The organism is Accumulibacter sp. (assembly GCF_016789985.1).
Taxonomy (GTDB): Bacteria; Pseudomonadota; Gammaproteobacteria; order Burkholderiales; family Rhodocyclaceae; genus Accumulibacter.
On the sequence record NZ_JAEUOL010000295.1, the window covers coordinates 1 to 40,417 of the forward strand.

A 40,417-nucleotide genomic window follows, 5' to 3' on the forward strand; every position below is an offset into this window, starting at 1 on the left:
CGCGCTGCATCCGCAGACCGGCGAACTGTGGACGCACGAGCATGGCCCGCAGGGCGGCGACGAGATCAACCTGATCCGCGCCGGGGTGAACTACGGCTGGCCGGTGATCACCTACGGCAGAAACTACGGCACGGGAACGCCGATCGGCGAGGGAACGGCCAGGGCGGGCATGGCGCAGCCAGTACACCAATGGACCCCCTCGATCGCCCCCTCCGGAATGGCCTTCTACACCGGTGAGCGCTTTCCCGCCTGGCGCGGCGACCTTTTCGTCGGTGCCCTGCGCGACCGGATGCTGCTGCGCCTGAAGCTCGATGGCGAACGCGTCGTGCATCAGGAGCCGCTCCTCAAGGCCGTCATCGGACGTATTCGCGACGTGCGCAACGGCCCGGACGGCCTGCTCTATCTGCTGACCGACAGTCCGCGCGGCGTGCTGGCGCGCCTCGAACCCGTGCCATGACCCCCCGCCGCCCGGCTCCCGGCGCCGACACCGGCGACTTCGACTGCCGCGCCTGCGGCGCCTGCTGCGCGACGTACCGGGTCTCGTTCTACTGGGCCGAGGCCGCCGTTCATGGCTTGCCCGACGCACTGCTCGAACGGCTCTCTCCCTGGCACGCCTGCCTGCTCGGGACCGCTTCCGCGACCCCGCGCTGCGCGGCGCTGCAGGGCGCGATCGGCGGGCCGGTGCGGTGCACCGTCTACGCGCAGCGCCCGTCGCCCTGTCGGGAGCTGTCGCCGGGCGACGACAAGTGTCTTCGGGCGCAGCAGCGACACGGTCTGATCGACCATGGCGCCAGCCGGACGGCGGACCTATACTGAGGGACGGATGGCGCGTGGCCGGCCACTCGCCCGTCCCTGCCCGCCGCCGGCAATTCCGGGAGAAGCCGATGCCCACCAACCCTCAAGCGCCCTCGCCGCAGCCAGCCGCGGAGTCCGGCCCGGCCGGCTCCCGCCGTCTGCGGCAGGTGCTGCGCGGTGTCCTGCCGGCCTTGCTCGGCGCCGCCATCGGCGTCCCCTCCGCTGCCGCCGACGCCGACTACGGCGCGGCCCGCCAGCGCATGGTCGAACAGCAACTGGCGGCCGACCGGCGCGGCATCGGCGATCCGGCCGTGCTCAAGGCGATGGCCAGCGTACCGCGACACGAATTCGTGCCGTCCGAACTGCGGCGCCATGCCTATGAGGACAACCCGCTGCCGATCGGCTACGGGCAGACCATCTCGCAACCCTACGTGGTCGCCTTCATGACCGAGCAACTGGCGCCCAAGGCGACCGACCGGGTCCTCGAGATCGGCACCGGCTCCGGCTATCAGGCGGCCATCCTCGCCGTTCTGGTCAGCCAGGTGTACAGCATCGAGATCGTCGAGGCGCTGGCCAGACGCGCCGGGCACGATCTGACGAGACTCGGCTACCGCAACGTGCAGGTGCGGCACGGCGACGGCTACCAGGGGTGGCCCGAGGCCGCCCCCTTCGACGCGATCATCGTCACCTGCGCCCCCGACCATGTGCCGCAACCACTGGTCGATCAGCTCAAGGACGGCGGCCGGATGGTCATCCCGGTCGGCGAGTTCGGTGATCAGAACCTCTTCCTGCTCAGGAAGCGCGGCAACCGCCTCGAACGTGAGGCGATCCTGCCGGTGCGCTTCGTACCGATGACCGGTACCGCTCAGGGCGGCCAGCGGTGAGTCCCGCCGGCCCGCGCCGGCTCGGCCTGCTCTCGGCGACGACGCTGGTAGTGGCGAGCATGCTGGGTTCCGGCGTGTTCACCACCAGCGGTTTCCTGCTCGCCGACCTCAAGTCGCCATGGCTGGTCCTGCTCGCCTGGCTGATCGGCGGTCTGCTCGCCGCCTGCGGCGCCCTCTGCTACGGCGCGCTGGCGCGCCGCCTGCCCGGATCGGGCGGCGAATACTTCTTCCTGTCGCGCACCCTGCACCCGGCGGCCGGCACGATGGCCGGCTGGATCTCGATCATCGTCGGCTTCGCCGCGCCCCTTGCCGCGGCCGCGCTGGCCTTCGGCCAGTATGTCCTCGACCGGTTCCCCGGCAGCTCGCCGCAATGGCTGGGCAGCGCGCTGCTCGCTGGCTGTGCCCTGCTCCATGCGTGGCGTGTGGAAAGCGGCAGCCGTCTGCACAATCTGACGGTGCTGCTCGAGATCCTGCTGATCATCGTCTTCGCCGGCCTCGCCCTGGCCCGCCTGCCGGCCGACCCGCCGCCACCGCTGCCGGAGAGCGGTGGCGTGGCGGCCTTCGCCGTCGGCCTGATCTGGGTCTCGTTCAGCTACTCCGGCTGGAACGCCGCCGTCTACGTGGCCGGCGAAGTGCGCGATGCGCAGCGCACCCTGCCCCGCGCCCTGCTCATCGGCACCGCCCTGGTCAGCGTCCTCTACCTGGCGCTCAACGCCGCCTTCGTTTTCGCCGCGCCGGTTGCCACGCTGGCCGGCGAACTGGAGATCGGCCGCGTCGCCGCCCGGGCGCTCGGCGGCGACGCCTGGGCCGAAGCGCTGAGCGGGCTGATCGCATTGGTCCTTGCCGCCTCGGTCTCGGCAATGACCATCGCCGGCCCACGTGTCTACGCGCGCATGGCGACCGATGGCGAACTGCCGCGCCGCTTCGCGGCACGACACGGCGCGCCGCGCCTGGCCATCGCCGTGCAGTGCGCCCTGGCGCTGCTCCTGTTGTGGAGCGCCAGTTTTCGCAGCCTGCTGACCTACATCGGCTTCACCCTCAACCTGTGCGCTGCGGCAACCGTCGTCGGACTGCTGCGCCTCAAGCGGCGCGAGGGCGAGCGGCTGGCCGTCGTCGGCTGGCCGCTGGTGCCGCTGACCTTCCTTGTCGGCACACTTGCCATGGCGCTGGCCGCCATCCTGCGGCAGCCGGTCGAGAGCCTCTGGGGGCTCGTCACACTGGCCCTCGCCTGGCTCTTATGGTTGGGCGGCGGCGCGCGGCGTGGCGGCTAGATCTCGCCGGGCAGCCGGCCCATGCGCCACCGGGCGCGCTCGAGCGAGCGCCAGGTAATCCTCGCGTGCGCGAATGCCGCCGACCCCGGCGGCCAACACACCGCGCATCTCCTCGAACACCTGCTGCCCGTCGAACTCGCGGAAGCTCTGTCACAGCCGGCCGAACCAGCCGGCAAAATCGCGTCAGGTGGCTTCCCGGCCTGTCGGCACGCGAATCGATTCGACGAACCCGCAGCAGGCAAGGAAGGCGGCCTCCTGCCCGGCATGCTCGAAACAGTTGGCGTAAGGCAGATCACGCGCACTTTGCGCCAGGTAGCTCGAGTGCGTGCCGGTGCCTACTCGGTGCCGGCAGCTTGAGCCACTTCCACCAGCGTCGAACCAAGTTGCCGACCGGCCTTTGAAGCCGTGCCTCCTGAGCGTATGATGTACAAAATAATGCACATCCAGTGCGGCACAGGAGGCCATCATGGGAATCGCAGCCAGCGACGTTGTTCCACTCTCGCACGCCCGCGCCAACTTCTCCGAGCTGGCCGAAGAGGTCAGGGCCGGCGCCGAGAAGATCATCACCAAGAACGGTGAAAGCTACATCGCCCTGATCGACGCGCAGCGGCTGGACTATTACCACCAACTGGAGCGCGAGCGCATTCATCTGTTGCTGATCGACGAGGCTGCCAAGGGCCTCGACGATGTTGCCGCAGGCCGCGCCAAGGACGCCCGCAGCGCGCTTGCGACCCTCAAACGCCGCCGCAGCACGTGACCAGTGCGCCAGAGACATTCGTGGCGAGAAAGCCTGCCATCAGGTTCACCGCCAACTTCGAGAAAAACCTCGAAGAGATCGAGCGCTTCCTGATCGAGGCCGAAGCGCCGCAGACCTATGATGCGCTGCTCGATGAACTGCTGGAAGCCGTCACTCCCAATCTCGAACGCTTCCCCGGCATGGGCCGACCGTTCATGCTGTGTCTGCCGCGCTCCGTCGAGACCACCAATGCCCTGGCGGCGCTATGCGCAAAGTTGTTGGCGCTGACCACCGACCCGGAGGCGCTGCGCGAATACGTGCTCAAGGATTACCTGCTGCTCTACGCGCAGATCGGCGGGGCCATCCACCTGCTGGCCATCCGGCATCAACAGCAACTGTCGTTCGACTTCGCGGGGCACTGGCGCTAACGCCACTGCACAGTACCATCCGTCATGATCGAAAAAGCCAAGATTCAATGACCTACAGCCCGCACCAGCTTGCCTGCTTTGCGCACCAACTGACCCGCCGTGCCGCGTCCAATTCGATGGACCGCATGGCCGGTGCGCTGCTGGACACGCAGGTCGACTTGAATCCGCACCAGATCGACGCGGCACTGTTCGCGACGAGCAATCCGCTGTCCAGGGGCGCCATCCTTGCCGACGAGGTCGGCCTCGGCAAAACCATCGAAGCCGGTTTGCTGATCGCGCAGAAATGGGCCGAGCGCAAACGTCGCATTCTCGTCATCACACCGGCCAACCTGCGCAAGTTGCTGGCGTCGTCGACATTCGCCATCGCCGGTGCGCTCGAAACCCTCAGCAAGCGATTGGGACAAGCCCTCGACGAGCTGGCCGACGAACTCGATGCCGTCGCCGATGGCAGCACCAAGGCGTCGACCGCCTCCGAGATCGCCGCGATCAAGGCCGAGGTCGGCGAGCTGCAATCCTTCCGCGATCTGGCCGTGCCCATCACCGAGAACGCCAAGGGCACCGCACTGCTGCAAGCCCTCAAGGTCGCCTTCAAGAAACTCGATGCTTCCCGACCCCATTCCGTTACAACAACTTGCAAGGAGGCCACGATGAACCGTTCACGCGCCATTGAACTGCTCCGTGCGTGCAAACCCATATTGGCGGACCGTTACGGAGTCGTTGATCTCGCCCTGTTTGGGTCGACGGCGCGCGATACGGCGCGCAGCGACAGCGATATCGACATTCTGGTCGCCTTCGCTGGTCCGGCAACGTCCGAACGCTATTTCGGCGTTCAGTTCTACCTGGAGGACCTGTTTGGCGTATCGGTCGATCTGGTTACCGACAAGGCCCTGCGGCGCGAACTGCGGCCTTTTGTCGAGAAGGAGGCAGTCCATGTCTGACAGCGCGGCGCGGGAGTGGAGGTTCCACCTCGATGACATGATCGGTTTCGCCGAGAAAGTGATCGCCTATAGCGACGGCCTCGATCAGGCCGGCTTTGTCGCCAGTAGCCTGAACTACGATGCCACCATGCGCAACCTGGAGCTGATTGGTGAGGCTGCGACCCACATTCCCGATGTCGTTCGCAATTCAAATCCACGGTTGCCCTGGCGGCTGATCATCGCAACCCGGAACCGGCTGATACACGGATACCTCGGGATCGACAACGATACCTTGTGGAGCATCATCCAGAGCGACGTTCCGATGCTGCTGCCCGAGCTCAAGGCACTCAGGGAGCAATCGCGATGACCGAACCGACCATCATTTGCCCGAATTGCAAGACCGAAATCCGGCTGACCGAATCGCTGGCCGCACCCTTGATCGCGGCGACGAAGAAGCAGTTCGAGCAGCAGTTGTCGCAAAAGGATGAGGAGATCGCCAGGCGCGAGCAAGGCATTCGCGACAAGGAAAAGCTGGTCGCTGAGGCCAAGCGCAATCTCGATGCGCAAGTCGCCGATCAGGTGGCGGCGCAACTCAAGTCCGAACGGGCGCGCGTGATCGAGGAAGAGTCCAGGAAAGCCAAGCAGGCGACAGCCAACGAACTGGAATCCAGGGCACGCGAACTCCTCGACCTGCAAGAAGTGCTCAAGGCCCGCGATGCCAAGCTGGCCGAGGCACAGCAGGCGCAAGCGGAACTCATCAAGAAACAGCGCGAACTGGACGACGCCAGGCGCGAACTGGAACTGACGGTTGAAAAACGCGTACAGGAAGGTCTCGGCGATGTTCGCGAAAAGGCCAGGCGTGAAGCCGAGGAAGGCCTGAAGCTGAAGGTGATGGAAAAAGACCAGACCATCGCCTCGATGCAGCAAAAAATCGAAGAACTCAAACAGAAGGCCGAACAGGGCTCACAGCAAATGCAAGGAGAAGTGCAGGAGCTTGAACTCGAAAACCTGCTGCGCGTGAAATTCCCGTTCGATACCATCGAGCCGGTGCCCAAGGGCGAATTCGGCGGCGATGTCCTGCAACGGGTTATCAGCCAAAGCGGCCAAGCGAGTGGAACGATCCTTTGGGAATCCAAGCGCACCAAGAACTGGAGCGACGGCTGGCTGACCAAGCTGCGCGAAGACCAGCGCACCGCCAAAGCGGAAATCTCCGTCATCGTCAGCCAGGTGCTGCCGAAAGGGGTTGAGTCCTTCGACGTGGTCGACGGCGTCTGGGTGGCCAGTCCGCGCGCCGCTATCCCGGTGGCGACGGTGTTGCGCCACACCCTGTTACAGGTCAGCATGGCGCGGCAGGTCTCGGAAGGGCAGCAAACCAAGACCGAAATGATTTACCAGTACCTGACCGGGCCGCGTTTCCGGCATCGCGTCGAGGCCATCGTCGAAGCGTTCTCGACCATGCAGGAAGACCTCGACAAGGAGCGCAAGGCAATCATGAAGCAATGGGCCAAGCGCGAGGAACAGATCGAGCGTGTGATGGGGGCGACCGTGGGTATGTATGGCGATCTTCAGGGCATTGCGGGAAAATCGTTACAGGAAATTGAAGGGTTGAGTTTGCCCAATTTAAGCGTAGAGGTGTAGGCTATGCTAACAAAATTATCCATCAGGAATTTCAAGCGTTTCGATTCGGTTGAAGTTGAATTAGGCAAATCGGTCGTCTTGGTTGGGCCAAACAATTCGGGCAAGACAACGGCCCTTCAGGCGCTTGCTTTGTGGGAATTGGGTTTGCGCCGCTGGTCTGAAAAAAGGAACGGAAAATCAACCGCCATTCAGCGGCAAGGCGTTGCGGTTAACCGCCGAGATTTGGCCGCGCTGCCCGTTCCGGCTGCCAATCTTCTCTGGCGAGACCTTCATGTGCGCAATGTCGAGCGACAAGCAGGAAAGCAGAAAACACAAAACGTCCGCGTCGATATCGTGGTAGATGGCGTTAGCGACGATCAAAGCTGGTCGTGCGGGCTTGAGTTTGATTATGCCAATGAGGAGTCGTTCTACTGCCGCCCGCTTCGACTCGACGATGGCAATCAGCCAGAACGGATGCCGATTCCTGAACTGGCCACCAAGACAAGAATTGCATTGTTGCCCCCGATGTCTGGCCTGGCCGACCGTGAGTTCATCAAACAACCCGGGGAAATAGGCGTCCTGATCGGTCAGGGTCAAACAGCACAGGTTCTACGCAACCTTTGCTATCGCGTATGTTGGCCAACCGAAGCCGAGATCAAGCCATCAAGCGACTGGATGGCATTAACCGGGCAATTGCAGCGTTTATTTGGAGTGAAACTTCTCGATCCAAAATTCATTGCCGAACGTAGCGAAATTGTCATGGAGTACGAGGAAAAATCAGGGACGCGCCTCGACCTGTCGTCTTCGGGCAGGGGCCTGCAGCAAACCTTGCTCATTCTTGCGCACCTCTATACCAATCCGCGCACGGTCTTGTTGCTAGATGAGCCGGATGCCCACCTTGAGGTTTTGCGTCAGCGCCAGACCTATCAACTGATCAACGATCTTGCTGAAGAGAAAGGTTCGCAGATCATTGCCGCCAGCCACTCGGAAGTTGTTCTTGCGGAAGCGGCGAACCGTGGCACCGTTGTGGCGTTTGTTGGCAAACCCCATTTGCTGAATGATCGTGGCAGCCAGGTCATGAAAGCGCTGACCGACATTGGATGGGATCAATACTATCAAGCAGAACAGACGGGGTGGGTGCTCTATGTCGAGGATTCAACCGACCTGGCAATTCTCAAGGTGTTTGCAAGAACCTTGCAGCATCCCGCGCAAATCCTGCTGGACATGCCCTTTGTGCATTACGTCGCGACCAATCTGCCGCAAAAATCACGTGATCACTTCAACGGCTTGCGTGAAGCCAAACCCGACTTGGTGGGGATTGCCCTGTTTGACCGACTTGATCGTTCGTTGCAGCCCAGCGAAAGCCTGAATGAACTCATGTGGGCAAAACGGGAAATCGAGAATTATTTCTGTACTGAGGAAGTCTTGCTGTCCTGGGCCACCCATGATCTGGCTGACGATATTTTTGGTCTGGCCGAACGTGAAACGCGACAGGCTGCAATGAGGAAGAGCATTGCCGAAGTCACGCATCTCCTGGAGGTTGACGAAAAGCGGCCTTGGGCTGACGATGTCAAAGCCACTGACGAAGTGCTGGACCGGGTATTCCGTCTCTTTTTCAAGGAAATTGGTCTACCGCTGTCGTTCCGGAAACGTGATTACCACCAGTTGGCAGGTTTTCTATCGAAAGAACAAATCGCCCCGGAGATTGCGGAGAAGCTTGACGCCATTGTCAAAACGGCTGAACGCGCCAAACCGATGGGCAAGTGACTATGCATGCCTGCGAAAACGGCGGCGGGAGAGGCCAGAAGTGACGAGACAAAAACTCGAACTGACCTGGATCGGCAAGGATGCGCGGCCGAAACTGGAGCCGCGCACCCTGTTGGCCGACCCCGAGAAGAGCCATCACGCCAAGCAGCGTGTCACCAGCGCCGACATTTTCGACAATCAACTGATCTTTGGCGACATGACCTGGCCGGGCAGTCCGTCGCGCATTTCAGGACTTACCTGCAAACCGACGACGAGCTGCACAACCTCCTCGGCAACTACGGCAAGACGATCGCCGAGAACATCCATCTGCAAATGGCGCAGCACTACCATGCAGACCTTGCGGAATCCGAAGTCGTCGTCAGTCAGGGCTTCACGCCGCTAAAAGCCTGCGCCTTTACCGCCGAGGGCGACATCCTGCCGCTGCATCAGGCCCCCGACGAGAAAGGCAAGATTGCCCAGCACGTGTATGGCGGCTTCAACAAGTGCGCCTACCCGTTGCAGAAGTTCCACTCCGACACCGAGCGTGTCCTGGCCTGTGTGCTGGAGCGCGATGCGTTGCGCTGGTTCCGGCCGGTGGCGGGCCAGTTCAACATCTACTACTGCTCCGGCGCCGCATCTGCCAGATTCGATCCCGAGTACGTGCCGGACTTCGTTGCGGCAACCGCCGACCACAACCTGATCATCGAAACCAAGGCGGCAAACAACATGGCGGCCGGCGACGTCAGGGCCAAGGCGGACGCCGCCGCAACGTGGTGCCGGAACGCCAGCGAGTATTCCAGGGCACAGGGTGGCAAGCCGTGGAAATACCTGCTGGTGCCACATGATGCGGTGGCCCATAACGCGACGCTGTCCGCGTTGGCAGGCCACTTCGCGGTGGCGGCGGCGTAATCTCTTCGTTCCCGGACCATGTCGAACCGGGCCATCTCCTGCAACGTCCTCACCCCGCGGGGGTCGGCTCTGCCCGCCCTGGGCGGTTCCCGATGACGGCGACTGGCGCGGCGTGGGCTGCGAAATCGAAGACGGCGGGGTCGAAATCGTCGCCAAGCCATTCCCTGAGCTCCTCGTGTCCCTCGTCGTCGGCGAGGGTATGCCACCAGTCGTCACCGGCGTGATCTTGAGGCGCAGACACTCGGGAGCTTTCGTCGATGGTGTGCTCATGGTTGGAGTACCTTGGTCGATTCCTCGCCAAACTGGCTGACCACGCGCACCGCCACGCGCCTGCCGGCCCGGAAGGGAATGGGATGGGAAACGAAGCCGTAGAGGCGGTCGAAGGCTGCGGCGTCGATTTCGATCTTGAGCGTGTTCTCCAGCTTCTTGCGGGTGCGCGTCTTCGCCACGTCGGACAGGCCGCGTTTCCACTTGTCGAATTCATCCTTGTCGCCGCCGCAGAAGAATACCTGCCGAACCATGAAGCTGGAGCCGTCGTAGTCGTCGTCGACCATCCAGTAAGCAATGTCGGCCACCGAGCGCGCCTTGACTTCGTCGCGGATCGGGTCGTAGAGATCGAGGCCGCGGATTTCGACGCGTACCGTGTCACCCTCCCGGGCGAGGGCGATGTCCGGCTCGCCGATGGTGACGAAGGTGGCGGCCTTCCTGTCCTTCCTGGTCAGGCCGGCCTGCAGCAAGTCGTCGTGCATGCGCACCTTGTCGACGCGGAAACTGCCGGCGCGCTGCCTCTGCACTGAATTCTCGACATCGGATTCGAAGGCGAAGCCGAGAATCAGCAGCCACTGCGCATCGCCGCGCGCGCGACAGGCCTTCACCGCGTCGTTCACCGCCTGCCGGCTGACCGGCGCGAACTGCGGGCCAAGGTGGATGTAGGCCTTCTGTTCGCCCTCGGCGGTGTCGTAATAACCTTCGGCGTGCAGCGCGCTGTCGGGCAGCGCGTCGACGCGGGCGAAGACCGCCATCTCGTTGCGCGCGCCGTTCTTCACCCCGGCGGTCTTCAGGTGCTCGAAAACGCGTTCCTGGAAAGCTTCCATCCGCTCGTGGTCGAGGCTCGCTTCCGCGACGTCCTCGGGAGCCAGCGGCTCGTAGCTCTGCAGCGTCTCGACGGTGAACGGGCCGGCGACGCGCAGCTTGCCGCGATCGACCGCCGGCTGATCGTAGAGCGTCACCTCCTCGGGCGGCTCGTCGTTGGCCAGCGAACCCAGCGTGATACGCTGCACGCTCTTGTAGAGGAAACCGTGCCGCAGATCCCAATGCTCGCGCGGCAGGCCCTTCTTCTCGTCGTGCAGCGTGTACCACGGGTAGCTGGCGGTCATCAGCCGCGTCTTGGCGATGTTCAGCGCGACGCGCGAGGTGTCGGTGGTGATCCAGCGGCGTCCCCACTGCTCGGCGACGTGCGCCGTGGTGCCGGAACCGCAGGTCGGGTCGAGAACGAGGTCGCCGGGGTCGGTGGTCATGAGCGTGCAGCGCTCTATGACTTTTGAGGACGTTTGGACTACGTAAGCCTTATCTTCGGATCGGCTGGAGAATCTGGTGTCAGGCCAATAATTCGACATGGGCTTGTAGGGAAAATCATTGAAGAAGCGGACATAACTCAGCGTCCGCCCGCGTTGTTCCACTCGCCGGCCAGCAATCAACTTTTGCATGCCGGCCACACCTGTCTTCCAGTAGCCGGTTAGCGGTCTGAAGGTATTCCCTTCAAAATCTACAGGGAAGTTTCCAGGAGGCCGTTGTGAGACGAGGTTGTCTTGCCTGTAAGCCTTTGACCCTTCCGGGAGCGATGACCAGTTGTCTGCCTCTGCGGGAGTCATCCTCCGCCTGGACCCGTCAGCAAGTTCGACGCGGTTGTATTCCAGCGTTCCCGGGTCTGAATCGGCCTTGGTTCCCCACAGCTTCCTGTATTTCAGTGACTCCTTGCGCTTGCTGTACCAAAGCAAGTAGTCGTTCGTGCTAGGCAAGAAATCTGATTCTTGAGCGCTAGTCTTTACTACAGTGATCAGCGAAACAAAATTCTCGCTCCCAAACACCTCATCCATCACGCAGCGCACCAGATGCACATTCTCGTCGCTGATCTGCACGAAGCACGAACCGCTCTCGGTCAGCAACTCCTTCGCCACCAAGAGCCGGTCGCGCAGATAGCTCAGGTAGGAGTGAATGCCGAGTTCCCAGGTGTCGCGGAAGGCCTTGATGACTTCCGGTTCGCCGGAGAGGCTGGCGTCGTCGCCGTCCTTGACGTTGCGGTCGTTGAGGCGGATCTGCCAGTTCGAGTTGTATTTGATGCCGTAGGGCGGGTCGAGGTAGATCATCTGCACCTGCCCCTTCATCCCCTCGCGCTCGAGCAGACTGGCCATGACCAGCAGGCTGTCGCCCTGGATCAGACGGTTGGCCCAGCGATCGGCGTGTCGGTAATAGCTCTGCGGCTTGTCGAGTTCGTCGATGTCCTTGTAGTTGGCGAACAGCTCATCGACGAAGAAATCGGCCTGGTGGTCGGCTTCGCGCCGCAGCGTATAGAGGCGCTGGATCAGCTTTTCCGGGGCGATGTGTTCGGTACGGTAGAGCGAGCGGATGTCGACTGCCAGATGCTCGTCGCGGTCGGCGGCGCCGTACTTCTCCAGCCAGTACAGCTCGGGGTCCTGGCCGCGCTGCGTCACCGGGTTGAGCGGCCAGGTGGCCTCGGTCTGGCGCGCCTCGGGGCTTTCCTGCTCACAGCCGGCTTCTTCCTGGCTCGGAATGCGCGTGCGTTTGGCGTTGGCGTGCTTGAGGCTGTCGATTTTCTTGTCGGTCATGGCGTGGTCCAGTCTTCGAGCGTCAGGCCGCCGACGCGGGCAAACTCGCCGGTATTGTTGGTGACCAGGGCGATGCCCAGCGTTTGCGCGTGCGCCGCGATCCACAAGTCGTTGGGACCGATGGTGCGGCCGGCACTTTCCAGCTCGCCACGGATGGCGCCGTAGCGGTCGCCGACGGCTGCACTGAGGTCCAGCACCGGTACCAGCGTCCGCAATTTCGTGATTTTCGCCAAAGTCTGGCTGCGCTCGCGGGATTTTTCGGCTCCCAGTACCAGTTCTCCCCAGGTCACTACGGACATGGCGACGTCGCCCGGCTTGAGTTCGGCCAGCTTCCTGGCCACGCCGGGGTGCCGGTTGTTCTTCAGGAAGATGCAGATATTGGTGTCGAGCAAGTAGCGCGGCTTCACTCGAATGGCTCCCTTTGTTCAAAAGCGGCGGTATCGTGCCGCCCGTCCGGGTAGAAGTCGTCTGGCAGGCTGGCAAGAAGGTCGAGAATCTCGACCAGACTGTCGGGCGCAGCGTCCACCTCTTCGACGATGCGTCGGATGGCCTGCGTCAGCGCCGGCTTGATGTTCTCGATGTCCGCAATCTCCTCGAAGTACCACGGCGGCAGCCCGAGCTTGCCGCGCGCGTTGTTGACCGCCGGCAGCCAGCGTTCGCGCACCGCCCAGCGCTTGAGTTCCTTGTCCTGATTGAAGCCGGTGATTTCGAGGATGAGCTGGGCGGTGCGCAGCTTCGGCGTGCGTAGACGGATGAGATAGTCGGGCAGGTAGGTGCGCTCCTTGCCGCCGCTGAGATAGGGAATGTGGAAGCCGAGGAAGGCGTTCTTGACGTAGCTTTCGACCGCCGGGATCTTTTCCAGCGTCCTGGCGGCGATCTGTTCCCAGGTGTCGGTGTCGGCGACGACCAGATTGACGTGGCTCTTCTTGGTTGGCCAGGTCTTGCGGCTGGTGTGGCCGAAGACGTGCCGCGTGCTGCCCTGCGGGTTGTAGTGGTTGAGGATGGGCAGCACGCGCTCGCTTTCGGCGGCCTGCGCGACGATGCCGCGATTGATGCTCTCGACGACCGGCTGCGGGTCTTCGTAGATCACCAGGCGCTTGTAGATCGGGTCGTCTTCGCCGACGACTTTGAGCTTTTCCTCGTACCAGCGCTCGACGATTTGCCTGACCTGCTGGAAGAGACGCAGATCGGCACGCTGCGCTGCGTCGCCGTGGATGCGCCACAGGTAGTCGCGCGTCAGTTGGTAAATCACCGTCTGGTCGCGCACTTCGTCGAGCTTGAGGCGGATCGTCTGGCGGTCTTCCGAGACGGCAGTGCCCAGCGTGGTCTCGACCGGCAGGCGGGTGGTGTCGAGGCGATAGTCCGGCGTGCCGGCGAAGTCGGCGGCGAGGCGGTCGCTATCGGTCTGCAGACGGTAGCCGACCAGGTTGGGGAAGCGGATTTCGAGGCTGTCGCGCTCGCGCAGCGCGCGCAAGGTGGCGTATTCGGGCGGGTCGACGGGGCTGCTCTGGCCGGCCTTGAACAGCTTGAAGGGGATGCCGATGATGTGCGCGTATTCGGGCGGGAACTTGCCGGTTTTCGGGTCGATGAAATAGTAGCGGCGGCGCAGCGCCCGGCCGGCGACCTGTTCGCAGAGGAGTTGCGAGCCAAAGGCGCGCAGGCCCATGACATGGGTGACGGTGTTGGCATCCCAGCCTTCGCTGAGCATGGCGACGGAAACGACGCAGCGAACGTGCGCACCGAGCGTGTCGGCCTTGCCGACCGTATTGACCACTTCGCGCAGCAATTCGGCGTCGGTCAGGCTGTCGACGCCGCGCTCGGGGTGGCGGAGGCGGTATTCGCGCTTGAAGCGCTCGATCTCGGGAGCGAAAACCTTCTTGAACCCTTCGTCGATCTGGCCGGAGTGTTCGAGGGCATCGCTGTCGATGAGCAGCGTCGGCGGGCGGGCCAGCGCGCGGCCGGTGTCGCGGCCGAAATTGGAGAAGAGCGGGAAACGGCCGGTGACGACGGTCGTCTGGCCGCTTTCGTCTACGCGTTCGTAGCCGGCGATTTCCTTGAACACTTCGCGCGAAACGGCGGTGTTGCCGCAGACGACGATGAACACCGGCGGTGCCGTAAACAGGTCGGCCTTCAGCTCGCCGCGGCGGCGCAGACCGCGTTCGTATTCTTCGTAATGGGTGTAGAACTGGTCGAGCGCCTGCCTGACGAGCGCCGGCAAGTTGGGAGCGGCGTCGCCGACGGAAGTTTCCTGCGCCTCGCGACGCTGCGTGCGCTGCCCCTTGCGCGGGAGTTCCGCCTTGCAGTTTTCGTAGAGGTTTTTCAGTACCGGCTCGTCGATCGCCTGGCTGCTATCGTCGATCGGCAGGAAGGGAATCTTGACCAGCCCGGCTTCGATCGCTTCGATCAGGCCGAAATCGCTGACCACCCAGGGAAACAGCGAGTAGGCCGGAAACCCCGAGCCGGAAAGGTAGTAGGGAGTCGCCGACAGGTCATACACGACACGCACTTGAAAGCGCCGGGCGCAGGCGCGCAGACCGGAGAACCAGACGGCGGCGCGTTCGTTTTCGGTTTCGGAGTTGTCGAGTTCGCTATCCCTGCCCTTGGCGCGCGGCAGATAGCAATGGTGCGCTTCGTCATTGATCACCAGCAGCCGGCGCCCAGCTTTGAAGCTGCCGAGAACGCGGCGCAGCACCTGGTTTTCGTCCTCTCGGCTTTCCACTTTCCTGCCGTCGTCGCCGAGTTTGCCGTCGAAGGGCGTGCGCTTGTTGCCGCCGAGGAGGCGCGGCAGAAACTCGTGATAGTTGGTGATGATCAGCCGATGCGCCAGTTCGCCGAGAGCGTGCCGGTAGGCTGGCGGCACCAGATAGCGCTGCCGGTAGTAATCGCCGGCGGTGGAGGGGCTGTCGCTGCGTTGATCGGGCAGCAGGACATTGAGGCGATCCCGGATGGTGATGCCGGGCGCGAGAAGCAGGAAATAATCGACGTAACGCGTGTCGTTGCGGTACTCGCGACGGTTGAGGTAGTGGTAGAGGATCAGGCAGGCCATGACCACCGTCTTGCCGCTGCCGGTCGCCATCTTGAAGGCGATGCGCGGCAGGTGGCTGGCCGGATCGTCGCTGACCGTCGCCTGGCGTTGCCGCAACTGGTTCTGGATATGGGTGCCGGTGTTCGATTTTTCGGCCACCTCGTTGAGCCAGATCGCCGCCTCGACGGCTTCCTGCTGGGCGAAGAAGAGCTTCTGGTGTGCCGCCCGTTCGGCATCGACGAACCAGTAGTGCAGCAGATCGCGGCTGACCCGGCTGGTGACGCCGGGGTAGGCGGCCTGCCGCCAGCCGCGCAGCTCGTCGCGCAGGCGGTTGATCAGGTGTTCGCCGTACTCCGCCGGGAAATCGTTGAGGTCGAACATGCTGCCCTGCCCGGGCTGGCCGATCGGCACTTGCGGCACGTCTGGCGTGAATAGCCGCCGGCCGGGACGGATGTCGCGGTAGTTCAGATTGCCCTGCGCGTCGGTGGCGTAATGCCTGGCCGGCTCGTCATAGGGTGAATTGAGGATCGGATTGTCGGCGGTGGCCATGCACGGTGAACCGGGCGGCGAAAGAGGCGAGCATTCTAACAGTCCCTCCCCGGCATCCGCACAGCCGGCAGTGGCCTGCGGGCGGCGGCAGCGAAAGCCGGACTCGCCGGCAATCAGACCTGCGGCGGGAGGACTGGCGTGCGAGGCTGTGGGGCTGGCGTGCAAGGCTCGGAAGCTTGCCGGCAAGGTTCGGAGGCCGATGCGCCAGGCTCGAAAGCCGACGTGCAAGGCCCGCAAGCCTGCACGCAAGCTTCGCCAGCCGATCTGCCAGGCTCCGAACGCCGGAGTGCAAGGCCCGGAAGCTTGCCGGCAAGGTTCGGAGGCCGATGCGCCAGGCTCGAAGGCCGACGTGCAAGGTCCGCAAGCCTGCACGCAAGCTTCGCCAGCCGATCTGCCAGGCTCTGAACGCCGGAGTGCAAGGCCCGGAAGCTTGCCGGCAAGGTTCGGAGGCCGATGCGCCAGGCTCGCAGGCCAACGTGCAAGGCCCGCAAGCCTGCACGCAAGCTTCGCCAGCCGATCTGCCAGGATCAAGGGCCGACGTGCAGGGCCCGAACGCCCTCCTGTCCGCTTCCTTGCCTGCGCGCTGCATCCGGCGGCCGTTTTGCTGCGTAAGTAGCGATACCGCCGCGTGCCCGGCACGGGGTTCCGGAAGCCCGGCTTTTTTCGAGGAGGAGGGACAGGCATGATCGATTCACCCAGACCAGACAGCATGGCGGCGCCCGGGCGTCGCCGATTCCGCGTACCGCGCGCCGCCGCCATCGCCGCGCTGAGCGGCGCGCTCCTGCTTTCCGGCCTGCCGCATGCGGCCAGCGCGGTACAGGTCAGCCTCGACACCTCGGCGCTGGCCGGAATGGCGGCGCGGCTCGAATTCGTCCTCTTCGACGGTGATTTCGCCGCCAACAATACGGTGACCATCGGGCCGATCGGCGGCGACGGCAGCACCGCTGCGCTCGAGTGCAGCTTCGGCTGCAGCGGGGGGCCGCCGTTCATCCTCGACGACGGTCCCGGCTTCGGCCAGTTCTATCAGGACCTGACGCTGGGCCAGCACCTTGGCTTCACCCTCGGCTTCAGCGGCAATTTCTCGGGCAGCGGCACGCCGGACCGTCTGGTGCTCTCGCTGCTCGACGCGGCGACCAACTTCACGCTGGTCGACACCGATCTCGATTTCGCGACCGACGCGCTGCCCTTCCAGGACGGGCTGCTGTTCGTCGATCTCGACGGCAGCGGCCGCATCCGGCCAGCGACCAGCTCGACACCGGAGCTGCCGGTCAGCATTCCCGAACCGGGTACGCTGACGCTCCTTGCACTCGGGCTGGCGCTGTCCGGCGGCCGATGCCGCCGCCGACCCGCCCCCGCCGTATCCGATGGCGGGCCAGCGGCGACCGCCAGCCGCTGCTGAACCTCGCCCGCCATCGATCCAGACCACCACGGGAGAATGAACATGACATCCTTTGCTGCCTCAAGCCGTCGCCAATGCGCCGCCCTGCTCCTGGCCACGGCCTGCACCGCGCTGCCCGGAACCGGCGCGCTCGCCGCCAACCACCGCGAGGCGCCGCTCACCGCACTCGATCAGAAGGCCGACATCACCGACTGGTTCGCCTTCGTCAGCTATGACGACCCGAGCAAGGTCACCATGATCCTCAACGTCGACCCGCTGCTCGAAGCGGCCAACGGCCCGAACTACCATCCCTTCGATCCCGAGCTGCTCTACGAGATGAAGGTGGACAACAACTTCGACGGTGACGAGGATCTCAAGGTGATCTTCCGCTTCCAGACCGAGACCCGGCTGCCCGGCGTGTTCACCGGTTTCGTCGGGGCCGGCGGCGGCATCGACACGCCGGCCAATTCGCCGGCCCCGCTGCCGCCCGGCACGCCGCTCGTGCCGGCGGCGATCAGCGCGCTCGACGGGCCCGGTTCGCAAGGGCTGAGCCTGCGCCAGAGCTACACGGTGACCATCCAGAAGAAATCCGGCAGCCTCTGGCAGACGGTCTTCTCGAGCGGCAGCCAGAAACTCCATGCCGTGCCGGGCAATGTCGGGCCGCGCACCATGCCGGACTATCCGGCGCTCGCCCGGCAGGGCATCTACCAGCTCGGCGGCGGCATCAAGGTGTTCGCCGGCACCGTCGATGACCCCTTCTACATCGACCTCGGCGCCGCCTTCGATACGCTGAATTTCCGGGCCAGCGCCTTCGCCAGCGGCGTCCCGGCGGTATTGAGCAACGACCAGGACGCGGCAGACGACCGCAACTTCGCACCCGACGCGGTGGCCGGCTACAACGTCAACGCGATCGCCATCGAACTTCCGATCACCCTGCTGACCAGCGACGGGCAGTTGCATGCGGCCAACGAGGCAAAAGCGGTGATCGGCACCTACGGCACGACCTCCCGTCCGCGCATCAAGGCCCAGCCGACCACGCCGGGCGGCAAGCCGTCGCTGTCCACCAACTTCGTGCAGATTCAGCGCATGGGCAACCCGCTGATCAACGAGCTGCTGATCGGCACCGGCGACAAGGACAAGTTCAGCATGTCCGAGCCGAAGAACGACAGCCTGTTCGCCGGCTACCTGCTCGACCCGCTGCTCGCCCGCGTCATCAACGCCGCCTACGCCGGCGGCGTGGCCATCCCGCCGCCACCGCGTCTGGACCTGCTGCCGCTGGTCACCTACCGGGCGCCGATCTGCTCCGGCTGCACGGCTGCGCAGGCCGGTCCGGTGGCCGATCTGCTGCGCCTGAATACCGGCATCCCGCCGACCAGCGCGGCGAACCGCAAGCGGCTGGGCGTGCTGGCCGGTGACTTCGGCGGTTTTCCGAACGGCCGCCGGGTCTCCGACGACGTCACCGACATCGCCGCCCGGGTGGTGGTCGGCGTGCTCAACCCGGCCTTCAACGTCTTCCCGAACAACCGCATCGGCGACGGCGTGAATGGCAACGACCAGCCGTACCAGGAGACCTTCCCCTACGTCGCCTTCGCCAACAGCGGGCGCAACAGCCGGCACCAGAACCCGGCGACCAGCGGTTGCGCGGCGCCGACCTCGCCCTTCGCGCCGCGGGACTGCCCGACCGACTGAGTGACGATCCCGCGCGCCAGCCGGAGACTGCTGCGCGCGGGCGCGCTCCGCCCCCTGCCCGCGTTTCCTGCCCGAGGAGGCCAGCATGCTGCTGCCATCACCATTTTCCAGGCTGCGCCAGCGGCTCCTGCCGGCGGCCCTGCTGCTCGCCGCGGGCCTCGCTGCGTGCCCCGTCGCGGCGGCTCCCTACCTGCCGCAGTCCGCTGCCCAGGTGCTGGAGCGACTGCCGCTGGCACCGACCGACCCGACCGCACGCGAGCTGCGCGCCCTGCGTCAGGCGCTGGCGCAGCAGCCCGGACGACTCGATCTCGCCGTACACCTGGCGCGCCGCTACAGCGAACTCGGCCGGATCAGCGGTGATCCGCGTTTTGCCGGTTACGCCCAGGCCGCACTGGCCGGCTGGTGGGAGCAGAGCGACCCGCCAGCCGAGGTGCTGCTGCTGCGCGCCACCCTGCGCCAGCGCACGCACGACTTCGACGCCGCGCTGGCCGATCTGGCGGCGCTGCTCGGGCGCAACCCGCGCGACGGCCAGGCGCGATTGACGCGGGCGACCATCCTGCAGGTGCAGGGCGCTTACGCCGCCGCGGCCAGCGAGTGCGCCGCCCTGCGCCGGCTGGCGCCGGAGCTCGTCTGGGCCGCCTGCGCCTACGGCCTGGCCAGCGTGAACGGCCAGTTGCGCGAGAGCTACGCGGCGCTCGATCGGCTGCTCGCCCGGCAGAGCGAGGCGCGCCCTGCGGTGGAAGTCTGGGTGCGCTCGCTGCTCGCCGAGATGGCGGCCCGCGCCGGGCTGAACGATGCTGCCGAGGCGCACTTCCGTGCCGGTCTGGCCATCGACCCGACCGATCACTACCTGTTGAATGCGTACGCCGACTGGCTGCTCGAGCAGCGGCGACCGTCCGAGGTGCTCGCGCTGCTGGCCGGCCAGCAGCGCACCGACGCCCTGCTGCTGCGCCACGCGCTGGCCCTGCAGCAGCTCGCCTCACCACAACTGGCCGCCAACCTCGAACAGTTGCGCGCCCGCTTTGCCGCCAGTCGCCTGCGCGGCGACCGGGTGCACCTGCGCGAGGAAGCGCGTTTCACGCTGCAACTGCTCGGTGATCGGCCGGCGGCGCTCGCCCTGGCGCGCGACAACTGGGCGGTGCAGAAGGAACTGCCCGACCTCCGGCTGCTGGTCGACAGCGCGCTCGCCGCGCGCGATGCCGCAACGCTCGCCGAAGCGCGCCAGTGGCTGCACAAGACGCGCACCGAAGACGTCGTGCTCGACCGCCTGCTGTCCTGAGAGCCGCCATGAACCTGTCCGCCATGAACCTGTCCGCCATGAACCTGTCCGCCATGAATCCATCCGCCATCGCCGACACGCCGCCCGGCCGCGGGCTGCGCCTCCTGCTCGCCCTGCTCGCCCTCCTGCTGGTCGCGCCGGCCGCGCTGGCACACAAGCCGAGCGACAGCTATCTGAGTCTGCAGACCAGCGGCCAGCAGATCACCGGCCAGTGGGACATCGCGCTGCGCGACCTCGATTACGCCATCGGGATCGACGACGACCAGGACGGCGCCATCACCTGGGGCGAGCTGCGCGCCCACCATGCCGACCTCGCCGCCTACGCGCTGGCCCGCCTGCAACTGTCGAGTGACGGACAGCCCTGCCCGACGCGCGTCGTCGAACATCTGGTCGACGATCATAGCGATGGCGCTTACGCCGTGCTGCGCCTGGCGGCGACTTGCCCGGCCGGCGCCGCCGTGCTGCCCGGCCTGAACGTCGACTACCGCCTGTTCTTCGACCTCGACGCACAGCACCGCGGTCTGCTGCGTATCGAGCACGACGGCACGACACGCAGCGTCATCTTCAGCGCCGATGCGCCGCGGCAGCACCTCGAACTGGTCGCAACGGGCGCCCTGCGCCAGTTCCTCGACTACACGGCGCACGGCGTCTGGCACATCTGGATCGGCTTCGATCATCTGCTCTTCCTCATCTCGCTGCTGCTGCCTGCCGTGCTGCTGCGCGTCGACCGGGCGTGGACCGGCGCGGCACGCTTCCGCGACGCCCTCTGGGATGTCTGCAAGGTGGTCACCGCGTTCACCGTCGCCCATTCGATCACCCTCTCGCTGGCCGCGCTCGAGGTGATCGACCTGCCCTCGCGCTGGGTCGAATCGGCGATTGCCGCCTCGGTCATCCTGGCCGCCCTGAACAACCTGCTGGTCGTCGCCGGCCCTGGCCGCTGGCTGTTCGCCTTCGCCTTCGGGCTGATTCACGGCTTCGGCTTCGCCAGCGTGCTGAGCGACCTCGGGCTGCCGCACGACTCGCTGCTGCTCGCCCTGGTCGCCTTCAACCTCGGCGTCGAACTCGGCCAACTGGCGGTGGTTGCCGTTTTCCTGCCGCTCGCCTGGAGCCTGCGCGACCAGTGGATCTACCGCCGCGGCCTGCTCGCCGGCGGTTCCCTGCTGGTCATCGCGATCGCCAGCGTCTGGCTGGTCGAGCGCGTCTTCGATCTCAAGCTGCTGGCCTGAGAAGTCGTGCAGAAATCGTCGCGAGCAGGTCGAAATGCCAGGCGCGAGCGAGTGAGTTCATTCACGACCTCCGAGCGCGAGACCATCACCCCGGAGCTGGTACGCGACCTTCATCGGCGCATCGAAGGTCCTGCCGCGCGACCGGTATCCCGACGAGGGTCCACACGGGCCACCGCATTTCTTCGAACTCGCCGGAAGCGCCCTCGTTTGCATTGCCATCGCCCATGACATCGTCTCGATGGCCAGGCCACGGGAAGCGATTGACGACTTTCAAAAAAGCAGCAGGGTTCGTGATTGCGAATATATACTGATGGATATATTCGCAATCACGAAAGGGGCAGGCCATGATCGAGACACGCGTTGCCAAGCTGTTCAGGAACGGTGCCAGTCAGGCCGTTCGACTTCCTGCCGAATTTCGCTTCGAAGGTGACGAGATCTATGTCACACGTGACGATGCGACCGGTGACGTGGTTCTGTCGACCCGGCCCGGGAGCAAAGTCTGGAGGTCGTTCTTCGAATTGTTACACGACATCGAAGTACCAGCCGGTTTCATGGCCGAACGCCCGCTGAATGTCTTGCCGCAAGAGGGTGGCGTCTTTGATGAAGCCCTCGCCACCAACGACGACGGCAGCCGCTGAGGGTGCTGGACGTGCTGTACATGCTGGATACCGACACGGCAAGTTACCTCATCAAGGGCAAGTCACCCACGATTGAAAGCCGCTTGGCGGCTCTGATGCCTTCAGCGGTCTGCATTTCCGTGATGACGCGCGCCGAACTGCAATACGGCTTGCAGCGCTTGCCGGCCGATCACCGTCTTCATCTCGCCGTCCGGCAGTTCCTGAAGATCGTCCGTGTCTTGCCATGGGACGCCGAGGCGGCGGACTGGTACGCCGGCATCCGCCATCAGCTCGTCGGCACGGGGCAGCCGATCGGCGAACTGGACATGATGATTGCCGCCCACTCACTCTCCGCCGGTGCGCTACTGGTGACCAACAACAGCCGCCATTACGAGCGGATCAACGCGCCGCTGATGCTGGAAAACTGGGCGTAGCCGCCCGCTGACCGCTCTGCTGGAGACGCACCAGCAGGCGGCGCGCAGCGAGCGATAGTGTGCGCAGGAATCCAGTCCGGCTCGTTCCTCGCGGTGCAGCAGGTCAGCGTCGCGACGGCGCAGACGCGCCAGCCTCCCCGCGCGGTGGGCCGGCCAGTGGTCGCCCGGGTCAGCCACCGCCGGCGGCCCAGAACGCCTGGACATCGGCAAGGATGGCGCTCGACACGGCCTCCTGCGGCCCGCTGGCAAACCAGTCGGCGGGGAAGCAGGCGGCGTAGTCCGGCGCGAGAAAGCGGCCGTCGAGGAAGACCAGCAGACCCCGCTCGTCGGCGCCGCGGATGACGCGGCCGGCCGCCTGCACGGCGCGCGCCATCGCCGGAAAGGTGTAGGCATAAGCCTCGCCGGAAACGCCCAGCGCATCGAAGTGGGCCCGCGCCAGTTGACGTTCGAGGTCGCAGGGCGGCAGCGGCGGACCGACGACGACGCAGCCGATCAGCGCCTCGCCGGGCAGGTCGATGCCTTCGGCCAGCGAGCCGCCCAACACTGCCAGGACGACGACGCCACGCTCGCCACGCAGGCGCTGCAGGATCGCCTCGATCTCCCCGGCCGCTGCCCGCCGCGGCTGACAGAGCAGGATGAAGCCGGGCAGATGCAGTTGTCCTGCCACCGCCTCGAGAAACTCGAAGCTGGGAAAGAAGATCAGGTAGTTGCCCTGCCGCAAGGGCAGGACGCGCTGCAGGAAATCGGCAATGCGCGGCACCTGCGCCGCGCGCCGACGGTAGCGGGTGGAAATCTGCGGCACCACCAGAACGCGCCGGTGGGCGGCCGGAAACGGTGACGCCAGCTCGAACGTCGCCGCTTCCGGCTCGCCCAGTCCGGCGAGCCGGGCATAGAAGACGAAGGGCTTGAGGGTCGCCGAGAAGAGCAGCGCGCCACCCAGTTCCGCCAGCCGCGCGCGCAGATGGGTGGACGCGTCGAGGCAGGTGATCTGCAGGCGGTCCGGCGGAACCCAGGTCAGACGGTGCGTCGGCCCCAGCGTGCGCAGGACCGTGCAGAACGCGCTCCACTGCCGATGGAGCTGCAGCAGCGGATGGTTGGCGCCGAGCGCAGCGCCCTCCGCCACCATCTGTGGCAGCAGACGGGCCAGACGCAGCTCCTCGTCGAGGAAGGCGGCGACGTCCACCGTCACCTCGCGATGCGGACCGTCCAGCGCATCGAGCAACCCCAGACAGCGCCTGAGACGAGCCTGCAGGCGACGACCCGGCGGCACGCCGCCGGCGCGCCGCCGACTCTGGCCGAGTTCCTTCAGCCAGCGCCGGTCGAGCGCCGGGCTGAACCAGTCCGCCGAGCGCGCCGGCAGATTGTGCGCCTCGTCGACCAGCAGCAGCACCCGGCCGGCTGCTTCGTCGCCGGCGAAGAAACGGTGCAGGCTGGCCTTCGGCGAGAGGGCGTAATTGTAGTCACCGATCAGCACATCCGCCGCGCGCGCCGCGTCGAGCGCCAGCTCGAAGGGACAGAGCTGATGGCGGTCGGCCACCTCGGCCACCGCCGCGCGGTCGGCGCAACCGAGCGCGACCAGTTCGGCGACGGCGCCGGAGGCGTACAGGCGGTCATAATAGCCGCGCGCCCGCGAACAGGCGTCCGGCGTGCATGTGATCTCCTCCTGCGGGCAGACCTTTTCCCTGGCGCACAGCGTCAGCGAGACCACCGGCTGCCCGGCCGCCCGCAGGCGGCGGACATAAGCCTCGGCGACGGCATGCTGGCTGTTGCGCGGCGTCGCATAAAACACCCGACCGTTGTCGCGCAGCGCCTGTGTCAGGGCCGGATGCAGCAGCGCCGCGGTCTTCCCCAGCCCGGTCGGCGCCTGCACCAGCAGCCGCTGGCCGCTGGCCAGCGCCGCGGCGGCCCGCTCGATCAGGGCTTCCTGACCGGGCCGCCGCGCGGCAAAGGGGAAAGCCAGGCGTTTGCCGATCTCCCGCCGCTCGACCGCCCGCGCCCTGTCCCGGAGGTGCTGCTGCCAATGAGCCTCGATCCGGGCCTCGACGAAGACGTCGAATTGCTCCGGAACGAAGGGCACGTCGAGCAGCGTCTCGCCGCCGTCGAGCAAGGACACCACGCGCAGTCGACAGACCAGAACCCCGCCGCCGAGCCGGTGCTGCATCCAGGCATACATGCGCAATTGCTGCGCGAAGACGTGCGCCGGGTCGAGCGCCAGTCGGCGCAGCAGGGCGGCGGGTTGCAGCGAGCACTTGATCTCCTCGACGACGCCCGGCAGCAGCACATCCAGTCGCCCGCGCACGAGCAGGGTGAAGCCCGGACGTTCGAGCGTCAGCGACAGCGGCACCTCGGCCAGCAAGGCCGGATGCTCCCGGGCCAGGCGCTTCTGGATGCGGGCGTGCCAGCGCGCCCCCTCGCGCAGCGCATGGTCATCGAGTCCGCTGGCCAAGGAGGCATCGAGACTGCCGGTCGGCTGCAGGGGCGCCACGAAATCGGTCACCGCCAGGGCCACGACGGTCGTCGCTGCCGGCTCGCGCCCGCCCGGCCCGATCGGATCGGCACGACCGCCCGCCGCCGCAGTGGTCACCCCCGCAGTTCCTTCGCTCGACCCGGCACGGGCGGCAACAACGGCACCTTGAACGGTGCCCGCGCCACCTCGCGCACGAAGCGCGGCACCAGATAGCCCGGCAGCCGCGCCAGCAGCGCCTCGCGCAGAACATGGACACGCTCGTCCGGCAAAGCGAAATGCGCCGCTCCGGCGACCTGGTCGAGCAGATGCAGGTAGTAGGGCAGTACGCCGATCTCGAACAGGCGCTCGGACAGGTCGCTCAACGCCTCGACCTGGTCGTTGACCCCGGCCAGCAGGACCGACTGGTTGAGCAGGGCGACGCCGGCGCGACGCAGGGGCTGCAGCGCCGTGGCCACCGACGCGTCGAGTTCCTGCGCGTGGTTGGCATGAATCACCAGGCTGGCACGCAGCCGGCTGCCGGCGAGCAGCGCCGGCAGGCCGCAAGTGATGCGCGCCGGGATCACCACCGGCAGGCGGCTGTGAATGCGCAGGCGGCGCACCTGCGGGATCGCCTCGATCTCGCCGATCAGCCACTGCAGGTGGCGGTCCGGAACGGCCAGCGGATCGCCCCCCGAGAGGATCACTTCGCTGATCGAGGGATCGCGGCGAATGTACTCGAAGGCCTGCGCCCACTCGCTGCGCGAGGGCTGGGTCGCAGCATAGGGAAAGTGGCGGCGGAAACAGTAGCGGCAATGGATGGCGCAATGCCCGGTGACGATCAGCAGCACGCGGCCGTGGAACTTGTGCAGCATGCCCGGCCGCTTGCCCGCTTCCGCCTCGGCCAGCGGGTCTTGCGTGAATCCCGCCGGCACCGTTCGTTCGGCCATCAGCGGCAGCACCTGCCGCAACAGCGGATCATCCGCCCGGCCCGGCCGCATGCGCGCGACGAAGGCACGCGGCACACGCAAGGCGAAGGTCTGCGCGCGGTCGATGCCGAGATCCTGGCGCGTCAGGCGGAGCAGCGCCAGCAGTTCGTCACAATCGGTGACCACCGTCTGCAGCGCCAGTTGCCAGGGCTCGCCCGGCGCGTCTTCCCCCTGCCCATTGGCCGGGCTTCGCGCTATCATGGCGCCCTTCATGGTTCTTGAACGTCTCACTAGGGAATGCAATGGCGACCTATTCTACCAACGAATTCAAATCGGGCCTGAAAGTCATGCTGGAGGGCGACCCATGCACCATCCTCGAGAATGAATTCGTCAAACCCGGCAAGGGTCAGGCTTTCAACCGGGTCAAACTGCGCAACCTCAAAACCAACCGGGTCTGGGAAAAAACCTTCAAATCCGGCGACTCGCTCGACGCAGCGGATGTCATGGATCGCGACATGCAGTATCTCTACAACGATGGCGAGTTCTTCCACTTCATGGAACCGGAGAACTTCGAGCAGCATCAGGCCAGCGCCACCACGGTCGGCGACGCCGCGCTCTGGCTCAAGGAGCAGGATACCTGCACCGTGACGCTGTACAACGGCGAACCGCTGGCGGTCAGCCCGCCGAACTTCGTCGAACTCGAAGTCAGCGAAACCGAACCCGGCATCCGCGGCGACACCGCCACCGGCGGCACCAAGCCGGCAAGGCTGTCCACCGGCGCCACGGTCAAGGTGCCGCTGTTCGTCAACGAGGGCGAGATCATCAAGTGCGACACGCGCTCGGGCGAGTATGTCTCGCGCGTGAAGTCCTGACCTCGCCGGGCGGCGCCAGCGCGCCGGACCGGCCCGGGCAGTCGCGGGAGGGCGGCCCTCCTCCCGGCGCGCCACATTGCGCCGCGCCCGCCCGGCCCGACCCTGCCTCGCCGATGTCACCGCCCACCTGGCAGCCCAGCGCCTCCCTCGCCAACCTGCGCCGGCGCGCGCAGATCCTGGCGCAGATCCGTGCCTACTTCGCGGCGCAGGGTATGCTCGAAGTCGAGACGCCGCAGCTCTGCCCGACGACGGTCAGCGACCCCCATCTGAACAGCATCGCGGTCGCCGGTTACGGCTACCTGCAGACCTCGCCCGAATACGCCATGAAGCGCCTGCTGGCGGCGGGCAGCGGTTCGATCTGGCAGATCGCGCACGTCTTCCGCGCCGATGAGGTCGGCCGCCGGCACAACCCCGAATTCACCCTGCTCGAGTGGTACCGCGTCGGCTTCACCCCCGACCAGTTGATCGACGACGTCGCCGCGCTTGCCCGCCTGGCGCTCGGCCAGCTCGGCTGCGTCCGCCATCGCTATCGCGACCTGTTCCGCACCCATCTCGATCTCGACCCGCTGACCTGCAGCGGTGACGCCCTGCGCCGCGCCGCACGGCAGCACCTCGACCCCGCCTTCGACGATGCCGACCGCGACACCTGGCTCGAACTGCTGATGTGCCAGGTCATCGAACCGCAACTCGGCCGCGACGAGCTCAGTTTCGTCGTGGACTACCCGCCCTCGCAGGCCGCGCTTGCCCGCTTGCGGGCGGACGACGACGGCCAGCCGGTGGCGGCGCGCTTCGAGCTCTACCATCGCGGCGTCGAACTGGCCAACGGCTATCATGAACTGCTCGACGCGGGCGAACAGCGGGCGCGCTTTGCCGCCGACCTGCGCGCACGCGAGATGCTCGGACTACCGGCCGGGGCGCTCGATGAAGCCTTCCTTGCCGCGCTGGAAAGCGGCCTGCCGGATTGCAGCGGGGTTGCCCTCGGCCTCGATCGCCTGATCATGCTCGCCGTCGGTGCCGACACGCTGCACGAGGTGATGGCCTTCCCGCTCTGCCGCCCCTAGCGACGCACCGTGCCCGGCCGGTCGGGGACAGACGGCCTCACGGTGTGCCTTGCGCTTCGATCCACAGCATTTTCTCGAGCACCGCCTGGTACGGCTCGGAAGACACGCTGATCCCCCCCTGGAAGGGGTGGTCGCTGACCGCGATGAAGTAGAGGACGAGGGCAATCGGCGCCGCCACCAGCATGGTCACCGTCGCGTGCAGGGGAAAACTGTCGACGCGCAGTAGAAAGCACGATGAAATGGCGATGGCGCCGAGCAGGATCACCACCACCCAGAGTTCCGCCGGCAAGGCGGTGTCCTTGACCGCCTGCACCCGCAGCCAGTGCGCCTCGAGCAGACGGTTGTAGGCGTGCAGAACCTGCGCCTGGATGAGCTTCTGACCCTCGCTTGCCGGCTCGAAAGAGACGATCGAGTGTTGTGCCTGTTCGATGATGCGTATCGTGTTCGGGGGCATCTCGCCTTTCTGGTGCAACGGCCACTCCTGATTGATCACATAGCGTGTGTAACCGATCAACGCCTGTCTCGCCCGACTCTGCAGCGGCTGGGGATAACCACCCAAGTCGTGGTAGAGCACGGCAATGGCGGCCGCCTCGCGGCTGACGTCGGCGGCGGCGTCATCCATGTTCTGCCAAACCGCCACCGCGGTCAGACCGGCAGCCACCGCATAGACGCCGATCAGCGCCGACAGCAGGCCGGCGATCGTGCCGTTGTCGAAATGCTGGTGCAGGCGCGAAGTGCGCACCCGCGGCGCCACCAGCGCCATGCCGGCGACCGAGCCGGACAGGATCACGCCGACCACGACAGCGGCAAGCTCCAGCGACGTGAGCTGATGGAACCAGTTCATGGGCAGTCATCCGGAAGAAAAGAGCGCTCCGCATTCTAGCCGCTCCGCCGTGATCTGTGAGCTTCCGTGTCACTTCCGCGGCAACCGGCCTCAGCCGATGCGTTCAAACAGGTGGGCGGCCGATTTCTCGCGCAGGATCAGGACCAGCTTCATCATGCTGCGCGTGACGCCGACAAAGAGTTTGCGCACCGCCTTGTCATCGAGTTGGTCGAAATCGACCTCGGCGAAGATGATCGCCGGGGCCGCCTGGCCCTTGAAGCGATACACCGACTCGAGCAGCACGTCCCCCGCGCTATAGATCGGTTGTCCGAACAGATCGTAGTGACCGGTGAAACGGCGCAGGGTGATCTGACCCAGGCGATCGAGCGGCATCAGGTTCGACTGTTGGCGGCCGTGATAGCTGACGATGGCGAGGTCGTGCTTCTTGAAACCGGCCGAATAGCAATTGCGGACGGCCTCCTTGACCTTGGCGAAGAGGCCCGGCGTGTCGGTATAGGTCAGGATGTCGATCTCGTCGGCGGCGATCGGCGACACGGCCTCGACATCGAGAAGCTCCGGCAACACTCGGCGCAGCATCTCGACCACCGGTCGTGGACTCCGGTAATTGCCTCGCGCGTGCAGGGTCACCCAGCCGGGCAAGGGTATTGGCGCGCGCGCGTAGAGGTTCTGCAGCGGGTCTTCCAGCCACAGCAGGCGTGCCGGTGGTCGGGCATGCGCGAAGACGAAGTCGCGCCAGTGCTCCGAGAAATCCTGCCCTTCATCGATGATGATCGTGTCGAACAGGAAGGGCTCGGCGACAGGCAATTCGCTGGCCCGCTGCTGCAGGCGCTCGAAGGCATCGGGTCGCGTGAAGTCGGGTGTCTCGCCGGCATGACGGACGCGCTGGTCGCAGAGCTGGTGGTAGCTGCAGGCCAGTCCGCCGGTCGGCGCAATGCGCTGGAAATGGTCGGCCAGCGGCCGGTTGTAGCAGACGTAGAGCGGGCGCCGGCCGGCATTGATGGTGGCCCGGAATTCGGCAAGCGCCAGTTGGGTCTTGCCCGAACCGGCGGTGCCGGTGACGCGCAGGTGGAAGGGTTCGAAGTCGAGACGGCGAGCCCAGTGCGCCAGCCCGCCGGAGATGCGGGTGACCATCGTTCGGGCATGGCCCATCAGCGCGCTGACATCGCTGTCGAGCTGGATCAGGTTGCGCAGGAAAGCGTGGATCTTCGGGGTCGCGGCGCTTTCCGCACGCGCCGGCAGGAGGCGCTCGATCACCTGGCACAGCCGGTCGCGCTGCCTGGCGTCGACGATGCGCTCGGGCACCAGCCCCGCCGTCGCCGGGCTGTGCACGATGTAGTCGGGGCAATAGAGGAGTGCGTCAGTATGAACGCTGGGGATATCCCCGCGCGCCGCCAGCTTGCCGCGCAGATTGCTGACCATGCGCGAGAGCTGCACCGGCACGCTCTTCGACCTGCCCGGATACTGCTTGACCAGCCCGTCCGGGGTCTCCTGCAGAAAGCCGCTCTTCTGCTCGACGAGGAGCAAGTCGCCGGCGCGGTTGACCACGGCAAAATCGATTTCACCGTAGATGGCGTAACTCCCGTCCATGCCGGTCCAATGTACCGCGTGATAGACCGAGTAGTCGTCGGAAAGACCCGCCGCGAAAAGCGAGAGGGTCTCGATCTCGCGTTGCGCTGCGCCGGTCACTTCCAGTTCGCGCCAGCCGTCGGGGATGATGCGGGCCATCAGGAGTCCTCAACCGCGGATTGCCACTGTCCCGGGCGGGCATGCGTGGTGATGTGCAGATCATAGCGGGCGGGGCATCCGCTGGCCAGTAGATTGCGGTTCCTCCGGGATTTCGTCTTCCACGGGTGACATAAGATGACGTTACTTTGGGAGGCAGAAGGATGATGAAGCGAGCGAAACAGGCATAGACGCTGGAATTCAAGGAATGGGCAGGTCCATCGGCCGTAGCCAAGAAACCGGGACTGGTCGAGCAGACGCTGCGCAACTGGGTCAAGGCAGCAGAGGCAGGCCAGCTTGCCGGGGCTGGCAAGGCGGTGACGCCGGATGAGAGGGAACTCGCCCGGCGGCAGACCGGGAACCTGCGGATCGAGTGCTGGGACTGCGGTCCGCAGAGGGCTACGGCCACCAAGAAGCGTTCGTTCAGCTTGTGGAGATCGAAGCGACGGCTGAAGCAACAGGCGAAAGCGGCGAGGTGCTGATCCGCATGCTTGCAAAAGGCGAACACATGGGATGAGCCGGCCAGACTGGACTTGAGTCGGCCGAGCACGGTGTGCCCCCTTGAACTCCGGTATCGACAAACCGTGCTAAAACTGGATTCGATTGATCGCCGGGGCACCGCCCTCGACGTTGCGATGACGCACAGGATGCGTCTTGGCGAGGCGGACTGGGCTGACGATCGTTGTCAATCAGGAAAATCATTACAGAAATGCCGCTCCAGACCGGGCTTTTTCGTTTCTGGCGCGCCTCGTTGTGCGCCCGTGTTCACCCGGCTGTGCTCCTCTGCGCAGGGCGCGTCGGCCAGCCCGCCGTGACGCAATTTTTTCCGGGATTGGCCACAACCCTGACCGTATCTTTGTTCTATAATCATCGGCCTGTCGTTTCACCATTCGACCAGGCGATCCCACGCAGCGGGGATGAACTGGCGCCCACCCGAGATCGAGAACAGGAAGTACGGATGACGCCACGAATCGCGTTTGCACTAGCATTGGCTTTTGCCTCCGGCGCAAGCCCGGCCGACGAACCGGCAAGCCAGAACCTCCCACCAGCCACCCGGTCACTTGACAGCGGCGCTTCGCTCCAGGTCCGCAGTGACGCCGAGGCGGCCAATCTGGCCAGCGGAAACCTGCCGGTGATCGAACTGGTCGCGCCGCTCCAGCTCCCGGAAACAATCGATCTGACCGCCGAGCCCGAAGAACTCTTCCAGCGCATGCGGCGTGGCTTTTCGATGCCGAACATCAACAGCTCGCTGGTCCTGCATCACCAGCAATGGTTTCTCAACCGGCCGGAATCGCTGCGCCGCATGGTCGAACGCAGCAGCCGCTATCTGCACCACATCGTCGAGGAGATCGAGAAGCGCGGCATGCCGATGGAACTGGCCCTGCTGCCGATGGTGGAGAGTGCCTACAACCCGGTGGCCTATTCGCGCAGCCACGCTTCCGGCCTCTGGCAGTTCGTTCCGGCCACCGGCAAGCAGTACAAACTGGAGCAGAACTGGTGGGTGGACGAACGACGCGACATCGTCGCCTCGACCGCGGCCGCCCTCGATTACCTGCAGTACATCTACGAGCTGCATGGCGACTGGCACCTGGCGCTGGCCTCCTACAACTGGGGCGAAGGCGCCGTCGGCCGTGCGATCAACAAGAACCGCGCCAATGGTCTGCCGACCGACTATCTCAGCCTGACGATGCCCGAGGAAACCCGCAATTACGTACCCAAGTTGCAGGCCCTGAAAAACGTCTTCAGCAACCCCAACGTCCTGGCCAACCTCAACATTCGCGGCGTTCCCAACCGGCCCTATTTCACCACGGTCACCAAGTCGGCCGACATCGACGTCAAACTGGCGGCCAAGCTGGCCGAAATGCCGGTCCAGGAATTCGTCGCGCTCAACCCGGCGCACAATCGGCCGATCATCAAGTCGGACAAGCCGATGGTCATCCCGGCGCACAAGGTGGAGACCTTCGTCAGCAACCTCGAGGCACACGAGGAAAGCGACAAGCCGCTGTCCTCATGGCAGTCCTACACCCTGCGTCCGGGCGAGAAGCTCGAAGAAGTGGCGCCGCGTTTCGGCCTGACGGTGGCCAACCTCAAGGCAGTCAACGGCATCAACGGCAAGATCAGGGTGGCGCCCGAGCTGACCCTCCTGGTGCCGAGGAATGAGGCGGCAGGCCCCGGCGACCTGGCTGGACTGCCCGAACCGCCACCGGTGATCGAACCACCCCGCCTGCCACAGCCCGAAGCAGCTCCGGCCGTGGCGAACCGCACACACACCGTACAAAAGGGCGAAACTCTGCCCCGGATCGCCCAGCGCTATGGCCTGACGCTGGCCGAGCTGAAACAGATCAACAAACTGCCGGATGACCGCGTGCCACCGGGCGCCCGACTGACCGTCACGGCACCCGAAACGAGCGGCAAACCGGCCGCCGCCGGCCAACGCATCGCACTGGCCGAAACGGAATCCCGGAAGTCGGCCGGGCCGCGTGCCGAAGCGGCGACGGCCGGCGCCACCCGCAGCCACACCGTGCGCAAGGGCGAAACACTGAGCGAGGTGGCCAGCCGCTACGACATGAGCGTCGCCGAGCTGAAGCAGCTCAACAAGCTGCGCGTCAACCAGGTCAACGCCGGCAGCAAACTGCTGGTCGCAGCGCCCGAGCCGAGCAGCAAGCCGGCCGCCACCGCCACGCCGCGCAACGTGCTGGCCGAGACGGAGGTCAAACCGGGCGCCGTGCGTGGCCAGGCAGCGGCGAGTGCCAACCACACGGTGCGCAAGGGCGAAACGCTGGGCCAGGTGGCCAGCCGTTACGACATGAGTGTCGCCGAACTGAAACAGCTCAACAAGCTGCGTGTCGATCAGGTGAACGCCGGTACCAAACTGCTGGTGGCAGCGGCCCCCGAGGCGACGAGCAAGGCGCCGGCCGGCAAGGCGCGTGCCGATCTGGCGGACAGCCGGCCGGAGAAGACCGGCGAGAGCACCCAGCGCTTAACCAACAAGGGCGAGGCCAAGACAGCCACCAGGCAGGGCGAGAGCACCACGGCCAATGCAACCAAGGCGCGCCCGACCGACAGGAAACAGCTCAAGCTGGCGCAATACACCATCCGGCGCGGCGACACCCTGGGCTCGATCGCCAAGCAGTTCCGCGTCGACAAGGATGACCTGCTGCGCTGGAACCGCATCCCGAACAACGACCTCAAGCCCGGACAGGTGCTGACCATCCAGCTCGTCCAGAACACCTACTGAGACCGGCAGCCGTTCAGCCAGTGACGCCGCCGCAAGGCGGCGTTTTCATTCCCGACACGGTCAGCGCGCTCTCCTCCTGACCCGGCAGATGGCAGCGCACGACATGCGTCGGCGTCAGCCGGCTGCTTGCCGGATACGCCTCGCGACAGGCGGCGATCGCCTGCGGACAACGCGGATGGAAATGGCAGCCGCCCGGCGGCCGCGCCGGTGACGGCATCTCGCCGGGCAGGCGAATGAACTCGGGTTGCGCTTCGAGGCGCGGGCCCGGCACGGCGGAGAGCAGGGCCCGCGTGTAGGGATGCTGCGGCGCACGCAGCACCTCATCGACCCTCCCCTGCTCGACGATGCGGCCGAGGTACATCACCGCGACCTCGTGCGCCAGATGATCGACCACCGCGAAGTTGTGGGTGATGAACAGATAGGCCAGCCCGAGCTCGGCCTGCAGTGAGGCCAGCAGATTGAGGATCTGCGCCTGCACCGACACGTCGAGGGCCGAGGTCGGCTCGTCGCAGATCACCAGATCGGGCTGCACCGCCAGTGCCCGGGCAATCGCGATGCGCTGTCGCTGGCCGCCCGAGAACTCATGCGGGTAACGCCCGGCGGCCTGCGCCGGCAGCCCGACCTGCTGCAGCACGGCGGCGATCGCCGCACCGCCGCCCTGTCCCGGCGCCGCGACGCCGAGCGCCCGCATGCCCTCGGCGATGATCTCGCCGACCGACAGGCGCGGGTTGAGCGAGGCGAAGGGGTCCTGGAAGATCATCTGCATGCGCCGGCGCAGCGGCCGTAGCGCGCGGCGTGAGCGCTCGCCGAGCTGTTGCCCGAGCAACTGCACGCTACCGCCGGTCGGCTGGATCAATTGCAGGATCGCCTTGCCGACCGTCGTCTTGCCGCAGCCCGATTCGCCGACCAGCGCCAGCGTGCGGCCGCGCACCAGCTCGAGCGAGACGCCATCGACCGCCCGAACGTGGCCGACCGTACGCTGCAGGATGCCGCGCCGGATCGGAAAATGCACACGCAGATCATCCACGGCGAGCAGCGGCGGCGTCACCGCTGGCGCTTCGGCAGCCGGGCCGGCAACCGGTACCGCGACGCCACCGCCCAGCCACGCGGCGCCCTGCCCGCCGTCGAGATGGCAGCGCAGCCGATGCCCCGGCGCCACCTGCCGCCACTCCGGCGCCTGTGCACGGCAGAGCGCCCAGGCATGCGCGCAGCGCGCCGCGAAACGGCAACCGGCCGGCATCGCCGAGAGGGCCGGCACCTGTCCCGGAATCGTCTCCAGGCGGCTGCCGCGGCGCGCCAGATCGGGCAGTGCGGCGAACAGCTTCTGTGTATAGGGATGGCGCGGTGCGGCAAAAAACGCCGCGCGCGGCGCTTCCTCGACGATCTCGCCAGCGTACATCACGCCGACCCGGGTCGCCATCTGCGCCACCACCCCGAGATCATGGGTGATCAGCAGCATGCCCATGGCGCGCTCGGCCTGCAGCCGGCGCAGCAGATCCAGGATCTGCGCCTGGATGGTCACGTCGAGTGCCGTCGTCGGTTCGTCGGCGATCAGCAGGCGCGGTTCGCCGGCCAGCGCGATGGCGATCATCACGCGCTGCTTCATGCCGCCGGAGAGCTGGAAGGGATACTCGCCGAGGCGCCGTTCCGGGTCGGCAATGCCGACCGCGGTCAGCAGTTCGAGTGCGCGCTGGCGCACCGCCTGGCCGGCCAGGCTCAGGTGGCGTTCGAGCACCTCGGCGAGCTGGTGCCCGACGGTGAGTACCGGATTGAGGCTGGTCGCCGGTTCCTGAAAGATCATCGCCATGCCGCCACCGCGCACGGCGCGCATTTCGGCCTCGGGCAGGCGCAGCAGATCGCGCCCGGCGAACCACACCTCGCCGCCGGGAATCCGGCCGGCCGCCGGCAGCAGACGCAACAGGGCGAGCGCGGTCGCCGACTTGCCACAGCCGGACTCGCCGAGCAGCGCCAGCGTCTCGCCGGCCGCGACGCACAAGTCGATTCCATCCACCGCCGGCAGCAGCGCGTGTCCGCTGGCAAAGGCGATGCGCAGCTCGCGCACCGTGAGCAGACCCTCTTCGCGCACCGCCACCTCCCGGCTCATGCCGACCCCGCCAGTCGCGGATCGAAAGCGTCGCGCACGGCGTCGGCCAGCAGGTTGGCGGCGAGCACCAGCGTGAACATGAAAACGAATGCGGCGGCCAGCGACCACCAGACCATCGGTTCGCGCGCCAGCTCGAGGCGGGCATTGTTGATCATCGTGCCGAAACTGATCATCGTCGGATCGACCCCGATGCCGACATAGGACAGCACCGCCTCGGCCAGCACCAGACTGGAAAAGTCCATCACCAGCGCGATGATCACGATATGCATCAGATTGGGCAGGAGGTGACGGGCGATGATGCGCAGGTCGGTGACGCCGAAGGCCTGAGCCGCCTGGATGTACTCCAGCTCGCGCAGCTTCAGCGTCTCGCCGCGCAGCAGACGGCACAGTCCGGTCCAACTGGTCAGCCCGAGAATGAAGCAGAGCGCCAGCAGGCGCAGATCGGCGCGTTCGGCGGCGGTGGCGAACCATTGCGGATGGGTGTCGATCAGCACCTGCATCATGAGCACCGCGGCGGCGATCAGCAGCACGCCGGGGATCGAGCTCAGCGTGGTGTACAGGTACTGGATCAGATCGTCCACCCAGCCCCGGAAATAGCCGGCGACGACGCCCAGGAAGATCGATAGCGGCAGCATCACCAGCGTCGTCACCAACCCGATCACCAGCGCCGTGCGCACGCTTTTCAAGACCTGATAGAGCACGTCCTGGCCGACCTTGTCGGTCCCGAAGACATGGTAATCGACCGCCAGCAGTGCCATTGGCACGGCCGGCAGCAGCAGGCCGGCGAGCGCCGCGAGCAGCGCGTTCCAGGCAAAACCGCTGTCGCCGTGCCAGATGCGCCGCCATGCCGCGCGCGGTGTGCCGCCCTCGGCGCGCGCCAATCCGGCTGCCGTCGCCGCCGCCACCGCCCACCAGGCGAGCAGCGCCAGGGCCAGCCCGTGCAGCACGCGTTCGCCGATGTCGGCCGCGTGACGCGCCTCGTCGGCCCCGAGATGGGCGCCGCCATGCCGCAGGCGCGGGTAGTCGCGCACCTGACGCAGCTCCCCGTCGGGCGTGCGTACTTCGATCGCCTCCTTGGCATGCGCGCGCGTCGCCAGCGGCTCCGAATAGGTCTTCTCGTGACGCGTGCGCAGCGGAGCGAGCAGTTCGTCGAGCAGCGACAGCACTTCGACCGCGTAGGCCGGCGCCGACCCGACACTACCCCCGGCCGCCGGCCCGCTGCCGTTCTCCAGACGTGGCCGGTAATGCAGCGAGTCGAGCAGACCGACGACGACGAAGGCGAGCAGCAGCGTCGCCGAGGCGATGCCCGCCCGGTTTCGCCCCACCCGTTGCCAGGCGGCGCAGAGCAGCGGATTGCGCGCCGACAGCCAGCCCAGCAGGAGCGCGCCGAACAGCAGCAGCCAGATCAGCAGGTCGGACCACAGGAGCACCGGCAGGAAGGGCAGGTCCGGCATCAGTTGAAGCGAATCCGCGGATCGACGAAGGTGTAGGAGAGATCGGTGAGGATCAGGCCGATGATGTAGAGCAGCGAGCCGATGAACACCATGGCGCGCACGACCGCGAAATCCTGCGCGTTGATCGCGTCGATCGTGTAGCTGCCGAGTCCGGGAATGCCGAAGAAGGATTCGCTGAGCAGCGAACCCATGAAGAGCAGCGGAATGACCACCACGACGCCGGTCAGGATCGGAATCAGCGCATTGCGCAACACATGGCGGAAGAGTACGCCGACCTCGGACAAGCCCTTGGCGCGCGCCGTGCGCACATAGTCCCTGGCCATCTCCTCGAGGAAGATGGTGCGATACCAGCGGGTCGACGAACCGATGCCCGAGGCGACGCCGATCAGCACCGGCAGGATCACGAACTTCCAGGCATCCAGCCCGCCCCCGTAGCCCGAGATCGGCACCAGCTTCCACAGCTTGCTGACCAGGTACTGGCCGCCGATGATGTAGAACAGGCCGGAGATCGACATCAGCGCGACGCACAGCACGACGCCCCAGACATCGAGATAGCTCGCCCGGAAGAAGGTCAGCAGCAGGGCAAAGGAGACCGTCACCAGCAGCCCGAGGAGGAAGGTCGGCAGCGCGATGGCCAGCGACGGCCCCATGCGCGTGCGGATTTCGCGCGCGATGTCGCGCCCGTCCTCGGCCCGCCCGAAATCGCCGGCAAACATGCGCGCCGACTTGCTGAAGAAGATGGTGTCGGTGAACCGCTCGCTGCCGCTCGCCGCCAGGTTGATGAACAGCGGCCTGTCGTAACCGCGCTCGGCCTTCCAGCGCTCGATCGCTGCCGGCGTCACGCGCTTCACGCCAAGCTGCATGCGCGCCATGTCGTCCGGCGTGTTGACCACGAAGAACAGCGCGAAGGTGATCAGGTTCACCCCGAGCAGGATCGGCACGGCGTAGAGCAGGCGGCGGACGAGATAGACGAGCATGGTCGGCGACTATACCTCAAGCACTGGCCGGACGCCGGGTGCGACGGACGCGCCGAGCATCAGCGCGCGCTGCCGCGTTCGCGCCGGCGATAGCCGATCGCCGCCGGCAGCACGCCGGCGAGCAGCAGCCCGGCCAGCGCGGCCAGCGGCCAGAGCACCGGCCGGTTCCACTCCTGGCGCAGGCGCTGCCGCTCGGCCACATCGATGCGCTGATACTTGAGGATGTTGTTGCCGACATCGGTCGGTTTGCGATTGTGCAGCCAGACGTGCCCCAGCGTGTAGCTCTTCGGGTGGAAACCGTAGATCCACGGCGCATCGTGCTGCAGCAGCGCCACCGCCCGGCGGATGAGGGCCAGCCGCTCGGCGCCGCGCGGCCCGTCGCTCTCCAGGTCCTTCATCTGCTCGAAGAGGCGGTCGAATTCCGGATTGACGTAGTTCGACGCGTTCTCGCCGGCCCTGGCGACCTTGCCCTCGGCACCGGCGAGCAGGAAGAGGAAGTTCTCCGGGTCCGGATAATCGGCGTTCCAGCCCAGATAATAGAGCTGCACCGCACCCTTGCGCAGCTTCTCCTGAAAGCGGTTGAAATCGGTCGAGCGCACCACGAGCTGGATGTCGAGCTTGGCGAACTGCCGCGTCAGCCAGTCCAGCCGCGACTTGTCGCCCATGCCGCCGCTCGTCGTGTCGAGATTGAGGACCAGCGGTTCGCCGCTCGTCTCATGCCGGCCGTTCGGCCAGCCGGCCTCGGCGAGCAACTGCCTGGCGACGGCCAGCGGCTTGCGCCGCGGTCGCCCATCGGCCCAGTCATAGACCACCGGATTGTTCCCCGCCTCGCCTTCGAGATGGCCGAAGATGCCCGGCGGCAGCGGGCTGGTGGCGGCGATGCCGCGCCCGTTCATGAAGATCGAGATGAACTCCTCCTGATCGATCGCCATCGACAGTGCCTGGCGCAGCTTGGTCGGCTGCTCGGCCAGCCCGCCGACCACCGGATCGAGCATGTTGAAGCCCATGTAGAAGATCGACGCGCGCACGCTGGTGAGCAGCCGGATGCCCTTGTCGCGCATCTCGTCGGTGAGTTGCACGTCGCCGCCGACACCCAGCCGCACCGCCTGATCGAAGCTGTCCGAGGCGATCCCCGAGGCATCGTAGTAACCCTGCAGGAACTTGTTCCAGTAGGGAATGCTCTCCTTCTCGCGCGAGAACACCGCCGCATCGATGAACGGCAGCGGCTTGCCGCAGTCGGCCAGCAGCCCGGCCGCGGCGTCTTCCGGCTCGCCGCTGCAGGGATAGCTTTCGCCGTGGAAGTTCGGGTTGCGCGCCAGCACCATGCGCCGGTTGGGATCGTTATGGGTCAGCATGAAGGGACCGGTGCCGACCGGATACCAGTCCAGCGTCAGGTTCTTGCCGGCCATCCCGGGCTGCTGGTAGAAGCGGTCGACCTCGCGCGGCACCGGCGCGAAGAAGGGCATCGCCAGCCAATAGACGAACTGCGGATACTTGCCGCGCAGCGTGATGCGATAGGTGTAGCGATCGACCCGGCTCACCCCGGCCAGCGCAAAGCGGTCGAGATCGAGCCAGGCATCGGCGGGCAGCGCCTTCGCCTCTTCCTGCAGGGCGGCGCCGAGTTCACGCAGCCCGACGATACGCTCGGCCATCATGCCGAAGATCGGCGAATGCAGGCGCGGATGCGCCAGCCGCTTGATCTGATAGATGTAGTCGTCGGCCACCAGCTCGCGTGTGCCGCTCTGCGCAAAATCGGCCAGCGTGTCGATGGCGCGCAGTTGCGCGCCGTCCAGATCCTGATAGAGCGGCCGGCCGGCGGCATCGACGGCAAAGGCCGGATGCGGCTGATAGCGGATGCCCGGCCGGATGCGGATCTCGTAGACACTCTGCGCGATCGCCGCCAGCGGCGCATCGGCCGGCAGTTGGCGACCCCGTGCATCGTAATGGCGGGGCACCGGCACCGCCTCGCCGGTCAGCGGAATCAGCGTGTAGGGCCGCTGCAGATAGTGGTACTGCAGCGGCGGCTCGTAGATCTGTGCGGTGAAGGTGATCTCGTCCTCGCTGTACGACTGCACCGGGTCGAGATGCCTGGGGCGCTCGGTAAACGCCGCGTAGAGGATGTTCCGGCCGCGTTCGGCGCGCGGGTAGGGATCGTTCCGTTCGCTGCCACAGGCGGAGAGCAGGAGCAGCAGGGCGGGCAGGAAACAGCGCAGGACGGACATGGCGCGCAGTGTAGCGCGAAGTCCGCCCGCCCGGGTCGGCCAGCCGCACGCCCGACGACGATCACCGGCCGGCCGGTGGATTCCTTTATAATCGCGCGGTCAAGCCGCCCCGAACAAGAAGCACCCAAAGCACCCCACCCCGCCAATTTCAGTTACCGGAGAACCCATGGGATTCCTCGCCGACAAGCGTATTCTGATCACCGGC

Annotated in this window: 32 protein-coding genes and 3 pseudogenes; 22 read left to right on the plus strand and 13 right to left on the minus strand. The window is 66.0% G+C overall.

The genetic code is table 11. The features are described 5' to 3' along the window. The 12 genes and pseudogenes from JNK99_RS17225 to JNK99_RS17280 all read left to right on the plus strand — a co-directional run. Positions 1 to 457: PQQ-dependent sugar dehydrogenase (locus JNK99_RS17225; protein WP_291855614.1), on the plus strand; the 457-nt coding region annotated here is incomplete at its 5' end. Then, on the plus strand, positions 454 to 816 hold the full coding sequence (locus tag JNK99_RS17230; protein WP_291855617.1) for a YkgJ family cysteine cluster protein: 363 nt from the start codon (positions 454 to 456) through the stop codon (positions 814 to 816). The genes JNK99_RS17225 and JNK99_RS17230, both read left to right, overlap by 4 nt. Positions 817 to 884: 68 nt before the next feature. After that, complete coding sequence (locus JNK99_RS17235; protein WP_291855620.1) at positions 885 to 1,679, plus strand: protein-L-isoaspartate(D-aspartate) O-methyltransferase; 795 nt, start codon at positions 885 to 887, stop codon at positions 1,677 to 1,679. After that, positions 1,676 to 2,950, plus strand: coding sequence for an amino acid permease (locus tag JNK99_RS17240; RefSeq protein ID WP_291855623.1), 1,275 nt, complete (start codon positions 1,676 to 1,678; stop codon positions 2,948 to 2,950). Before JNK99_RS17235 ends, JNK99_RS17240 begins: the two co-directional genes overlap by 4 nt. A gap of 466 nt (positions 2,951 to 3,416) precedes the next feature. Continuing rightward, the gene (locus JNK99_RS17245; protein ID WP_291855626.1) at positions 3,417 to 3,707 is read left to right on the plus strand and encodes a type II toxin-antitoxin system Phd/YefM family antitoxin; all 291 of its coding nucleotides are present in this window, start codon (positions 3,417 to 3,419) and stop codon (positions 3,705 to 3,707) included. 20 nt (positions 3,708 to 3,727) lie between these two features. Further along, a complete protein-coding gene (locus JNK99_RS17250; protein WP_291855629.1) occupies positions 3,728 to 4,114 on the plus strand; it encodes a type II toxin-antitoxin system RelE/ParE family toxin in 387 nt (128 codons plus the stop codon). 47 nt (positions 4,115 to 4,161) lie between these two features. Next, positions 4,162 to 4,452: pseudogene (locus JNK99_RS17255) on the plus strand (SNF2-related protein); the annotation flags it as partial. A gap of 309 nt (positions 4,453 to 4,761) precedes the next feature. After that, complete coding sequence (locus tag JNK99_RS17260) at positions 4,762 to 5,052, plus strand: nucleotidyltransferase family protein (RefSeq protein ID WP_291855697.1); 291 nt, start codon at positions 4,762 to 4,764, stop codon at positions 5,050 to 5,052. Further along, a complete protein-coding gene (locus JNK99_RS17265; RefSeq protein WP_291855632.1) occupies positions 5,045 to 5,398 on the plus strand; it encodes a DUF86 domain-containing protein in 354 nt (117 codons plus the stop codon). Before JNK99_RS17260 ends, JNK99_RS17265 begins: the two co-directional genes overlap by 8 nt. Further along, the gene (locus tag JNK99_RS17270; protein WP_291855635.1) at positions 5,395 to 6,669 is read left to right on the plus strand and encodes a DUF2130 domain-containing protein; all 1,275 of its coding nucleotides are present in this window, start codon (positions 5,395 to 5,397) and stop codon (positions 6,667 to 6,669) included. The genes JNK99_RS17265 and JNK99_RS17270 overlap by 4 nt, the downstream gene beginning before the upstream one ends. A 3-nt stretch (positions 6,670 to 6,672) precedes the next feature. Further along, positions 6,673 to 8,415 (plus strand): AAA family ATPase, encoded by a 1,743-nt coding sequence (locus tag JNK99_RS17275; RefSeq protein WP_291855638.1) that lies wholly within the window; start codon positions 6,673 to 6,675, stop codon positions 8,413 to 8,415. Positions 8,416 to 8,421: 6 nt separating this feature from the next. Beyond that, the gene (locus JNK99_RS17280) at positions 8,422 to 9,303 is read left to right on the plus strand and encodes a hypothetical protein (protein ID WP_291855702.1); all 882 of its coding nucleotides are present in this window, start codon (positions 8,422 to 8,424) and stop codon (positions 9,301 to 9,303) included. 49 nt (positions 9,304 to 9,352) lie between these two features. Here the strand turns inward: JNK99_RS17280 and JNK99_RS17285 are convergent, their stop codons facing one another. Genes JNK99_RS17285 through JNK99_RS17300 form a run of 4 tightly spaced genes read right to left on the minus strand, consistent with a single transcriptional unit; the run spans position 9,353 to position 15,723 of the window. Further along, positions 9,353 to 9,544, minus strand: a complete 192-nt coding sequence (locus JNK99_RS17285; RefSeq protein ID WP_291855640.1) for a hypothetical protein — start codon at positions 9,542 to 9,544, stop codon at positions 9,353 to 9,355. Between the two features lie 25 nt (positions 9,545 to 9,569). Further along, on the minus strand, positions 9,570 to 12,149 hold the full coding sequence (locus JNK99_RS17290; RefSeq protein WP_291855643.1) for a site-specific DNA-methyltransferase: 2,580 nt from the start codon (positions 12,147 to 12,149) through the stop codon (positions 9,570 to 9,572). Continuing rightward, positions 12,146 to 12,556, minus strand: coding sequence for a type II toxin-antitoxin system VapC family toxin (locus tag JNK99_RS17295; RefSeq protein ID WP_291855646.1), 411 nt, complete (start codon positions 12,554 to 12,556; stop codon positions 12,146 to 12,148). Before JNK99_RS17295 ends, JNK99_RS17290 begins: the two co-directional genes overlap by 4 nt. Continuing rightward, complete coding sequence (locus JNK99_RS17300) at positions 12,553 to 15,723, minus strand: BPTD_3080 family restriction endonuclease (protein WP_291855649.1); 3,171 nt, start codon at positions 15,721 to 15,723, stop codon at positions 12,553 to 12,555. Before JNK99_RS17300 ends, JNK99_RS17295 begins: the two co-directional genes overlap by 4 nt. Before the next feature lie 682 nt (positions 15,724 to 16,405). Here JNK99_RS17300 and JNK99_RS17305 point away from each other — a divergent pair. The 6 genes from JNK99_RS17305 to JNK99_RS17330 all read left to right on the plus strand — a co-directional run bounded on the left by JNK99_RS17305 (position 16,406) and on the right by JNK99_RS17330 (position 22,346). Beyond that, positions 16,406 to 17,122 (plus strand): NF038129 family PEP-CTERM protein, encoded by a 717-nt coding sequence (locus tag JNK99_RS17305; protein WP_291855652.1) that lies wholly within the window; start codon positions 16,406 to 16,408, stop codon positions 17,120 to 17,122. Between the two features lie 42 nt (positions 17,123 to 17,164). Continuing rightward, entirely contained in the window at positions 17,165 to 18,790 is a 1,626-nt protein-coding gene (locus JNK99_RS17310) for a DUF4331 domain-containing protein (RefSeq protein ID WP_291855654.1), read from the plus strand. An 85-nt stretch (positions 18,791 to 18,875) separates the two neighbouring features. After that, positions 18,876 to 20,069, plus strand: coding sequence for a hypothetical protein (locus tag JNK99_RS17315; RefSeq protein WP_291855657.1), 1,194 nt, complete (start codon positions 18,876 to 18,878; stop codon positions 20,067 to 20,069). A gap of 8 nt (positions 20,070 to 20,077) precedes the next feature. Continuing rightward, positions 20,078 to 21,295, plus strand: a complete 1,218-nt coding sequence (locus JNK99_RS17320; protein WP_291855660.1) for a HupE/UreJ family protein — start codon at positions 20,078 to 20,080, stop codon at positions 21,293 to 21,295. A 344-nt stretch (positions 21,296 to 21,639) separates the two neighbouring features. Next, positions 21,640 to 21,933, plus strand: coding sequence for an AbrB/MazE/SpoVT family DNA-binding domain-containing protein (locus JNK99_RS17325; protein ID WP_291855663.1), 294 nt, complete (start codon positions 21,640 to 21,642; stop codon positions 21,931 to 21,933). Between the two features lie 11 nt (positions 21,934 to 21,944). Beyond that, on the plus strand, positions 21,945 to 22,346 hold the full coding sequence (locus tag JNK99_RS17330) for a type II toxin-antitoxin system VapC family toxin (protein WP_291855700.1): 402 nt from the start codon (positions 21,945 to 21,947) through the stop codon (positions 22,344 to 22,346). Positions 22,347 to 22,515: 169 nt separating this feature from the next. Here the strand turns inward: JNK99_RS17330 and JNK99_RS17335 are convergent, their stop codons facing one another. Both JNK99_RS17335 and epmB read right to left on the minus strand, forming a co-directional pair. Further along, on the minus strand, positions 22,516 to 24,930 hold the full coding sequence (locus tag JNK99_RS17335; RefSeq protein ID WP_291855666.1) for an ATP-dependent DNA helicase: 2,415 nt from the start codon (positions 24,928 to 24,930) through the stop codon (positions 22,516 to 22,518). After that, positions 24,927 to 25,979 (minus strand): EF-P beta-lysylation protein EpmB, encoded by a 1,053-nt coding sequence (gene epmB, locus JNK99_RS17340; RefSeq protein WP_291855669.1) that lies wholly within the window; start codon positions 25,977 to 25,979, stop codon positions 24,927 to 24,929. The genes JNK99_RS17335 and epmB overlap by 4 nt, the downstream gene beginning before the upstream one ends. A gap of 41 nt (positions 25,980 to 26,020) precedes the next feature. On the opposite strand from epmB, the gene efp reads away from it, so the two are divergent. Together efp and epmA are read left to right on the plus strand one after the other, a co-directional pair. Beyond that, complete coding sequence (gene efp / locus JNK99_RS17345; protein ID WP_291855672.1) at positions 26,021 to 26,590, plus strand: elongation factor P; 570 nt, start codon at positions 26,021 to 26,023, stop codon at positions 26,588 to 26,590. A 113-nt stretch (positions 26,591 to 26,703) separates the two neighbouring features. Beyond that, a complete protein-coding gene (gene epmA / locus JNK99_RS17350) occupies positions 26,704 to 27,651 on the plus strand; it encodes an EF-P lysine aminoacylase EpmA (protein ID WP_291855676.1) in 948 nt (315 codons plus the stop codon). Between the two features lie 37 nt (positions 27,652 to 27,688). Here epmA and JNK99_RS17355 read toward each other — a convergent pair whose 3' ends face one another. Together JNK99_RS17355 and JNK99_RS17360 are read right to left on the minus strand one after the other, a co-directional pair. Further along, entirely contained in the window at positions 27,689 to 28,495 is an 807-nt protein-coding gene (locus tag JNK99_RS17355; protein WP_291855678.1) for a DUF4239 domain-containing protein, read from the minus strand. Between the two features lie 90 nt (positions 28,496 to 28,585). After that, a complete protein-coding gene (locus JNK99_RS17360) occupies positions 28,586 to 30,220 on the minus strand; it encodes an ATP-binding domain-containing protein (protein ID WP_291855680.1) in 1,635 nt (544 codons plus the stop codon). 221 nt (positions 30,221 to 30,441) lie between these two features. Here JNK99_RS17360 and JNK99_RS17365 point away from each other — a divergent pair. Then, positions 30,442 to 30,588, plus strand: a pseudogene (locus tag JNK99_RS17365) (transposase); the annotation flags it as partial. A 14-nt stretch (positions 30,589 to 30,602) separates the two neighbouring features. Here the strand turns inward: JNK99_RS17365 and JNK99_RS17370 are convergent. Next, positions 30,603 to 30,773, minus strand: a pseudogene (locus JNK99_RS17370) (IS1595 family transposase); the annotation flags it as partial. A 402-nt stretch (positions 30,774 to 31,175) separates the two neighbouring features. Here JNK99_RS17370 and JNK99_RS17375 point away from each other — a divergent pair. Beyond that, the gene (locus JNK99_RS17375) at positions 31,176 to 33,455 is read left to right on the plus strand and encodes a LysM peptidoglycan-binding domain-containing protein (RefSeq protein WP_291855684.1); all 2,280 of its coding nucleotides are present in this window, start codon (positions 31,176 to 31,178) and stop codon (positions 33,453 to 33,455) included. Positions 33,456 to 33,468: 13 nt separating this feature from the next. Here the strand turns inward: JNK99_RS17375 and JNK99_RS17380 are convergent, their stop codons facing one another. Genes JNK99_RS17380 through JNK99_RS17395 form a run of 4 tightly spaced genes read right to left on the minus strand, consistent with a single transcriptional unit; the run spans position 33,469 to position 40,212 of the window. Further along, positions 33,469 to 35,559 (minus strand): ABC transporter ATP-binding protein, encoded by a 2,091-nt coding sequence (locus JNK99_RS17380; protein ID WP_291855687.1) that lies wholly within the window; start codon positions 35,557 to 35,559, stop codon positions 33,469 to 33,471. Then, the gene (locus tag JNK99_RS17385; RefSeq protein ID WP_291855689.1) at positions 35,556 to 37,013 is read right to left on the minus strand and encodes an ABC transporter permease; all 1,458 of its coding nucleotides are present in this window, start codon (positions 37,011 to 37,013) and stop codon (positions 35,556 to 35,558) included. Before JNK99_RS17385 ends, JNK99_RS17380 begins: the two co-directional genes overlap by 4 nt. Then, positions 37,013 to 37,990: an ABC transporter permease gene (locus tag JNK99_RS17390; protein ID WP_291855692.1), complete on the minus strand. Its 978-nt coding sequence runs from the start codon at positions 37,988 to 37,990 to the stop codon at positions 37,013 to 37,015. Before JNK99_RS17390 ends, JNK99_RS17385 begins: the two co-directional genes overlap by 1 nt. A 59-nt stretch (positions 37,991 to 38,049) precedes the next feature. Beyond that, on the minus strand, positions 38,050 to 40,212 hold the full coding sequence (locus JNK99_RS17395) for an ABC transporter substrate-binding protein (protein ID WP_291855694.1): 2,163 nt from the start codon (positions 40,210 to 40,212) through the stop codon (positions 38,050 to 38,052). Between the last annotated feature and the right edge of the window lie 205 nt (positions 40,213 to 40,417).

What these genes read in the sequence shown, in the direction of transcription:
- JNK99_RS17230 (WP_291855617.1), top strand. Translation starts at nt 454, where the DNA reads ATGACCCCCCGCCGCCCGGCTCCCGGCGCCGACACCGGCGACTTCGAC.
- JNK99_RS17235 (WP_291855620.1), top strand. Translation starts at nt 885, where the DNA reads ATGCCCACCAACCCTCAAGCGCCCTCGCCGCAGCCAGCCGCGGAGTCC.
- JNK99_RS17245 (WP_291855626.1), top strand. Translation starts at nt 3,417, where the DNA reads ATGGGAATCGCAGCCAGCGACGTTGTTCCACTCTCGCACGCCCGCGCC.
- JNK99_RS17260 (WP_291855697.1), top strand. Translation starts at nt 4,762, where the DNA reads ATGAACCGTTCACGCGCCATTGAACTGCTCCGTGCGTGCAAACCCATA.
- JNK99_RS17265 (WP_291855632.1), top strand. Translation starts at nt 5,045, where the DNA reads ATGTCTGACAGCGCGGCGCGGGAGTGGAGGTTCCACCTCGATGACATG.
- JNK99_RS17270 (WP_291855635.1), top strand. Translation starts at nt 5,395, where the DNA reads ATGACCGAACCGACCATCATTTGCCCGAATTGCAAGACCGAAATCCGG.
- JNK99_RS17275 (WP_291855638.1), top strand. Translation starts at nt 6,673, where the DNA reads ATGCTAACAAAATTATCCATCAGGAATTTCAAGCGTTTCGATTCGGTT.
- JNK99_RS17280 (WP_291855702.1), top strand. Translation starts at nt 8,422, where the DNA reads ATGCCTGCGAAAACGGCGGCGGGAGAGGCCAGAAGTGACGAGACAAAA.
- JNK99_RS17290 (WP_291855643.1), bottom strand. Translation starts at nt 12,149, where the DNA reads ATGACCGACAAGAAAATCGACAGCCTCAAGCACGCCAACGCCAAACGC.
- JNK99_RS17300 (WP_291855649.1), bottom strand. Translation starts at nt 15,723, where the DNA reads ATGGCCACCGCCGACAATCCGATCCTCAATTCACCCTATGACGAGCCG.
- JNK99_RS17305 (WP_291855652.1), top strand. Translation starts at nt 16,406, where the DNA reads ATGATCGATTCACCCAGACCAGACAGCATGGCGGCGCCCGGGCGTCGC.
- JNK99_RS17310 (WP_291855654.1), top strand. Translation starts at nt 17,165, where the DNA reads ATGACATCCTTTGCTGCCTCAAGCCGTCGCCAATGCGCCGCCCTGCTC.
- JNK99_RS17315 (WP_291855657.1), top strand. Translation starts at nt 18,876, where the DNA reads ATGCTGCTGCCATCACCATTTTCCAGGCTGCGCCAGCGGCTCCTGCCG.
- JNK99_RS17320 (WP_291855660.1), top strand. Translation starts at nt 20,078, where the DNA reads ATGAACCTGTCCGCCATGAACCTGTCCGCCATGAACCTGTCCGCCATG.
- JNK99_RS17325 (WP_291855663.1), top strand. Translation starts at nt 21,640, where the DNA reads ATGATCGAGACACGCGTTGCCAAGCTGTTCAGGAACGGTGCCAGTCAG.
- epmB (WP_291855669.1), bottom strand. Translation starts at nt 25,979, where the DNA reads ATGATAGCGCGAAGCCCGGCCAATGGGCAGGGGGAAGACGCGCCGGGC.
- efp (WP_291855672.1), top strand. Translation starts at nt 26,021, where the DNA reads ATGGCGACCTATTCTACCAACGAATTCAAATCGGGCCTGAAAGTCATG.
- epmA (WP_291855676.1), top strand. Translation starts at nt 26,704, where the DNA reads ATGTCACCGCCCACCTGGCAGCCCAGCGCCTCCCTCGCCAACCTGCGC.
- JNK99_RS17355 (WP_291855678.1), bottom strand. Translation starts at nt 28,495, where the DNA reads ATGAACTGGTTCCATCAGCTCACGTCGCTGGAGCTTGCCGCTGTCGTG.
- JNK99_RS17360 (WP_291855680.1), bottom strand. Translation starts at nt 30,220, where the DNA reads ATGGCCCGCATCATCCCCGACGGCTGGCGCGAACTGGAAGTGACCGGC.
- JNK99_RS17375 (WP_291855684.1), top strand. Translation starts at nt 31,176, where the DNA reads ATGACGCCACGAATCGCGTTTGCACTAGCATTGGCTTTTGCCTCCGGC.
- JNK99_RS17380 (WP_291855687.1), bottom strand. Translation starts at nt 35,559, where the DNA reads ATGAGCCGGGAGGTGGCGGTGCGCGAAGAGGGTCTGCTCACGGTGCGC.
- JNK99_RS17385 (WP_291855689.1), bottom strand. Translation starts at nt 37,013, where the DNA reads ATGCCGGACCTGCCCTTCCTGCCGGTGCTCCTGTGGTCCGACCTGCTG.
- JNK99_RS17390 (WP_291855692.1), bottom strand. Translation starts at nt 37,990, where the DNA reads ATGCTCGTCTATCTCGTCCGCCGCCTGCTCTACGCCGTGCCGATCCTG.
- JNK99_RS17395 (WP_291855694.1), bottom strand. Translation starts at nt 40,212, where the DNA reads ATGTCCGTCCTGCGCTGTTTCCTGCCCGCCCTGCTGCTCCTGCTCTCC.